Here is a 56,758-nt window from a genome sequence, read left to right on the forward strand (position 1 = left end):
CCGGAGCGCCGTCAGCGCCCGCGGCACCCGGCGCACCCGCGGCACCCGGAGCGCCGTCAGCGCCCGCGGCACCCGTGGCACCCGGAGCACCGGGGGCGCCAGGAGCACCCGCAGCGCCCGCAGCGCCGTCAGCACCGGGCGGGCCGGCGGGGCCGGGCTGACCGGGGTCACCCTGCGGTCCCTGCGGGCCGGGGGGTCCCTGCGGTCCGGGGGGACCCGTCTCAGGGCCGCCCTCGTGGTCGCAGCCGTAGCTGTTGTCGCACGCTGCGACAGCCCCCTTGGTCCCGGCGGAAGACAGACCGTGTCCGGTCGCCGCGCTGGCCGACCCGACGGACGCGGTGCCCGCGAAGAGGACGGTCACGATGCTCACTCCGCCGGCCAGACCCCACAGCCGTTGACGACGTGCGCGACTGGATATGGCGTGCCTCGATCGTTCGCTCATCAGCTCACCTTTGTGAGAGAAGGGAAGGGAGTCGCCCACGGGTTCCGGAGCGACCGAGGCCCATCCTTACCTTCCGTCATCGATCCCGCACTTTGAGTAACCCACCGGAGTCAAAACCGATCGCTTCCGCCGGCGTCGCCGCGTTAGCGTCGCACCATGCCTGAACTGCGTACCGACCGCCTCCTGCTCCGCCGCTGGCGGGAATCCGACCTCGCGCCGTGGGCGGAGATGAACGCCGATCCCGAGGTCCGGGAGCACCTGGGCGAGTTGCTCACCCCCGAACAGAGCGCGGCCTCGGTGGCCCGCTTCGAGAAGGGGTTCGAGGAGCGGGGCTACGGCTGGTTCGCGGTCGAGGTGGCGGACACCGGCCGATTCATCGGTTTCGCCGGGCTGGACCCGGTCGACGAGGGCTTCGCCTTCACCGGGGTGGAGATCGGCTGGCGGCTGTCCCGGCCGGCCTGGGGTCACGGCTACGCCACCGAAGCCGCCCTGGCCGTCCTGGACTTCGGCTTCAGGACCCTCGCCCTGCCGGAGATCCTCGCGGTGACCACCGCCACCAACGTGCGCTCCCAGGCGGTGATGCGCCGGATCGGCATGACCAGCGACCCGGCCGACGACTTCGACGATCCGGACTTCCCCGAAGGCCCGCTGCGCCGGAATGTACTGTTCCGGATCCATCCGTAACGCCATGGTCCGGTCCGATTCGGCCGGATCCGGTCGGGACCGGGCCGGATCCGGACGTCCCGGTAGGTAGGGGACCCCTGAAAGTGCCCCGGGCACCCCGCCGACGGCATCCCGCGACGGCGGACTTCTATGCTGGCCCCATGAGCGTCCACCCTCACTTCACCCGTGCCCACACCGATGACCTGGTGGCCTTTGTGCAGGCCAGCCCGTCGCCCTACCACGCCGTGGCGAGCGCTGCGGAACGGCTGGAGAAGGCCGGGTTCCGGCAGGTCCAGGAGACCGAGTCCTGGGACGGTGAGAAGGGCGGCAAGTACGTGCTGCGCGGCGGCGCGATCATCGCCTGGTACGTCCCCGAGGGTGCACGTCCCGAGACACCGTTCCGGATCATGGGTGCGCACACCGACTCACCGAACCTGCGGGTGAAGCCGCGCCCGGACATGGGCTCGGCCGGCTGGCGGCAGATCGCCGTGGAGCTCTACGGCGGCCCGCTGCTGAACAGCTGGCTCGACCGGGACCTCGGGCTCTCCGGCCGGCTGACGCTGCGCGACGGCACCTCCCGGCTGGTCAACGTCGACCGGCCGCTGCTGCGCGTCCCCCAGCTCGCCATCCACCTGGACCGGGGCGTCAACGACAACGGCCTCACGCTGGACAAGCAGCGGCACATGCAGCCCGTCTGGGGCCTCGGCAAGGTGACCGACGGCGATCTGATCGACTTCCTCGCGGAGGAGGCCGGGGTGACCGGGTCCGAGGTCACCGGCTGGGACGTGATGGCGCACGACGTGCAGCCGCCCGCCTACCTGGGCCGCGACCGCGAGCTGCTGGCGTCGCCCCGGATGGACAACCTGCTGTCCGTGCACGCCGCGACGTCCGCTCTGGCGGCCGTCGCCGGCCAGGACCTCGCGTACATCCCCGTCCTCGCCGCCTTCGACCACGAGGAGAACGGCAGCGAGTCCGACACCGGCGCGCAGGGCCCCCTGCTCGGCAACGTCCTGGAGCGGTCCGTGCACGCGCGCGGCGGCGACTACGAGCACCGGCAGCGCGCGCTGGCCGGCACGGTCTGCGTCTCGTCCGACTCCGGTCACGCGGTGCACCCCAACTACGTCGAGCGCCACGACCCCACGCACCACCCGCGGGCCAACGGCGGTCCCATCCTCAAGACCAACGTCAACCAGCGGTACGCCACCGATGGTTCGGGGCGCGGCATCTTCACCGCCGCCTGCGAGCGGGTCGGGGTGCCGTTCCAGCACTTCGTGTCCAACAACTCGATGCCGTGCGGCACGACGATCGGTCCGATCACCGCGGCCCGGCACGGCATCACGACGGTCGACGTCGGTGTGGCGATCCTGTCGATGCACTCCGCCCGCGAGCTGAGCGGCGCGGACGACCCGCACCTGCTGGCGAGCGCGCTGAAGTCCTTCATCGAGAGCTGACGGCGGGTCCGGCGGTGCCCCGCCAACTCCGCTGCCGCGCATGGCCGTTCCGGTCGGGGGTAGACGCCCCCTCGGAACCAACCGGATCGGAACCGACCGGAACGGCCAACGCACGACGGAGGCGGACATCATGGGCATCGGCGGCTGCATCGCACTGATCGCGATCGGCGCGATCCTCACTTTCGCGACCGACTGGCACATGTCGGGCGTCAATGTCGACCTGGTGGGCCTGATCATGATGGCCGTCGGGGCGATCGGCGTCGCGGCCTACGTGAGCATCTTCAAGCGGCGCCGGCTGCAGACCGTACGGGGCGGCGTGGAGCCGATGGTCGAGGAGCGCCGCTACTACGAGTGACGACCGGCGGGGCCGTGCTCCGGCCCCGCCGACGCCACTCCCTCACTCGCCCGGCTCGTCCATCCCTGCCAGCACCAGCGCCAGCCGGCCCGCGCCGGCGGCGGTCAGCCGGACCGGGACGCCCCAGTCCTGCTGGTGCATATGGCAGGCCGGGTACTCGTTGTCGGGGTCGTCGTCGCACGAGGCGGCCATCGCCGACACATGCAGGACGCCCTCCGCGACCTCGGGATTCAGCACCAGGTCCCGGCCCAGGTCGGTGCCCTTCCCCTCGCCCTCCAGCAGGAGTTCCGGCGGGGTCGAGCTGACCAGCAGCCGCGTCGAGGGGCCGTAGCGCTCGTCGCGCTTCTGTCCGGCGGGCGCGGTGAAGACCACGTCGAGACGGAACGGCCCCGCGGCCACCTCCGTCGCCGGCCGCTGCGTACGGTGCGCGGCCGACTCCACCCGCACCGCCTCCTCGGGCAGCCTCAGCCGGGTGAGCCGGTGCCGGGCCGACTCGACCACGATGACGTCCCCGCCCACCAGCACCGCGTCGGACGGCTCCCGCAGATCGGTCGCGAGCGTCGTCACCTCGCCGGTCTCCGGGTCGAAGCGGCGCAGCGCGTTGTTGTACGTGTCGCTGATCGCGACCGATCCGTCGGGCAGTGCGGTGACGCCCAACGGGTGCTGCAGCAGCGCCTGTTCCGCGGCGCCGTCCCGGTGCCCGAAGTCGAACAGCCCGGTACCGACGGCGGTCCGCACCACGAAGCCGGCACCGTCGCTCTCGACCCAGCGCACGGCCGACGTCTCCGAGTCCGCGACCCACAAACGGTCCCCCGCGGCCGCCAGCCCCGAAGGCTGCGCGAACCACGCCTCGTCGGCGGGCCCGTCGACCAGCCCCTCGTTGGTCGTACCGGCCGCCACCTCGACGGTCCCGGTCGCCGGGTCGTACGCCCACAGCTGGTGCACACCCGCCATCGCGATCCACACCCGGCCGGCGAACCACGCGACGTCCCACGGCGACGACAGCGCCACCTCATGGGCCGGCCCCGCCGTCGGAAACCCCTGCCACCACTGGCCGCCGGTCCCGGCGAGCGTCGTCACGCCGCCGGTCGCCGGATCCAGCCGCCGCAGCGCGTGGTTCACGGTGTCCGCGACGACGACGGAACCGTCCGGCAGCAGCGCCAGCCCCTGCGGCTCACTGAACCGCGCCACCTCAGGACCGCCGTCCACCAGCCCGCGCTCCCCGTCGCCGAACCGCCGCACGACGGTCTCGCCGTCCGCGCCCAGTTCGACGAGCTGGTGCCGGGTCGTGTCCGAGACGAGAAAACCGCCGTCGGCGAGCGCCAGCGCCTTCCCCGGGAACCGCAGATGCGTCGCCACCGGCTCCGGCGCCACATAGGGCCCGTCGCCCCGCCGCAGCGTCCCCTTGGCGCCGTGCTCCGCCTCCAGCTCCGTGACCAGCGCCTCCAGCGCGTGCGCATGCCCCTCACCCGCGTGCTGTGCGACCACGTACCCCTCGGGGTCGACCACCACCAGCGTCGGCCACGCCCGTACCGCGTACTGCTTCCACGTCCCGAGCTCCGGATCGTCGAGCACCGGATGATGCACCTCGTACCGCTCCACCGCGTCCACGACCGCCTGGTGCTCCGCCTCGTGCACGAACTTCGGCGAGTGCACCCCGATGATCACGACGGTGTCCCGGTGCTTCTCCTCGAGCTCCCGCAGCTCATCGAGCACATGCAGGCAGTTCACACAGCAGAACGTCCAGAAGTCCAGAATGACGATGCGTCCTCGCAGGTCAGCGAGGGTCAGCTGGTGATCACCGGTGTTGAGCCAGCCGCCCTTGCCGATGAGTTCTGGGGCCCGGACGCGCGCACGTGCAGTCATACCCCCATCCAACAGCACGCCCGGGGTAGACATTCCTCCATGAAATACCTCGTGCGGGAGAAGCTGTTCGCGATCGGTGACGACTACTGGATCGAGGACGAACGCGGCGATCGGGCGTTCTACGTCGACGGGAAGGTCCTGCGGATCCGGGAGACGCTGGAGCTGCGGGACGCCCGGGGGGACGAGGTCGCGGTGATCCGGAAGAAGCTGGTGAGCCTGCGGGACACCATGACGGTGGAGCGCGGCGGGGACGTGCTGGTCACCATCCGGAAGAAGCGGCTGACGCTGCTGCGGGACGTGTTCCGGGCGGAGCTGGCCTCGGGGGAGGAGCTGGAGGTCCGCGGGGACATCGTCGACAAGGAGTTCGACATCGAGTACGAGGGGGAGCGGCTCGCGCGGATCTCCCGGAAGTGGTTCCGGATGCGGGACACGTACGCGATCGATGTGGAGCGCGAGGACGCGGACGCGGGGATGCTCATCGCCATCGCGGTGTGCGTGGACCGGATGGTCGACAAGGAGCACGGGGACGACTGAGCCGGTTGAGGGGGAGGGCCTGAGCCCTCCCCCGACCGGGCTACCGCGCGGCGGCCGCCAGCACCGCGTCGGCCATCGCCTGCTCGCCCCGGGCGTTGGGGTGGAACGGGATCGACCGGTTGGTCGGGATGAGGCCCTCGGTCCAGCGGGTGGCGTCGTCGCGGCAGATGTCACGGTCCGCGCTGGCCGGGTGGTTGTCGACGAAGTCGGCGCCCCCGGCGTCGGCGACACGGGCCAGCATCGCGTTGAGGCTGTTCTCGAAATCGTTCAGGAAGGCCATGTCACCGCCGGTGAACAGCACGCGCGGGCGGCAGGTCCTGGCGTCGTCCGGGATGAGGTTGAGGTAGCCGACGAGCAGCACCCGGGCGCCCGGGGAGCGCTGATGGATCGTCCGGAGCGCGGCGGCGACCTTCGGCTCGGCCGCCCTGATCCGGTCGTCGAGCCCGCTGCCGTAGCTGTTGGCGCAGGGCTTGCCCGACGGGTCGAGCAGGCCCAGGGCGCTGCACTTGACGACGATCCCGGTGAACCCGACGTCGTTGCCGCCGATGGTGAGCGTCACCAGGCCGGTGTCCTTGGTGAGCGCGTCGAACTGGCCCTCGGAGGCGAGGGTGCCGGTGTCCGCTCCCGCGCAGGTGACGTCCGTGAGGACGGCCGACGTGAGGCGCGCGGCCACCAGGTGCGGGTAGTTGTGCGTGGAGCGCATACAGCTCGCGTCCGCCTCGTCCGGCACGCCGGGCGCGGAGGCGGCGGAGTCGCCGAGAGCGGCGTAGCGGACGGACGGCGGGGGAGCCGACGCCCCAGCGGCGGGTACGCCGATCAGGGCGGCCGCCGCGAGGGCGGTGAGGAGGGCGGCGGCTCGGGACAGGGTCTGGGACACGGAGAGCTTCCTGACGCTGGGCAACACGATCACTACTGTGCGTGATCGTGTTGTCGCGCCGCGTGCGAGTCAAGCACCGCCCCGGCCGCCGCGCGGCGGCCCCGCCCCCACGACGAGCGCGCAGCGACCCCGCTCAGCCGAGGCGGCGGTCCCGCAGTACCGGGAAGTCGTGGCGGGTCTTCGTGACGAGGGCGGGGTCGAGGTCGACGGTGAGGATCTCCTCGCCGGTGCCGGCCTCGGCGACGATGTCGCCCCACGGGTCGACGACCATGCTGTGACCCGCGAGCTCGACACCCGCGTGAGTGCCCGCCGTCCCGCAGGCCAGGACGTAGGTCTGGGACTCGACCGCGCGGGCCCGCGCGAGCAGCCGCCAGTGCTCCCGCCGCTTCGCCGGCCAGCCGGCCGGGATGACCAGCATCTGGGCGCCGGCGTCGACGAGCAGCCGGAACTGCTCGGGGAAGCGCAGGTCGTAACAGGTCGCCAGGCCCAGCACGGTGTCCGGGAGGGCGACCGTGACGATCTCCTCGCCGGGCGCCATCAGCGCCGCCTCGCCCTGGTCGAAGCCGAACCGGTGGATCTTGCGGTAGGTGTGCCGCAGCTCCCCGTCGGGCCCGAAGACGAGCGAGGTGTTGTAGAGCGGCCCGTCAGGGTCGCGCTCGACGATGGAACCGGCGTGCAGCCAGACTCCCGCGTCCCGCGCCGCCGCTGACATCGCGTCGGCCGTCGGCCCGTCGAGCGGCTCCGCCTCCGCCGCGAAGGTGTCCGACGCGAAGGCCCCGACCGGCCACAGTTCCGGCAGTACGACCAGATCCGTCCCGCCCTGGGCGCGCACCAGCGCGGCCACCCGGTCCCGCCGGTCGGCGACCGTTTCGTTCAAGTCGACGTCGATCTGCAGCAAAGAAGCGCGCATACACCCACCGCCCATACGTTTGGTCGTCAAGTCGGGCCTACCATCGTCACTCGAAAGCACTGCGTGGGTACCCGCGCGGAGCGTAACTTAGGCGCACACCACCACGACCGCGCATCGATCCGTCGAGGGGTCCCGTGACCGTCCACAGTAAGATCCAGCCGTACATCGACGCCTGGACCCACTCCATAGAATCCATCAACGAATTGGTCGCCCCCCTCGTCGAGGGTGAATGGAACCGGCCGACCGAGTGCCCGTACTGGTCGGTGCGCGACGTCGTGTCACACGTCATCGGCTACGAGTGCGAGATGCTCGGGGATCCGCGCCCGATCCACACCCTGCCGAGTGATCTGCGGCACATCACCAGCGAGTTCGCCCGCTACATCGAGGTGCCGGTGGACACCCGGCGCCATCACACGGCCCCGGAGATGACCTCCGAGCTCGAGTACACGATCATCCGGCGCTCCCGCCAGCTGCGGAACGAGTCGCGCGGGCCCGAGCAGAGCATGCGCGGTCCGATGGGCCAGGAGATGACCCTCGAACACCTGCTGTGGATGCGGACCTTCGACGTCTGGGTCCACGAGCAGGATCTGCGGCGCGCGCTGGCCACCCCGGGGAACCTGGCGTCGCCCGCGGCCGTGTACGCGCGGGACTTCCTGCTCCGCGGGCTGCCGAAGATGATCGCCAAGGACGCCGGGGCGCAGCCGGGTTCCGCGGTGGTCTTCGACATCCACGGCCCCCTGGAGTTCATGCGGACGGTCCGGATCGACCAGGAGGGGCGCGGCACGATCGACTCCGCGGTCTCCCTGGGCCCCGCCGTGACCTTCAGCACCGACTGGGAGACGTTCCTGCGGCTGGTCTGCGGGCGGGTGCGCCCGGCGGCCGTCGCGGACCGGGTGAAGGTGGAGGGCGACCTGGGGCTGGCGAACGCGATCCTGGCGCACATCGCCCTCACCCCGTAGAGCGTCCCGCTCCCACCGGCTACACCGGCACGTGCACGCTCTCGACGCGGCTGACCGCGATCCGGTCCTTCTCCAGCCGGGTCGCGCGGCCGCGCAGCCGCAGGATCTGGAAGGTGCCGATCGCCTGGAGCACGAAGACGCTGCACCAGGCGATCCGGTAGTTGTCGCCCGTCGCGTCCAGCAGCACGCCGATCGCCAGCAGCGTGATCATCGAGGCGGTGAAGCCGCCGACGTTGACGATGCCGGAGGCGGTGCCGAAGCGCTCCGGCGGGTTGGCCGGGCGGGCGAAGTCGAAGCCGATCATCGACGCGGGGCCGCAGGCGCCCAGCGCGACACACAGGCAGATCAGCATCCACAGCGGGACGTGGCCGCCGGGCCAGGACAGCACGGCCGCCCAGGCGACGGTGCTGGCCCCGATCGCGGTCAGCGTGATCGGCATCCGCGCGCCGTGGTGACGGGCGATCAGCTGGCCGAAGAGCGTGCCGAAGACCATGTTGGCGAGCACCACGAGGGTGAGCATCGACCCCGCCGCCCCGCGTGACATGCCCTGGTCCTCCACCAGGTACGGCAGCCCCCACAGCAGCAGGAAGACCATCCCGGAGAACTGCGTCGTGAAGTGCACCCACATCCCGAGCCGGGTGCCGGGCTCGCGCCAGGCGGAGACGATCTGGTGGCGCACATAGCCGAAGCCCGCGTGCTCGGCGGGGGCCGGCTCGTAGCTGTCGGGGTGGTCCTTGAGGAACAGCAGCACCAGGACGAGGACGAACGCGCCGCCGATCGCGGTGCCGGTGAACGTGGCGGTCCAGCCCGCCGAGTGCAGGATCCGGGAGAGCGCGACCGTACTGATCAGGTTGCCCGCGACGCCGAAGAGCGCGGCGGCCTGCGCGATCATCGGGCCCCGGCGGGCCGGGAACCAGCGGGAGCCGAGCCGCAGCACGCTGACGAACGTCATCGCGTCTCCGCAGCCGAGCACCGCGCGGGCGGCGAGGGCCATTCCGTACGAGTGCGACAGCGCGAACGCGAGCTGGCCGGCGGTGAACAGCACGATGCCGATGGTCAGCACCTTCTTGGTGCCGAGCCGGTCGACCATCAGCCCGACGGGTATCTGCAGCCCCGCGTAGACCAGCACCTGGAGGATCGAGAAGGTGGAGAGCGCGGACGCCCCGATGTGGAAACGCTCCGCGGCGTCGATCCCGGCGACGCCGAGGCTGGTGCGGTGCACCACGGCGACCATGTAGACGAGCGTGCCGATGCCCCACACCGTGGCGGCACGCCGCCCGCCGGGCGGTTCGCCGTTCATGCTCATGCGTCCCCCCGGGCCATGACCTTCACCCACGAGACATGGCGGTGCACCAGGGCGGCGGCGCGGACGCCGTCACCGTCCCTGAGCGCCGCGAGGATCTCGCCGTGCTCCACCAGGTTCTTCGCGACGCGGCTGGGCTCGGCGTGCATCGTGGCCACACCCATCCGCAACTGCCGGTCGCGCAGCTGGTCGTAGAGGTGGGCGAGGATGCGGTTGCCCGCCGCCCGGACGATCTCGGCGTGGAAGCAGCGGTCGGCGACCGCGAACGCCGCGAGGTCACCCGCGTCGGCGTGCCCCTGCTGCTCGGCGAGCAGCTCCTCCAGCCGGGCCAGCAGCGCGGGCGGCGCGGCGGGCACCAGCCGGGCGACCGCGTGCTGCTCGACGAGCAGCCGGGTCTCCACGACATCGGCGATCTCCTGCAGGGAGACCGGCAGGACGAGCGCGCCCTTCTTCGGATAGAGCTTGATCAGCCCTTCCGCCTCCAGGCGGAGCAGCGCCTCGCGCACCGGCGTACGGGACACCCCGACGGCCTCGGCGAGATCACCTTCGGTGAGCAGCGTGCCGCCCTCGTAACTGCGGTCGAGGACGCCCTGTTTGATGTGGACATAGACCCGCTCGGCGGCGGGCGGCGGCTTGGCGGCGGGGGCCACCACGGGGGCGGGAAGCATGATGGACGCATCATAGATACATCACGTATCCACGAGAAACCCGCGTCCGCGATACGGACCGGCCGGCCCGTGCGGACCCGTCAGGGGTGCAGGCTGCTCACCACGTTGGCCGTCGCCGTGAGCCCGTTCTGGATGCTCGGGGCGACGCTCGAGCCCGCGAGGTAGAAGCCGAGGAAGACGCAGACCAGTGCGTGCGAGACCTTCAGTGATCCGCTGCGCAGGAAGACGACCGTCATGATCAGGAGCAGCAGGATCGCGGATACGGATACGGCCACGGTGTCCCTCCGGGCGGAAGCTGGGTTTCCCCCTAATATCGCCACAGATCCGGCTTTTCATGACGGATGGACACGGCAAAGAGGCCCGGACGTTTGTACGTCCGGGCCTCTTTCGCGTGATGCTCGGCTGCGCCGGTGAACTACGCCCAGGTCAGCAGGCGCTTCGGCTGCTCCAGGAGCGCCGCGACATCCGCGAGCACCTTCGAGCCCAGCTCGCCGTCGACCACCCGGTGGTCGAACGACAGGGCCAGCGTGGTGACCTTGCGGACCTTCACCTTGCCCTTGTGCACCCAGGGCATGTCCTTGACCGCGCCGAAGGCGAGGATCGCGGACTCCCCCGGGTTCAGGATCGGCGTACCGGTGTCGACGCCGAAGACGCCGACGTTGGTGATGGTCACCGTGCCGCCCTGCATCTGCGCGGGAGAGGTCTTGCCCTCGCGTGCGGTCGCCACCAGCTCACCGAGCGCGGTGGCCAGTTCGGGCAGCGTCTTCGCGCCGGCGTCCTTGATGTTCGGCACGATCAGCCCGCGCGGGGTCGCCGCGGCGATGCCCAGGTTCACATAGTCCTTGCGGACGATCTCCTGGCCGGCCTCGTCCCAGGTCGCGTTCACCTCGGGGTTCCGCCGGATCGCCACCAGCAGCGCCTTCGCCACCAGCAGCAGCGGGCTGACCTTGCGGCCCACGAACGCCGGGTCCAGCTTGAGCTCCTGGACCAGCTTCATCGTCCGCGTGATGTCGAAGGTCACGAACTCCGTGACGTGCGGCGCGGTGAAGGCGCTCGCAACCATCGCCTGCGCGGTGGCCTTGCGGACGCCCTTGATCGGCGTACGGATCTCCCGGGCACCCGGCTCCGCGACGACCGCGGGGCTCGCGGCGGCAGCGGCGGGCGCCGCCACCACGGCGGGCTCGGCCGGCGCGGGCGCGAGCGCCGCGTGCACGTCCTCGCGGGTGATGGTCCCGTCCCGGCCGCTCGGGACGACGGAGCTCAGATCGATGCCGAGGTCCTTCGCGAGCTTGCGCACCGGGGGCTTGGCCAGCGGCCGGTCCCCGGCGGGAGCGGCGAGGCCGGTGGCCCCGGTCGCGCCGTGGCCGTTCAGCTCTGCCGCCGGCCGGCCCTTGGGCTGGGCCGGCACCGGGCCGGGCGTCCTGCGGGCCCGGCGGACGGTCGACGCCTCGGAGACGCCGTAGCCCACCAGCACCGCCTGCCGCTTCGCCGGCTCGGCGGGTGCGGCGGGTGCCGCTTCGGCCGGCACGGCCGCGGCCGGGGCCGCGGCGGCGGCCGGAGCCTCGTCCGGGGCGCCCGGGGTGGTGTCCACCGAGATGATGGCGGTGCCCACGTCGACCGTCTCCCCCTCGGGGAAACGGATCTCGTGCACGACGCCGTCGAACGGGATCGGCAGCTCGACAGCCGCCTTCGCCGTCTCGACCTCGCACACGACCTGCCCGTCGGTGACGGTGTCACCCGGCTTGACGTACCACTTGAGGATCTCGGCCTCGGTGAGTCCCTCGCCCACATCGGGCATCTTGAACTCGCGGAAGCGCTGCGCAATGTCGGTCACAGTCACGCTCTCCTCGCCTCTCAGTACGCCAGCGCGCGGTCGACGGCGTCGAGTACGCGGTCCAGGCCGGGCAGGTACTCCTCCTCGAGCCGGGCCGGCGGGTACGGGGCGTGGAAGCCGCCGACCCTCAGCACGGGAGCCTCGAGGTGGTAGAAGCACCGCTCGGTGATCCGGGCGGCGATCTCCGCGCCGGTCCCCAGGAAGACGGGAGCCTCGTGCACGATCACCAGCCGGCGGGTCTTCTCGACCGACGCCTGGATCGTGTCGAAGTCCATCGGCGACAAGGACCGCAGGTCCACCACTTCCAGGCTACGACCCTCCTTGGCGGCAGCCGCGGCGGCCTCCATGCAGACCTTCACCATGGGACCGTACGCCGCCAGGGTGAGATCCGTGCCGGTGCGGGTCACCCGGGCCTTGTGCAGCGGGCCCGGAATGGCCTCGGTGTCGACCTCGCCCTTGTCCCAGTAACGGCGCTTCGGCTCGAAGAAGATCACCGGGTCGTCGCAGTCGATGGACTGCCGCAGCATCCAGTAGGCGTCCTGCGGATTGGACGGCGAGACCACCTTCAGGCCCGGGATGTGCGCGAAGAGCGTCTCCGGGGACTCGCTGTGGTGCTCGACCGCGCCGATGCCGCCCGCGTACGGGATGCGGATGACGACGGGCATCTTGACCTTGCCCAGCGCCCGCGCGTGCATCTTGGCGAGCTGCGTGACGATCTGGTCGTACGCGGGGAAGACGAAGCCGTCGAACTGGATCTCGACGACCGGCCGGTAGCCGCGCAGCGCCAGGCCGATCGCGGTACCGACGATGCCGGACTCGGCCAGCGGGGTGTCGATGACCCGCTCCTCGCCGAAGTCCTTCTGCAGGCCGTCGGTGATGCGGAAGACGCCGCCGAGCTTCCCGATGTCCTCGCCCATGAGCAGGACCTTGGGATCGGTGTCCAGCGACTGGCGCAGCGCCTCGTTGAGGGCCTTGGCCATGGTCAACGTGGTCATGGTCATGGTCAGTGCCCCTCAGTCTCGTCGGCGAACGACGCGAGGTACTCGGCGAACTGCGCGCGCTCCTCGTCGACGAGCGCGTGCCCGTCCGCGTAGACGTTCTCGAAGATCGCCATGGTGTCGGGGTTCGGCATGGTGCGCACACCGTCCCGCACCCGCTTGGCGAGCGCGTCGCTCTCCTTGTCGATCGAGGCGTAGTACGCCTCGTCGGCGAAGCCCTCGGCCTCCAGGTACGTCTTCAGCCGCAGGATCGGGTCCTTCAGCTCCCACTGCTCGCGCTCCTCGTCGGCGCGGTAGCGGGTGGGGTCGTCGGTCGTGGTGTGCGCGCCCATCCGGTAGGTGAACGCCTCCACGAGCATCGGCCCCTGGCCGGTGCGGGCCCGCTCCAGGGCGGCCTTGGTGACGGCCAGCACGGCCAGCACGTCATTGCCGTCGACCCGGACGCCCGGGAAGCCGAAACCGGCCGAGCGCTGGTAGATCGGCACCCGGCTCTGCTTCTCGGTCGGCTCGGAGATCGCCCACTGGTTGTTCTGGCAGAAGAACACCACGGGGGCGTTGTAGACGGCCGCGAAGGTGAAGGCCTCCGCGACATCGCCCTGGCTGGAGGCGCCGTCGCCGAAATAGGCGATGACGGCGGAGTCCGCGCCGTCCTTGGCGACACCCATCGCGTAACCGGTCGCGTGCAGCGTCTGCGAGCCGATGACGATCGTGTACAGGTGGAAATTGTTCTCGTTGGGGTCCCATCCACCGTGATTGACCCCGCGGAACATGCCCAGCAGGTTCAGCGGGTCCACATCGCGGGTCCAGGCCACACCGTGTTCACGGTAGGTCGGGAAGACGTAGTCGTCCGGACGGGTGGCCCGTCCCGATCCGATCTGTGCCGCCTCCTGGCCGAGGAGCGAGGCCCACAGGCCCAGCTCGCCCTGCCGCTGCAGTGTGATCGCCTCGGCATCGAAGCGGCGGGTCAGCACCATGTCGCGGTACAGGCCACGCAGCTCGTCCGGGGTCAGGTCGATGGAGTACTCGCTGTGCTCGACGCGCTTGCCCTCGGGGGTCAACAGCTGTACGAGCTCGGGCTCGCCCCCACGGCGCTTCGCGCCGCCGCGGGTAGTCCTCCGCGCGGCAGTGCTCTTCACGCTCACGTTCGCTCCTCCGTCTGTCCGGCCCCCGGGATCCGCCGGGAGGCCAGTTGCGGCTCACCTGGTGTCGACGCGGCGCACGGGGTATGTGCGGCATGGCCGAGCCAGGCGTGACAGTGCCCCGGCAAGTGGCCTGCAAGAAAGACGTTACCTACTACATCCGCAATCGCGCGAAGGCGTCCTACCTGCGGTTTTGCTTGGATTACCTAGTAAATAGGCGTTGTCGCAGGCCACCGGGACAGAGGAACGGTATCTCGCGGATCGAAATGGCGTAAGAGGTCTGGAGATCGAATCGTGTGCGATGCTCGATTCGTGATCGAAGACGGAAAAATCCGCGTTTTCCTCCTCGATGACCACGAAGTGGTCCGTCGGGGCGTCCATGAGCTGCTCTCCATAGAGACCGATATCCAGATCGTCGGTGAGGCCGGCACGGCCGCCGAGGCCCTCACCCGGATCCCCGCCACCCGCCCCGACGTCGCGGTCCTGGACGTCCGGCTGCCCGACGGCAGCGGCGTCGAGGTCTGCCGGGAGGTCCGGTCCGGCGATCCGCACATCACGTGCCTGATGCTGACCTCGTTCGCCGACGACGAGGCGCTGTTCGACGCGATCATGGCCGGTGCGGCGGGTTACGTCCTCAAGGCCATCCGGGGGACGGACCTGGTCAGCGCCGTCCGTGACGTCGCCGCCGGGAAGTCGCTGCTGGACCCCGTCGCGACCGCCCGGGTGCTGGAGCGGCTGCGGCACGGCGCGGACAAGGGCGACGACCGGCTCGCCGGCCTGACCGAGCAGGAGAAGAAGATCCTCGACCTGATCGGCGAGGGCCACACCAACCGGCAGATCGGCGAGAAGCTGCACCTCGCGGAGAAGACGGTCAAGAACTACGTCTCCTCGCTGCTCTCCAAGCTCGGCATGGAGCGCAGGACCCAGGCGGCCGCCTACGTCGCCAGGATGCACGCGGAGGAGAACCAGCAGCGCTGAGGCCGCCCGGGGCGCCCGGCCGGCGCTCCAGGACCCGCGCAGCCGCCCCCGCGGCGCCAGGGACCAAGGACCCTGCCGATCGGGGGCCGCCGCCCCTGTCCCGTCCCGCCCGCCGAACGCCACAGTGGAGAGATGTCCCCCCCAAGAACGACGCGCGCTCGAGCTCGTGGCCGCCGTCCGCTACGGACGCCTGGCCCTCTCGCGCCACGCCATGCCGTACATCGCCGTCGCCCGGCACGTCGTGGTGGACGACCACGTGCTGATCCGCGTACACCGCGGCTGGGACATACACGGCGCCTGCGACGGCTCCGTCGTCGGCTACCAGGCCGACAACCTGAACACGGCCACGGACTCCATCTGGGCCGTGCACCTGACCGGTACCGCCCGCGTCATCCCGGCACCCGACAGCGCGGACGAGATCTTCGGACCGCTTCCCTCGTTCGTGGACGAGGAGGCCTTCGATCCGGTCCATCTGCGGATCGACCCGCAGTTCGCGGACGTCCAGTTCGTGAAGGGTGTCGCAGGGTGGCCGGAGCTGCACGCCGCGTGATCTACGATTTCCCGGGTGACGGGCACGGCGACGGAGCTGCTCGCTGAGCGCACGCTCGGCACACTGCTGCGCCGTTACGAGGGCGCCGGCACCCCACTGGCCTGCCATCCGGTCCCCCAGGGACTGCTGAACCGCGGCTACCGGCTGGCGACCACCCGCGGCCGGTTCTTCCTCAAGCACTACGTCGCGCCGGACACCGCGGACGCCGCCGTCATCGCCCGCCAGCACCGCGCGACCCTGCTCCTGGACGGCCTCGGGCTGCCCGTCGCCGCCCCGGTCGCCGACACCGAGGGCCGGACCGTCGCCGTCGTCGGCGGGCGCTGCTACGCGCTCTACCCGTGGGTCGAGGGCCGGCACCGGGAGGGCACCGAGCTGACCGCCGCCCAGTCCCGGCGCCTCGGCGCTCTCCTCGGCCATGTGCACGCCGGCCTGGCCCGCGTACAGCCCCCGCCGGAGGCGGACCGGGTCGCGCATCCCAGCGCCGACCCCGGGCGGACGTACGCGCTCATCGACGAGCTGCTGGACCTCGCCCACGCGCACGAGCCGCGCGAGACCTTCGACGAGCTGGCCGAGCACCGGCTGCTGGAGCGCCGCACCCTGCTGGAACGGCACGCCCATCGCCGCCCGCCCGCCCCGGACGGGCCCGCCACGGGCTGGGTGCACGGCGACTTCCACCCGCTGAACCTGCTCTACCGCGGGGACGAACCCGTCGCCATCGTCGACTGGGACCGGCTCGGCGTGCAGCCGCGCGCGGAGGAGGCGGTACGGGCCGCCGCGATCTTCTTCGTCCGGCCGGGTGACGGGAAGCTCGACCTGGCGAAGGTGCGGCCCTACGCGCGCGCCTACCGGCTCGCGGCCGGGACGGCCGCCCAGGAGATGGCCGCGGCGGTGCACCGGGTCTGGTGGGAGCGCCTGAACGACTTCTGGATGCTGCGCTGGCGCTACCAGGAGCGCGACCGGCGCTCCGACCCGCTCTTCCCGGCGTCCTCCGCGCTCGCGGTGTGGTGGACCCGCGAGTACGAGGCGGTCAGCGACGCGTTCACCGGCTGACCGGCCGCGGGGCCGGGGCCGGTGAACGCGGCCCGGTCAGCCGGTGCCGGGCTTGCCGTTGTTGTTGCCGCCGGGGGCGGTCGACGGGGTGCCCTGAGGCGTCGTCGGGTCCTTCGTCGGCGGGTCGGACGACTCCGAGGGGGACTCGGACGGGGACTCGGACGGAGACTCCGTCTGCGTCTCGGTCTGCGTCTCCGTGGGCGTCGGGGAGGTGGTGCGCGTCGGCCGGTGGGACGGCGTCGTCGTTGGCGGCTGCGTGATGCCCCCGTCGCCCTGGTTCGGATCCGTGGAGGTGTCCTGGCTCGGCGCGGAGCTCTGGTCCTGCGAGCTCTGTGAGCTCGGCGGCGCCACGTCCTGGCCCGGGTCCTTCTTGTTCCCGGCCTGCCCGACGGCGAAGTACACGCCCATCGAGACGGCCAGCACCGCGGCCAGCACGAAGAGCACCGGCTTGAGCCACTTGTTGCCCCGGCCGCCGCCACCGTGCTGCGGCTCGTGGTAGCCGCGCGTCTCGTCCGCTCCGCCACCGGACGCGCCCAGCATCACCGGCCGGCTGAACTCCGCCGTGGTGCTGTTGCCCTGCCGCCCGATCGTCGGGCCGGAGCCCATGCCGGTGCCCGCCGGCGGGGTGACCGGGGCCGAGTGCGGCACGACGCCGGTGTCCCAGACGTTGTTCCAGCCGCCCTGCTCCTGGAGCATGTGCAGCGCGTACTGCACGACGCCGCGCATCTCCTCGGCGCTCTGGAACCGGTCGTCCGGGTGCTTGGCGAGCGCGCGCAGCACCATACCGTCGAGCTCCGGCGGCACCCGGTCGCTGACCGTGGACGGCACCTGCGGTTCGTCCTGCACGTGCTGGTAGACCACGGACAGCGGCGTCTCACCGGTGAAGGGCGGCCGCAGCGCCAGCAGCTCGTAGAGCATGCAGCCGGTCGCGTACAGGTCGGAGCGGTAGTCGACCGCCTTGCCGAGCGCCTGCTCGGGGGAGAGGTACTGCGGGGTGCCCATGACCATGCCGGTCTGCGTCATGGTGCTGGCCGCGCCGTGCAGCGCGCGGGCGATGCCGAAGTCCATGACCTTGACGGCGCCGGCGTTGGTGATGATGACGTTGGCCGGCTTGATGTCACGGTGCACGATGCCGTGCTGGTGGCTGTAGGCGAGCGCCTCCAGCACACCGGAGATGATGATCAGCGCCTGGTCGATGGGCGGCGCCTCGGCGCCGGTCAGCAGGTCGCGGATGGTGTGCCCGTCGACCAGCTCCATGACGATGTAGGGGACCGTGCCGGTGGGGGTGCGGTCCTCGCCCGAGTCGTACACCGCGACCACGGCATGGTGGTTCAGCCCGGCGACCGACTGTGCCTCGCGGGTGAAGCGCGCCTTGGAGACCGGGTCCTCCGCCAGATCGGAGCGCAGCAGCTTGATCGCCACGATCCGGCCCAGCCGTACGTCCTCGGCCGCGAAGACCTCGGCCATTCCGCCGCGTCCCAGCCGGTAGGTCAGCCGGTAACGGCCGTCACCGACCATCCCTTGCGCGCCCCACAATTCGGGCGAATCGGACGCTCCGGTTCCTGCGGTCGTCTCATGGGGGTCGACCATCAGTCCTCGCCGTCGCTTGGTGCCTCGCCTTACAGGTTTTCTGGTCGGCCACGCTACCGTCTCCGGGGACGGTGCCGGGCCGCTCATGTATGGGCCCGATGCGCATCAGGTGACGAGATGGTCAACGAACTTGACGTGCCCGCGCGATAAGCCAGACTTGGCGGGCAAGCCGGCGGGCCGATGGGCCCTCTCTAGGGGGAAGCGGTACAGATGAGCAGCGGGGACGGCGCGCAGACCGATTACGCGGGTCGCTCGGTCGGAGGCGGTCGCTATGTGCTGCGCGATCTCCTCGGCGAGGGCGGCATGGCATCGGTGCACCTGGGACACGACACGGTGCTGGACCGCCCGGTCGCCGTCAAGACACTGCACACGAGCCTGGGGAACGAACAGTCCTTCCGTGAGCGGTTCCGCCGCGAGGCGCAAGCTGTGGCCAAACTGAACCACACCAACATCGTCTCGGTCTTCGACTCCGGCGAGGACACCCTCGACGGCGCGATGGTCCCGTACATCGTCATGGAGTACGTCGAGGGCAAGCCGCTCAACGTGGTGCTGGCCGAGGACATCGCGCAGTACGGCGCGATGCCGGCCGAGAAGGCACTGAAGATCACCGGCGATGTGCTGGCGGCCCTCGCGGTCAGTCACGAGATGGGCCTGGTGCACCGCGACATCAAGCCCGGCAACGTGATGGTGACCAAGCGTGGCGTGGTCAAGGTCATGGACTTCGGCATCGCCCGGGCCATGCAGTCCGGCGTGACGTCGATGACGCAGACCGGCATGGTCGTCGGCACCCCGCAGTACCTGTCGCCCGAGCAGGCGCTGGGCCGCGGCGTCGACGAGCGGTCCGACCTGTACTCCGTCGGCTGCATGCTCTTCGAGCTGACGACCGGCCGGATCCCCTTCGAGTCGGACTCGCCGCTGGGCATGGCGTACCAGCACGTGCAGGAGATCCCGCCCGCACCGTCCCAGTTCAACCGGGCGATCACCCCCGGCATCGACGCGCTGATCGCGCGGGCCCTGAAGAAGAACCCGGCGGAGCGCTTCCCGACCGCGGACGCGATGCACGACGAGCTGGAGCGGGTCGGCGCCTCGACGCAGGCCGGCGCCACCCCGCTGATCATCGGCGAGGGCCCGCACGCCCGCGGCCGCGGCGAGGGCGTCTCCGCGACGGTCTTCCCGCCCGCCCAGGGCGCGCTGCACACCCCGCCGCCGAACGTCCACAGCCCGTACCAGACGCCTTCGCCGCAGCACAGCGCCTACGGCCCGAGCACCCCGGCGCCCGCGACCCCGGCCGCTTACGGCTACCCGCAGCAGGTCCAGCAGCAGGCGCCGCAGTACCGGACGCCGGCTCCGACGGCCGGGTACCCGATGCAGCCCGGCACGGTCTCCGGCGGACCCGGTGGCGGGGGCAACGGCGGCGGCCGGTCGAGCCGGACCGTCCTGATCGGCGCCGCGGTGGCGGTGGTCGCCGTCTGCCTGATCGTCGGCCTGATCGTCAAGATGAAGGGGGGCGGCTCGGACGACACCGCCGGCAAGGGCGACGACACCGCCTCCCCGTCCACGTCCTCCAGCCAGTACGCGCCGGGTGCCTCCAGCGGCGGGACCTCGCCGTCGACCGCGAACCCCGGCGGAGTCGTCGAGGGCGACAAGACCCGGACGCTGGAGTCGTCGGCGTGCACCGGGGCCACCCAGGGCTTCACCAACACGGACCCGAACATGGTCCTGTTCCCGCAGTTCAACACCAAGTACCGGGACTCCGTCGAGGCCTGCCTGAAGGCCGCCGGCTGGAAGTACACGGTGAAGTACACGAACGAGCAGCAGTGGGGCAAGGGCGCCGTCGTCGACCAGACGCCCAAGGCGCTGGCCGACTACAACGTCACGTGGAAGAACGACGCCAGCAAGATCACCATCTGGGTCTCCACCGGCAAGGGCGCCAGCTGATCCGGCCGTAGCGGCAGTACGCGGAGGGCCCGGCACACATGATGTGTGCCGGGCCCTCCGCGGTTACCTATCGGTGATTCCCGGGTTCCTAGAGGTACGGGTTCCCGGAGGTACGGGTTCCTCGGAGTACGGGTTCCTAGAGGTACGGGCCGGAGCGGGCGCCCGGGTGGCCGCCCTCGTCCTCCTCGTGCCCGCCCACGCCCGGCGGGAGGGCGCGGCGCATCTGCTCCAGCTGGGCCCTGGCTGCCATCTGCTGGGCGAACAGCGCCGTCTGGATGCCGTGGAAGAGGCCCTCCAGCCAGCCCACCAGCTGCGCCTGGGCAATGCGCAGCTCGGCCTCGGTCGGGATCGAGTCGTCGTTGAAAGGCAGCGAGAGCCGTTCCAGCTCCTCCACCAGCTCGGGCGCGAGACCGTCCTCCAGTTCCTTGACGGAACTGGCGTGGATCTCCTTGAGACGAACGCGGCTCGCCTCGTCGAGCGGCGCCTGCCGCACTTCTTCCAGAAGCTGCTTGATCATGCTGCCGATACGCATGACCTTCGCCGGCTGTTCCACCATCTCTGTCACCGGGACCTCGCGCGATTCCTCGCCGCCGCCAGGGGTGCCGCCGAGCGCCATTCCGTCCGGTCCCACGATCAGGACCTGCGGGCTCTCCTGCGACCGTTCGTTCATCGGCATCTCCATGCCGCCATTCTCTCGCACACTGCGTTCTCCTGAAGGTGTGCCCCCTGATGCGGCTGATCCACCACGTCAGAGGGCACACGTTCGGCTGGTCAGGCGGTGTTCCCCGCTACGACGCCTCGCGGCGGGACAGCGAGGTGCGGGACCGGGTGACCAGGGCCGCCAGCAGCGCCGCGCCCAGCGGGACGGCGACGATCAGGGCCGCCAGGGTCGACCAGGGAATGACGATCGGGACGTGCGGAACACCGCCCATGCCGCCCCAGCCCCGGTCCATCGCCTCCTGGTAGAACTTCAACTGCTGCCGTTCCTCGGCCTTGCGCAGCCCGATCGCGGGCAGGACGCCCGCGGCCGAGCCGAGGACCACGCCCATCACGGCCACCACCCCGCACTGGAAGCCGGACAGGGTCCGCCGCACCCGGGGATCGGCGCCGATCGCCGCCAGGGTCTTCAGGTCGGGCTCCGCGTCCGCCTGGGCCAGACCGGTGGCGATGCCCGCGGCGCCGATGGTGACCAGGCCGGCGAAGACGGTCAGCGCCAGCAGGATGACGTTGTTGTCGCTGACATAGCCCTCCTCGACATACAGGTTCGGATCGGCACCCAGCTTGGAGAGATCGTCCTCCAGCGCCTGCTGCTCCTTGCTGCTGGGCGCGTTCTCGTTCACGAAGTACGAACCGAAGGGAAGGGTCTGCAGTCCGGCGGCCTTGGCCGTGGCGGGCGTCATGATGGCGCGGACGCCGTAGGACTCCGTGCCGTCCTGGGCGACGTACGTGGGGAACGACTTCAGCGGTCCGGTGGCCTCCTGGCCTTCGGCGATCGGCTTCGAGGAGTCCTCGATGATCCGGAAGGTGAGCCGGTTCTTCTCGACGTAGTGCTTGTCGAAGAGCACCGTGTGGCCGGCCGCGAGCGCCTGCTCGGCGCCCGGGTCCTTGATGCCGAGCGCGTGGAGCAGCCCGGCGTCACCGATCAGCACCTCGGAATCCGTGCTGATGGCGCTGCTGTGGTAGGTACGTTCGCAGCGCCAGTCCTTCGACAGCTTGCGGCGCTCGGCCACGCTGAACTTCTTGTCGGTGTCCGGCCCGTCCGTGGGGCAGGCGTTCGCCGGGGGCAGGACCATCTCCGCCCGGCCGCAGCCGGGGCTGCTGCTGTACATCGAGCAGGTCTTCTTGCCGACGACCACCCGTGAGACATCCGCGCGGGACGAGACCGGGAAGCGCTTCTCGACGGCCGCCCGGACCGCGTCCAGGTCACGGCCCTGCTCCCGTTCGATGCTGATCGACGCGACACCGTAGGGCGCCCGCGCCTCGTAGCCGTTGCGACTCTCCAGGTCGCTGCTGGCGGTGTACGTCGCCACTGCGACCGTGCCCGCGACGGCCGCGAGGACGGCGGCGACGGCCGGGGCCGTACGACCCCGGTTGCGCACCGCGTCCCGCAGGGCGAGCCGCGGGGAGAGCGGCAGCCAGCCGCCGAGCCGTCCGAAGAGCCCGACCAGGGTCGGGGTCAGCGCGACGATGCCGAGTTCGGCGATGGCGGAGCCGCCGCCGACCGCGAGCACGTTGTCGGTCTTCATCGAGCCGAAGACCGCGATACCGACGCCGAGACAGACGGCGGCGAGGCCGAGCACCGGCAGCACCCGGTTGGCGTGCCGGACGCCGCGCCGACCGGTCAGCGCCGCCAGCACGCTCTGCCGGGACGCGACGACCGCCGGGACGATGGCGGCCAGCAGTCCGGTGAGGATCGCGAGCAGCCCGATGCCGAGGAGTTCGAGCGGATGCACCGAGATACCGCCGAAGCGCGCACCGGTGTACTGCTCCAGCGGCTCACGGAGGGCGAAGGTCAGCGCGAGGCCGAGCACCGTGCCGACGACGGCGGCGACCACACCGATCACCAGGCCGCCGGACAGCACGATCGCGCGGATGTGGCGGCGGTCGCCGCCGTTGGCCCCGACCAGCCCGAGCTGGCGGCGCGAGCGGCGGGCGCCGACCGCGAAGGCCGGTCCGGCGAGCAGGCAGATCTCCAGCATCGCCAGGCCGACGATCGTCGCGCCCACGGCGAGCAGCGCGGCCTTCTCAGCGGTGCTGCCGCCGTAGTTCTGGTTCCAGTCCGGGTACTTGACGAACAGTGGCACCTCGGAATCGGCCGGAGGGTCGAGCGACACCGCGCGGGAGTGGGCGACAACGCTCTTGGCGTTGACCTCCTTCACCATGTTCCACGTGAAACCACCGTCCACGGCCACGAAGTACTTGGATGTGATGCCCGGCCCATCGCGTCCGGCCGCCTTGAGGGCCTTGGCCAGCGGCGCCAGGAAGGCGTCCGGCAGGGCGTTGATCTGCGCCGTCTTCAGCTCTCCTGGCAGGTCGTAGGCGCCGACGATCTTGTACTTGGTGGCCAGGTCGCGGGCGGAGACCGACGAGCCGACGTGGAGGCCGCTCGTCTTGAGGAACGCGTTGGTCGCCATGACCTCGTCCGGCGCGTCCGGGAAGTGACCGCGGTCCAGCTCCATGATCCCGGCGGCCATCGGGTCGGAGGCCTTCAGTTCACGGATGTCGACGTCCAGCAGGCCGTACTTCGTGTGGACCTTGCCCGTGCCGACGGAGTCCTTCAGCGTCTTCGCCCCGGCGGGGATGACGGCCGGGATGTTGACGCCGGGACCGTTGCCGCCCGGGATCATCTGCCCCGAGGCGTTCTCGTTGACCAGCGACTTGTTCCGGCCGTCCGGGGACTGGTAGATCGGCAGACCGTCGTACGCGGCGTCGGAGAGCACGGCGTCGGCGGCACCGAGGTCGCGGGTCAGCGACTGTTCTGCGGTCAACTGCGAGCTGCGGATGGTGATGTCAGCGGCGCTCACGCCCAGGATCGGCAACGCGATCATGGCCAGGACGAGGATGCTGCGTCCCTTGAAGCGCCAGGCGTCACGCCGCGCGATCCGCACCGCGGCACGCCAGGAATTGAGCCAGCCGTTCACTGAGCCACACCGCCGGTGAGCAGCGACTCGGCGTTCGAGCGCAGCGTCGTGTCGACGACGGAACCGTCCCGCAGGAAGACCACCCGGTCCGCCCAGGCCGCGAACCGCGGCTCATGGGTGACCAGGACGCCGGCCGCACCCGCGTCACAGCGGGCCCGCAGCAGCGCGAGTACCGACTCGCCGGTCTCGGAGTCCAGCGCACCCGTCGGCTCGTCGGCCAGCACCAGCCGGCGGTCGCCGACCAGCGCGCGGGCGATGGCCACCCGCTGCTGCTGACCGCCGGACATCTCGTCCGGGAAGCGGTCGGCGAGGTGGTCGAGGTCCATCTCCTGCAGCGAAGCCAGCGCCTCACGGCGGGCCTTGCGGGCGGAGGTGCCGTCGAGCTCACGGGGCAGGGCGACGTTCTCGACGGCGGTCAGCGCCGGTATGAGGTTGTAGTCCTGGAAGACGTAGCCGATGCTGCGGCGGCGCAGCGCGGCCATCTGCTTGCGGTTCGCGGTGGTGAGATCGGTGCCCTCGACGAGCACCCGGCCCGAGGTGGGGAGGTCGAGTCCGCCCGCGATGGTCAGCAGTGTGGACTTGCCGGAGCCGGACGGGCCCATGACGGCGACGAGTTCACCGGGGAAGACGGACAGGTCGATGCCGCGCAGCGCGTGCACTTCCGTGGTGCCGCTGCCATGAACTCGGGTCAGCTCCTGCAACTGCAGGACGGGCTGATGCTCTTGGGCAGACATGGGTTGATCCCCCTGTGATCAGGTCTGTGGTCAGGTCGGAACGGTTATCGCGACGTACGGGTCAGCGCCGGCCGGGCCTCGAACGCGCCAGGGCGGCACGCAGTCCCTTGTCGTGCGCGGCTTCCTGCTTCGGAGTCTGGTTCGGGTTCGGAGCCTGGTTCGGGTTCGGGTTCGGCTTCGCGTCGTTCACGCCGCCTTTGTCGGCGGCGACCGCGTCGGCCAGCCGTACGAGCCGGGTCTCCGCGTGGTCCAGCCAGCGGGCCTCGGCCTCCGCCTGGAAGATCAGCTGCTCGATGACGAGCAGCCACGCGACGTCGTCACGGTTCTGGTCCTGCTCCAGCGCGACGAGCGCCTGGGCCTTCAGCCGGGTGTAGTCCTGCAGGGCCTGGAGGGTGTGGTGCCGCTGCGCCTGGATGACGGCACGGATGTCTATGTCGGACGAGCCCACGGCCATCGCCAGCTTGATCGCCAGCTCGTTGCGGGGTGGATTCGCCCGGTCCACAGGTGTGGAGAACCAGGTGCGCAGTTCGCTGCGCCCCTCATCGGTGATGGCATACAGCGCGTGGCCGCCGTCGTCCTCCCCCGCCGGCACGACCAGGCCGTCGCGCTCCAGCCGTCCAAGGGTCGTGTAGACCTGGCCGACGTTCAGCGGCCAGGTGGAACCGGTACGGGACTCGAACTCGGTACGCAGCTGGAACCCGTAGCGGGGACCGCGATCGAGGAGGGCCAGGAGGCCATGACGGATCGACATACTGAGTATGTATACCGAGTATGGTCACAGAGAGCAAGGTCGGGCGGAGGAGGGTGAGCCGGGGACGGAGGCGCGAACGGAGGCGTGAACAGGGGTCAGGGGGCCGCGAACCGGGACCGAGGCCGCTGACGGATCAGCTTCTGCGGAGGCGCAGACCCAGGAAGCCGAGGCCCAGTCCGACCAGGGCCATCCCCGCGCCGAGCGGCAGCACGCTCACCGCGCGGCCGACGGGATCCCCGGCATCGTCGCTGACGGTGGGAGCAACGCTCGGACCTGCCGGAGCGGGCGCCTTCGGCAGCGCCGGAACCGGGACGACGACCGCGGCGGACGGCTGCGGCATCGGGAACTCGTACGCCTCGGCGCCATCAGAACCCTCCGGCTGAACCGAATCCGGAGCACCGTATTCCGCTGCGCTCAGGTCCTCGTCGGACGCGGCGTCCTCCGCGCTGTCCTGGGCCGACATCCCGTGCGCCCATCCCTTGTGCCACGAGCCCTTCTTCTTGCCGGCGTGCTTCGTCGGCGAGGGCTTCGCCGTGGCCGGTTTCGTCGTGGCCGGCTTGGGCGTGACGGGCTTCGGTGTACTGGGCTTCGGCGTCGCCGGTCCGGGTGTTGTCGGCTTCGGCGGCGCCGGGGGCTTGCCCGGTCGCGGCGGCTGCTCCGGTGTCACGGGAGGCGCGGGTATCCCGGGGAGGGGCGGCATGGGCGGCACGGGAGGCTTGGGCAGTGCCGGCAGCTTCGGTAGTGCCGGCAGCTTCGGTAGTTCGGGCAGCTTCGGCAGCTCCGGCATCCGGGGCGTTGCGGGCGGCGGCACCGCGAACACGACCCCTGCCGACGCCGTCGCGCGGCCCTGCGCCGCCCACCCGGGCGCCACCGGCAGGAGCAGAAGCGCTCCGGTCAGTACGGCTGCCGCCGCCACTCGCCCACCGGATGCCGAACGCAAGACGCCCGCCCCTCTCAGCCGCCGACTTCATATGTGGGACAAGCCTCACATAAAGCGCCAATTGCGGCATCTCGGGCGGGCGTCGAGGATTCTCACGACGACTACGGGGGCTACGCAGCCACGCGGCCACGCAGCCGGACCGTCAGGACCGTCAGGACCCCAGGACCGTCAGGGACCCCAGGACCGTCAGGCCAGGACGATCTCAGAGCGTCAGGACGACCTTGCCGATGTGCGCGCTGGCTTCCACCACTCGGTGGGCCTCGGCGGCGTCGGTGATCGGGATCGTACGGTCGACGACCGGCCGCACCGTACCGGCCTCCAGCAGCGGCCAGACGTGTTCGCGCACCGCCGCCACAATCGCGGCCTTCTCACCCAGCGGGCGGCCGCGCAGCGAGGTCGCCACGACCGCCACCCGCTTGACCAGCATCGTGGCGAGGTTCAGCTCGCCCTTGACGCCGCCCTGCAGACCGATGATGACGAGCCGGCCGTTGACCGCCAGCGCGTCGACGTTCCGCTCGAGGTACTTCGCGCCCATGATGTCGAGGATCACGTCCGCCCTGACCAGCTCCGTGAAGTCCTGCTCGCGGTAGTTGACCAGGATGTCCGCGCCCAGCTTCCGGCAGGCCTCCAGCTTCTCCGCGCTGCCGGCCGTCACCGCGACCTTGGCGCCGACCGCCTTCGCGAGCTGGATCGCCATGGTGCCGATACCGCTCGAACCGCCGTGGACCAGCAGCGTTTCGCCGGGGCGCAGGTGCCCGACCATGAACACGTTGGACCAGACCGTGCAGACGACCTCGGGCAGTGCGGCGGCGGACACCAGATCGACGCCCTTGGGCACCGGCAGCAGCTGACCGACCGGCACGACGACCTTCTGCGCGTAGCCGCCGCCCGTCACCAGCGCGCACACCTCGTCGCCGACCGCCCAGCCGGACACACCGGGGCCGAGCGCGGAGATCCGGCCGGAACATTCCAGGCCCGGGTAGGGGGACGAGCCGGGCGGCGGATCGTAGAAACCCTGGCGTTGCAGCAGATCGGCACGGTTGACGGCGCTGGCCACGACCTCGACCAGGACCTCACCCGCGGCGGGTTCGGGGTCCGCGACCTCGGCCCAGACGAGCGCCTCGGGTCCGCCGGCTTCGGGGATGGTGATCGCATACATGAGCGCGAGGCTACCCTCCGGACGGCAGATCGGGACCCGCTCGGTGAATGGCGATAAGGCGGTCGGCGAACTGCAGCGTGGCCGCTTCCGGATCGTCGAAGCCCAGCAGCCGGTGGCCGCGCTTGACGGAGACGACCAGATCGGACACGTCCCGCGGCGCCTTGCCCACCTCGGCCTTGGTGACCGGACGCTCGATGAGATCGAGACCGCTGCCGTACGTGATCAGGTCGTCCATCACCTGTCCGACGCTCGGGCTGAGCATCGACAGGCCCAGCAGCCGGCCGGCGGCACTGGAGCTCGTGATCACCGCGTTGGCACCCGACTGGCGCAGCAGCGGCGCGTTCTCCTCCTCGCGCACCGAAGCGACGATGTTCGCCCGCTTGTTGAGCTGCCGCGCGGTCAGGGTGACCAGCACGGCGGTGTCGTCGCGCTGCGCCGCGATCACGATCTCCTTGGCGCGCTCGGCCTCGGCGCGCAGCAGCACGTCATTGCGCGTCGCGTCGCCCACCACCCCGACGAAGCCCTCGGCGGTGGCCGCCTGGATCACCTTGGGGCTGGGGTCGACGATCACGATCTTCTCGACCGGGATCCCGCGGCCGAGCAGCGTCTGCGCGGCGGACCGGCCCTTGGTGCCGTATCCGACGATGACGATGTGGTCGCGCAAGGTGGACCTCCAGCGTTTGAGCCGCCATTGCTCGCGGGTGCGCTCGGTGAGCACTTCGAGGGTGGTGCCGACCAGGATGATCAGGAAGAGGACGCGCAGCGGCGTCACCAGGAAGACATTGCACAGCCGCGCGCTGACGCTGTACGGGACGATGTCGCCGTAGCCGGTCGTCGAGAGCGTGACCGTCGCGTAGTAGAGCGAGTCGAGGAACGAGACGGCGTCGTCGGAGTTGTCGTGGTACCCGCCGCGGTCCAGATAGACGATGAGGACCGTGGCGAGCAGCACGAGCAGCGCCATCGCCAGCCGGCGGGACACCTGGAGCAGCGGGCCGATGGCCTGCCGGGGGAACATCACCTTGTAGGCGAGGCTGCCCGGGCTGTCGTGGTCGGCGGGATGGCTGCCGCGGTGGCCGCTCCCGGCATGGTCATTGGGGTGGTCGTTGCTGTGGTCATTGCTGTGGCGGTCGTTGCTGTGGTGGTCGTCGGCGCCGCTGTCCGCCCGGCCCGCGGCAGCGTCGTGGCGCGGCAGTTTCAACGGACTTCACCTCGTCGCTCTCGTGGTTCTCGTGGTTCTCGGCTCCGGTGGCTCGCATCGGTCGCGTTGCGCTCCCGGCTTCGGAACCGGCATCAGCAACCGGCGGTCCCCCATGCCAGGTCGAGCACGGCCGTCTCCTGACCGGCCGCCGCGCCGCCGGGCGGAATGACCGCCAGCCCGTCGGCGGTGGCCAGGCCGCGCAGCATGGCGGGGCCGTGGAAGTGCAGCGGGACGACGGCCGATTCGTCGTCGAAGACCACCGGCACCAGGCGGGTGTCGGTCGGATGGCCGGGCACAGCCGCGGTGAGCTCCGCGGTGTACGGGGCCGGGACCGGACGGCCCGCGAGCGTGCGCAGCAGGGGAGCGACGAGGGTGATGACGCCGGAGACCGCGGCCAGCGGATTGCCCGGCAGCCCCACGAGGTGTCCGCCCCCGGGGAGTTCGGCCAGCAGCATGGGGTGGCCGGGGCGCACGGCGACCCCGTCGACGAGCAGTTTCGCGCCCAGCGTGTGCAGGACGGGGTGGACGTGGTCGACCGGACCGGCCGCCGTTCCGCCTGTGGTGATCAGCAGGTCGGCGGTGGTCTCGCCGATCGCGCTCATGAGGGCGTCGACCTCGTCGACGACGCGCCGGGTACCGGTCACCTCGGCGCCGAGCGCCTCCAGCCACGGCGCCAGCATCGGGCCGAGGGCGTCCCGGACGAATCCGGCGTGGGGGAGTCCGTGGTCGAGCAGTTCATCGCCGAGGACCAGCACCTCCACCCGGGGGCGGGTGATGACGCGCAGCTCGTCGTACCCGGCGGCCGCCGCGAGACCGAGCACCGCAGGGGTGACGACGACGCCGGGGGAGAGCAGTTCCTCTCCCCCTCGGCACTCCTGGGCGCGCGGGCGTACGTCCTGGCCGGGGGTGGGCGCGCCATGGGTGGCGTGCAGCAGCCCGCCGTCGGTGCGCCGTTCGGTGCGGCCGTGCTCGTGCCGGATGATCGCGGTGGCACCGGGCGGGAGGGCCGCGCCGGTCGCGATCGCGATGGCGTGGCCGTCGAGCAGCGCCACTCCGGGCCGCTGGCCGGCGAGGAGCTGCCGGGTCTCCAGCATCCACGGGCCGGGGCCCGCCACGGCCCAGCCGTCCATTGCCGACGTGTCGAAGGACGGCAGATCCGTCAGCGCGGTGAGCGGGGCGGCGAGCGCGTGACCGAGCGCTCCGGCGAGCGGCCGGCTGACGGCGGGCAGCCGCCGGCCCGCGGCGCGCGCGGCCCTGCGGGCCTCGGGCCAGGCGAGGTCGTGCTGCCGGTGTCGGGACGGGGGCCCGGTTTCGTGTGCCGGTTCAGGTTCGCCTGCGGGTTCGGGTTCGTGTGCCGGTTCGGGTTCGGAGGCTTTCGCGCTGCCGGTGTCGAGCCCCGCGATGGCGAGCGGATCGAGGCTGGGTCCGGGATGGGGGTCCGGGTTGGGGGTGGCGCTTCGGCCCGTCCCCCTGTCGGCGCTGCCGCCCAGGCCGAGGGAGCCAGGCCCGGCCGGTCCACCGGTCGCGTACGCGTTGGCGGTCCGGCCCTCGTTGGCGAGCAGCAGTGCCTCGCCCATCGCGTTGAGGGCGGCCGCCTCCTGGTCCGCGGGCCCTGTCGTCCGGCCGGTCATCCGGCCGGCTTCCCTGCCTCGGAAGGCCCGGGATCGCTGTTCCCGGCGGCCTCGCCGGCCCTGGCGGCCTCCGCGGACCAGCGTTCGGCGAGTTCGGCCGCCTTGCGGGCAGCGTTGCGCACTTCCTCGGGGCCGCCGCCGGACTGGGCGGCGGCGTAGCCGACCAGAAAGGTGGTCAGCGGTGCGGCGGGGCGGGCGACACCATGCGCGGCATCACGGGCGAGATCGAGGAGGACTTCGGTGTCGACCTCGAGCTCGATCCCCAGTTCGGCCTTGGCTGCGGCGATCCATTCATCCAACACAGGCCCATCGTCCCCGATGCGGGGCACATCGCCGCGCAGGCTCACCCCTGTTCCAGTCGCGCCCGTGCGGCGGCGACATCGTCCCAGGTGTCGCAGTCGAAGGAATCCGAGCCCGAGGGGTCCGGCAGCCGGTGCAGCCGCAGCTCCTCGGTGAGCAGGCGCAGCGGCAGCCCGGCGAGCGTGCCGTGCTCGGTGGCGATCAGCGCCAGCCCGCGGCGCAGCGCCTCCGTACGGTAGGCCGCGGCCAGCGGCTGGTCCCGGCCGGACGGATCGGTCAGCACGACGCCGTCCGCGTCCGCCTCCCGTCCCAGCGACTCCCGCAGGGCGTCCGCCGCCGTCCGCGTCAGGAACGGCATGTCGGCGGCGAACACCAGCACCGTGTCGGAACCGGCCCGCGCCAGACCGGCGGCGAGGGCGGGCAGCGGTCCGCCGCCCGGCGGATCCTCCCGGGCCCACAGCACCGGCCGCCGGGTGGGCCTGCGCGGACCGACGACCACCGTGTCGACGGCGCCCTCGCAGGCCTCCAGCACCCGGTCGAGCAGCGGCCGCCCCGCGACCTCCAGCCCCGGCTTGTCCGCCCCGCCCAGGCGCCTGGCGGCGCCGCCCGCCAGCACCACGGCGTCATGTGCACTCATGCCGCGCAGTATGCCGTGAGGCCGGGTCCGGCGGTCGCGCACGGCGCTGACCGGCCCACCGGACCCTGGCGCTGCCGGGGCCCTGGCGCTGCCGGGGCCCTGGCCCGCTCAGACCGCGGCGAGCAGCACGGCCGGCTGCTCCACGCAGTCGGCGACGAACCGCAGGAAGCCGCCCGCCGTACCGCCGTCGCACACCCGGTGGTCGAAGGTGAACGACAGCTGGACGACCTGCCGTACCGCCAGTTCCCCCTGGTGGACCCAGGGTTTGGCGGCTATGCGGCCGACTCCGAGCATCGCGGCCTCGGGATGGTTGATGATCGGCGTCGAACCGTCGACACCGAACACTCCGTAGTTGTTGAGGGTGAACGTGCCGCCGGTGAGATCCGCGGGCGTGAGCCGCCCGGTGCGAGCCGCCTCGGTGAGCCGGCCGATCTCCGCCGACAGGCCTGAGGTGGTGCGTGCCTGAGCGTCCTTGACGACCGGGACCATCAGCCCGCGTTCCGTCTGCGCGGCGAAGCCGATGTGCACGGCGGGCAGCCGCACGATCTCGTTCCGCTCGGTGTCGACGGTGGCGTTGAGCTCCGGGTACCGCGCCAGTGCCGCGGTGCAGATCCGCGCGAGCAGCGCGAGCACGGAGACCTTCGGCCCGCCGCCCGCGTTCATGGCCGCCCTGGCCGCGAGCAGTTCGGTGGCATCGGCGTCGACCCAGCAGGTGGCGTCGGGTATCTCCCGGCGGCTGCGGCTGAGCTTCTCGGCCACCGCTCCCCGGATCCCGCGCAACGGCACCCGCTCCCCCACCACGTCGGCAGCCGGGCCGGCCGTAGCCGCCGGTGCTGTCGCGACCGGTGCCGCTGCCGTGCCGGCACCCGCCGCGGCGACCGCCCGTTCCACGTCCGCGCGCAGGATCAGCCCGTCCGGCCCCGAGCCGGTCAGCGACCGCAGGTCGAGCCGGTTCTCCCGCGCGATCCGCCGCACCAGCGGCGAGATGACCGCCACCGGACCGACTGGCACGGTCTCAACAACAGCTGCCGGTGCCGGTGCCGCTGCCGGTGCCGGTGCCGGAGCCAGGCTCGCAGCCGCGACCGGCCGGACCCGGCGGCGGCGTGCGCCCGGCGCGGTCGTGCCGTAGCCGACCAGGACGTTGCCGGATCCCTCACCTGCGCCGGCGTCACCGGACGCGGGAGCGCCGGAGGCGTCGGAGCTCACCGCGGTTCCGACCGCCACCGTGATCAGGGGACGGCCCACCGCCAGCGATTCGCCCTCCGCGCCGTACCGGGCCGTGACGACGCCGCCGTAGGGGCACGGGACCTCGACCACGGCCTTGGCCGTCTCGACCTCGACGACCGGCTGGTCGATGGCGACGACCTCGCCGACCTGCACCAGCCAGCGGACGATCTCCGCCTCGGTCAGCCCTTCTCCCAGGTCCGGGAGGGTGAACTCCTTCACGACGGCCATCAGCGCGCCTCCCACTGGAGCCGGCCGACCGCGTCCAGGATCCGGTCGACGCTGGGCAGATGGTGCCGCTCCAGCATCGGCGGCGGATACGGGATGTCGAAGCCGGCGACCCGCAGGACCGGTGCTTCGAGGTGGTGGAAGCAGCGCTCGGTGACCCGGGCCGCGATCTCCGCACCGGCGCCGCCGAATCCGGCGGACTCGTGCACGACGACGGCCCGGCCCGTCCTGCGCACCGCTGCGGCGACCGTCTCGTCGTCGAAGGGCACCAGGCTGCGCAGGTCGAGGACTTCGAGGTCCCAGCCCTCCTCCTTCGCGGCTTCCGCGGCTTCGAGGCAGACCGGCAGGGAGGGGCCGTAGGTGATGAGGGTGGCGCTGCGCCCCGGGCGCCGCACGACGGCGCGCCCTATGGGCTCCACCGCGGCCGGCTCGTCGGCGTTCCAGTCGTCCTTGGACCAGTAGAGCCGCTTCGGCTCCAGGAAGACCACCGGGTCGTCCGAGGCGATGGCCGCCCGCAGCAGCCCGTACGCGTCGCCGACCGTCGCCGGGGTGACCACGTGCAGGCCGGGTGTGTGCAGGTAGTACGCCTCCGAGGAGTCGCTGTGGTGCTCCACACCGCCGATGCCGCCGCCGTAGGGCACCCGGATCGTGATCGGCAGCGGCAGCGCGCCGCGCGTGCGGTTGCGCATCTTGGCCACGTGGCTGATCAGCTGCTCGAAGGAGGGGTAGGCGAAGGCGTCGAACTGCATCTCGACGACCGGCCGCAGCCCGTACATCGCCATGCCGACCGCCGCGCCGAGGATTCCGGCCTCGGCGAGCGGGGTGTCCGTACAGCGGGTCTCGCCGAACTCCTTGGTGAGGCCGTCCGTGATCCGGAAGACGCCGCCGAGAGCGCCGACGTCCTCACCGAGTACATGGACGGCCGGATCCTCGGCCATGGCGTCCCGCAGTGCCCGGTTGAGCGCCTGCGCCATGGTGGCGGGCTTGCGCGCGGTGGTGGGGGCGGGGGCGGTCGCGGTGCTCATGAACCGGCTCCGGCGTGCTCGGTGTGGTCGGTCTGCCCGCCGTCGTGTTCGGCATCGAGCTCGGCGCGCAGCATGGCCGCCTGCTCACGCAGTTGGGGGGTCTGTTCGGCGTAGACGTGGGCGAAGAGGTCCATCGGGTCCAGCAGCGGTTCGGCGTTCATCCGCTCGCGCAGGTCCGCGGCCATCTTCTCGGCGGCCTCCTCCGCGGCGTGCCGCGTCGTGTCGTCGAGCAGCCCGCGCCCGTTCAGCTCCCGCTCCAGCAGGGTGATCGGGTCGTGTTCGCGCCAGGCCTCGACCTCGGCGTCCTCCCGGTAGCGGGTGGCGTCGTCGGCGTTGGTGTGCGCCTCCATGCGGTACGTGACCGCCTCGACGAGGGTCGGTCCGCCGCCCGAGCGGGCCCGCTCGACGGCTTCGGTGAGCACCTGGTGCACGGCGGGCGCGTCGTTCCCGTCCACGAGCCGGCCGGGCATGCCGTAGCCGACCGCCTTGTGGGCGAGCGAGGGGGCGGCGCTCTGCTTGTCGAGCGGTACGGAGATGGCGAAGCCGTTGTTCTGCACGAGGAAGACCACCGGCGCGTTCCAGACAGCCGCGAAGTTCAGCGCCTCGTGGAAATCGCCCTCGCTGGTGCCGCCGTCGCCGACCATGGCGAGCGCGACCACGTCGTCGCCCTGGAGGCGGGCGGCGTGCGCGAGGCCGACCGCGTGCGGCAGCTGGGTGGCCAGCGGGGTGCTGAGCGGTGCCACATGGTGTTCGCGCGGGTCGTAGCCCGTGTGCCAGTCGCCGCGCAGCAGGGTGAGCGCCTCGACCGGGTCCACACCGCGGGCGATCACGGCGAGCGTGTCGCGGTAGCTCGGGAAGAGCCAGTCCTGGGGGCGCAGCGCCATGGCGGCGGCGACCTCACAGGCCTCCTGACCGGTGCTGGAGGGGTAGACCGCCAGCCGGCCCTGCCGGGTCAGCGCGGTGGCCTGCCGGTTGTACCGGCGGCCGCGCACGAGCTGGCCGTAGAGCTCGGTGAGCAGCGCCGGGTCGATCTTGGCGGCGTCGGGGGTGCCCAGCAGCCGGAACGGTTCCGTCTCGGGCAGCAGCGGCGTGGCGTCGATGGGGGGGCGCTGGGGTCCCCCATGCCTGTGGCCAGGGGCGGGTTTCTGGTCCATGACGGTCATCGCGAGCACCTCCTCGTAGGTTGGAGGACGGATCACGTCCTCCCAACCGATTGTTCGGTTGTTGGAGGCATTTTGGCCACAGGTACGTTCAGCCTGTGGACAAACGGTTCTGCACAGCCTGGAATGGAGCCAGTCCGTCCATGGTAGGGAGGTCCGGGGGCATGCCGCGAGAACAGATGGCCGAGCCCGATCCGCAGAACCGTCCCCTCGATCCCATCGACCGGACGATTCTGCGACTGCTGCAGGAGGACGGACGTGCCTCGATCCGCTCTGTGGCCGAGCGCGTGCACGTTTCGCGGGCGAACGCCTACGCCCGGATCAACCGCCTCATCGAGGACGGCGTCATCCGCGGGTTCACCGCCCGGGTGGACCATGAACGCGCCGGGCAGGGCGCGTCGGCGTACATCACCCTCAAGATCGTTCAGAACTCCTGGCGGACGGTCCGGGAAACACTTCTCACTCTTCCGGGTGTAGCCCACATTGCCCTGGTAAGCGGAGATTTCGATGTGTTGATGCTGGTGCACACGGCGGACAACCGCAGCCTCCGCGAGCTCGTGCTGACCCGCATCCAGGCCATACCGGAGGTCCTCGGCAGCCGGACCCTCCTGGTCTTCGAGGAGACGGACCTCGTGGTCGACGACTGAGCCGGCCGGGGATCTCCCCGGCCGGCTCGTCCGTCGGCGCACTGCACACAGCCACTGCGCGTGGCCGCCGTGCGTCTCTCAGCCGCCGTACTTCTTCAGGAAAGCGGTGACCTTCGCCCAGTTCTCGGCGTCGTCGAGCATCGAGACGCCGTGGTGGATCCCGGTCACGATGTACAGCGAGTTCTCCTTGGCCTTCACCGAGGCCTTGCTGAGCGCCTTGGTGGAATCCGCGAACGCGGTGTCCCCGTCCGCCGCCATGTAGAAGACCGGCGCGGTCAGCCCCGGGACGGCGGCCGCCGCGTCCATCTGCCCGTACTGCTCGGGCGCGGAGAGCGAGACGACGGCGTCCGCCGGCGGCTGGACCTTCGCGGCGGCGGTCAGCACCGAGGTGCCGCCCTTGGAGGCGCCCATGAGCACCAGTTTCGTCGCCCCCTTGCCGCGCAGCAGCTGGGCACCCGCGACGACCTCGGGCACCTCGTCACCGTTGGAGTCGATCGCCAGCACCCGATAGCCGCTCTTGACCAGTTCGAGCGCCTTGGGGACCCACTGGCAGACGTTTCCGTCCGACTGGTGCGCGAGCACGATCCCGGCGGTGCCCGTGCCCGCCAGATAGCCGTCCACCGCGTTGCCGCCGGTGTCCTTGAAGGTGATCGAGCCGGCCTTGGCCTGGGCCTCGGTCAGACAGTCGAACGTCTTCACCGTGGCCGCCGGGGACGGCTCCGCCGTCGCCTTGCCACCGCTGCCGCCGTCGTCGCCACAGGCCGTCAGGAACAGGGGAAGCGCGGTGGCCAGAGCCGTGGCGGCGATCGCGCGGAAGGTCCGGGTGCGTCCAGCTGAATACATGGCTGGATGGTGTCGGCGGCCCCGTTCGGAGGTCAATGGTCTGGACCTCACGGTTCGGCTACGTGCGCAGCCCCTCGAAGGCCAGGCGTACCGCGGCGTCCGCGACGTGTTCCCCGTCGATCGCACCCTTGGCGTCCGGCCGGTACCACTCCACGATGGAGTTGATCATGCCGAAGAGCAGTCGCGTCGCCAGCCGGATGTCCATGTCGGAGCGGAGATCACCCTCGCTCGCGGCGGCCTTCAGCAGGTCGGACACCCGCTGGTCGAACTCCCGGCGCCGCTCCATCGCCCAGCGTTCGGTGCTGGTGTTCCCGCGCACCCGCAGCAGCAGGGTGACGTAGGGCAGCTCCTCCATGAGCACCTCGGCGGTGCGCCGGGTGACGTACTCCAGCCGCTCGATCGCCCGCCCCTGGCGTGCCCGCGGCTCCTCCAGAATGCCGAACAGGCCGTCCAGGGCCCGCCCGACGGCGCGGTGGAGCAGTTCCTCCTTGCCGCGCACATGGTGGTAGATCGAGGACTTGGAGATTCCGGCGGCGCGGGAGAGGTCCTCCATGGAGGTGCCGTCGTAGCCGCGCTCGTTGAACACCTCGACGGCGACGGCAAGCAGCGTGTCGGGGGTGTACGTGTCCCGTTTGACGCGGGGACTGGGGGGCTCGGCCATGGTCACGATTAGAACAGCTTCCCCTCGGCCGCCGTACGGCGGCGCAGCAGCGCCGACGGGGCGTAGCGGCCACCGGGGCACGAATCGTGCAGCTCGGACAGGACCTCGCACACCCAGTGCGCGCCGAGGCGGTCGCCCCACTCCAGCGGACCGAGCGGATAGTTCACGCCGAGCCGCATCGCGGTGTCGATGTCGGCGGGCGAGGCGACCGCCTTGGCGACCGCGTCGGCGGCGAGGTCCACGAGCATCGCCACCGTCCGGGCGACGATCATGCCGGGGACGTCCTCGATCACGCTGACCTGCTTGCCCAGCGCCTGGAACAGCCCGACGGCCGCCAGGACCGCTTCGGGCCGTGCGGTGTCGCCGGGTGCCAGCGCGATCCGGGTGGCGGCCCGGTAGTCCAGCGCGAGGTCGAAGTGGATGACGCTGTCGCCGCGCTCGGTGGCGTAGGAGCCGTCGGCGAGGAAGAGCCAGTCGTCGTCACCCAGGAGGATCGCCCCGGGGCCGCCCTCCTCGTGGTCGACGTGGATACCCGCCTCCTCCATGAGGGCGACGAGTTCCGCCGCCGGCCCCAGGTCGCCGAGGACCGTCACCTGCTCGGGCGCGGGCGCCGGAGCCGCCGTCGCCGCGAGCGGCCGGTCCTCGTCCCCGTACCGGAACCAGCCGCGCCCCGACTTGCGGCCGAGCAGTCCGGATTCGACGAGGCGGCGCTGGGCGAGGGACGGCGTGAACTTGGGGTCGTGGAAGAACGACTCCCAGACGGACCGGGTGACGGCCTCGTTCACGTCCTGGCCGATCAGGTCGGTCAGCTCGAAGGGGCCCATCGCGAATCCGCCGCACTCGCGCAGGACCGCGTCGATGGTGGCGGGATCGGCGGCCCCCTCCTCGTGGAGGCGGAACGCCTCGGCGTAGAAGGGTCGGGCGATCCGGTTGACGATGAAGCCAGGGGTGTCGGTGCAGCGCACCGGGGACTTTCCCCAGGCGGCGGCGGTCGCGTACACGGTGGCCGCCGCGTCCTCGTCGGTGGTGGCGGCGGAGACCACCTCCACGAGGGGGAGGAGCGGCGCCGGGTTGAAGAAGTGCAGGCCGACGAAGCGTCCGGGACGGCGCAGAGCGCCGGCGACGGCGGTCACGGAGAGCGAGGAGGTGTTGGTGGCGAGCAGGCACGCGTCGTCGACGACGTCCTCCAGCTCGCTGAAGAGCCGCTGCTTGGCCGGCAGGTCCTCGATGATCGCCTCGATGACGAGAGCGGCGTCGGCGAGCTCGCCGAGGGTGGCGGCGGGAGCGAGCCGGGCCAGCGCGGCATCACGTTCGGCCGCGTCCATCCGGCCCTTTTCAGCCAGCCGGGCGATCCGTGCTGCCACCGCCGACGCACCGCGCTCGGCGCTGCCGGGAGCGGCGTCGTAGAGCCGCACGCGATGGCCCGCGACCAGTGCGACCTGGGCGATTCCCTGGCCCATCGTGCCGGCGCCGATGACAGCAACGGTGCGGGTTCGATCAAGCGCGATCATGATGCCGACTGCTCCTCGCCAAGTTGTCCACAGGTCCGGCCGCCCTCTTGAACCGACCGAACATTCGGTTAATCTAGCGGTGTTCCCATATCCAGCCCAGCTCGACGAGGAGTTGGTCCCCATGGCCGCCGATCTCACCGCTGTCCCGTTGATCGAACGGCATCGCGGCACTCTCGACAAGGCACTCGAAGCGATCAGGACCCGCGAGTTCTGGTCGCCGTACCCCGAACATCCGAAGGCTTACGGAGACGGAGCCGACGGCAAGGCCGCGTTCGACGCCCTCCTGGGGCAGCGCTTCGCGCTCGACCAGCCCGGCACCGACGACTGGACCGGACGCGAGACCTCGCCCTACGGGATCGAGCTTGGGGTCGACTACCCGCACCCGGACATCGAGGTGCTGCTGCCGGCGATGCGGGCGGGCATCCCCGCGTGGCGGGACGCGGGCCCCGAGCTGCGGGCGATGGTGTGCCTGGAGATCCTGGCACGGATCAATGCCAGGACCAACGAATTCGCCCATGCGGTGATGCACACCTCGGGCCAGGCCTTCACGATGGCGTTCCAGGCCGGTGGGCCCCATGCGCAGGACCGCGGCCTGGAGGCCGTGACCTACGCGTACGCCGAGCAGGTCCGCACCCCGGATTCGGCGGAGTGGGTCAAACCGCAGGGAAAGCGGGACCCGCTGCGGCTGCAGAAGGCCTTCACGGCCGTCCCGCGCGGCGTCGCCCTGGTGGTCGGCTGCAACACCTTCCCGACGTGGAACGGCTACCCGGGCATCTTCGCCTCCCTGGCGACCGGTAACCCCGTGCTGGTCAAGCCGCACCCCCGTGCCGTTCTGCCGCTCGCGCTGACCGTCACGGTCGCCCGCGAGGTGCTGGCCGAGGCGGGCTTCGACCCGAACCTGGTCGCGCTGGCCGCCGAGCGGCCCGGTGAAGGGCTGGCCAAGACCCTCGCCGTGCGGCCCGAGATCCGCATCATCGACTACACCGGCTCCACCGCCTTCGGCGACTGGCTGGAGACCAACGCCCGCCAGGCGCAGGTCTACACCGAGAAGGCCGGCGTCAACACCGTCGTCATCGACTCGACGGACAACTACAAGGGGATGCTCAGCAACCTGGCCTTCTCGCTGTCCCTGTACAGCGGCCAGATGTGCACCACCCCGCAGAACCTGCTCATCCCCCGCGACGGCATCACCACCGACGCGGGCCACCGGAGCTACGACGAGGTGGTGGCCGATCTGGCCACGTCCGTCGAAGGGCTGCTCGGTGACGACGCCCGGGCCAACGCCCTGCTGGGCGCGCTGGTCAACCCGGATGTGAAGACACGCCTGGAGGCGGCACCCTCGATCGGTGAGGTGGCACTCGCCTCCCGGGCGGTCACCCACCCGGACTTCCCGGACGCGACGGTCCGTACACCGGTGCTGGTGAAGCTGGACGGGGCCAAGCCCGACGACCAGGCCGCGTATCTGACGGAGTGCTTCGGACCGGTGTCGTTCGCCGTCGCGGTCGACTCCACGGCCGACGCGGTGGAGCTGCTGCGCCGTACGGTCCGGGAGAAGGGCGCCATGACGGTCGGCGGCTACACCACCTCGGCCGACGTCGAGCGGCTGCTGGAGGAGGCGTGCTGGGAGGAATGCGCCCAGCTCTCCCTGAACCTGACCGGCGGGGTGTACGTCAACCAGACGTCGGCCTTCTCCGACTTCCATGGTTCCGGCGGCAACCCGGCGGCCAACGCGGCGCTGTGTGACGGGGCATTCGTGGCCGGGCGCTTCCGGGTCATCGAGGTGCGCAGGCCCGCATAGCGCGAGCCTCTCCCCATCCGGCCCCGTCCCGAGTTGCCCTGTCACTCCGGACGGGGCTCCCCCGCCCGTTCAGCACCGGTTCCGGCCCAGCTCAGCGCCCTGGCGGGGCAGCCCTCCCGGAGCCGTACGCTGAGGCCATGACGGAAGCGGAAGACGAGGCCGGGCGCGCGGCGCGACAGTGGCGCGAGGCGGCCCCCGGTGCTGTTCTGCTCGACGGCTTCCACGCCCTCAAGCACGCGCTGCGCTTCGGCGCCGAGGTACGGCTGGCACTGACCAGTGACCGGGCCGCCGCCCTGGCGCTCGCCGAGGAGCTCGCGGACGATGTGACCGACCGGCTCCGCGCGATCCTCGTCGAAGTTCCCGGCCAGGTGCTGCGCGAGCTGCTGCCGAGAATCCATCCGACCGGTGTGGCCGCGCTCGCCGTCAGGCCCAGCGCCGGCTCCAACCTCGCCGCGCTGAACGCGGCTCCCCGGCAGTCACCCGTCGTCGTCCTGGACAATCCGCGGAACCTCGGCAACATCGGGGCCGTGATCCGGCTGGCCGCCGGGTTCGGTGCGACCGGGGTGGTCACCACCGGGGACATCGACCCCTGGCACCCGAACGTCGTGCGCGCGAGCGCCGGCCTGCACTTCGCCACCGCCGTCGAACGGCTGGACCTCCCCGACCTGCCGGCCGGGCCGCTCTATGTCCTGGATCCGGAGGGGAAGGACATCCGGTCGACGGTGATCCCGGACGACGCGCTGCTCGCGTTCGGCTCGGAGCGGCACGGGATCTCGCCGGAGATGCGCGGGCGGGCGACCGAACTGATCGCGGTACCCATGCGCCCGCACGTCTCCAGCTTCAACCTGGCCACCACGGTGGCGATGGCGCTCTACCACTGGCTGCCCGCCCCGGGCGCCGGCCGTATCCAGGGCTTGTCCCAGGACGTATCCAGGACGTATCCAGGGCCTGTCCGGCCCTAGACGCGGTAGCCGTCTCCCGCACCACCGGGTTCGCCATGAGCCAGCTGCGGCTCGGTGGCGGGCCGCCCGATCGTCGTACCCAACTCCCGTACCTGGTCCTGGTCCTGATCCTGGTCACGCGGGTCGCCGGTGCGGGGGCCGGCCTGGCCGCGCAGACCGCTCGGCACGAGACCGGCGATCCGGCTGCCCGCCCAGCGCAGGAAGTTCGTCGGCAGGAAGACCGCGTCGGCGGCGATCATCGCGAGGGAGAAGAACGGCAGGCCGAGCACGATCGCGATCGAGGCGTGCTCGATGATCATCGCGACGAGCAGCACGTTCTTCACCCGGCGGTTGAAGAGCGTGAAGGGGAAGGCGACCTGCACGATCACCGTGCCGTAGGTGATCGCCATGACGATGAGACCGGCACCGGCGAGGGCGTGCGAGAGCTCGGGCCAGGGGGTGAAGTCGTCCAGGTGCAGCGGGTAGTACAGCGCGGTACCGTCCTGCCAGCGGGAGCCCTGGATCTTGTACCAGCCGGCCGTCGCGTAGATCAGGCAGACCTCGACGACGATCACGAGCATGCCGCCGTTGTGGACGATGTTGGCGAGGATGTCCAGCACCTTGCGGGGCTCGCCGGCCGCGTAGCGCCGCACCGCCCACCAGGCCGCCTGCGCCAGCCAGAAGCCCCAGAAGGTCAACCCCCAGAACTGGCCGAGCTTCCCCAGCAGGGTGATGACGACGAGCGCGGCGCCGAGCAGCGACCACAGGACCACGCCGGTCACGTCCGGGTCCGGCTTCTCGGCGCGTTCCGGGGTCAGGTCCCGCGTCCGATCCTTCGTCCGCTCCAGCAGCCGGTCGGCGCGTCGCTTGTCGAGGGACCAGACCTGGCCGCAGCGGGTCAGCACGAGGTAGATCGCCATCAGGTGGATGACGTTGTCGCCGCCGTCGCCCATGAAGATGCTGCGGTTCTGCAGCGACAGCACCCCGACCATGAACAGCAGCGAGGCCGTACGGGTCCGCCAGCCGAGCAGCAGCAGCAGGCTCGCGATGATCGAGCCCGCGTAGACCACCTCGAACCAGAGCTGACTGTCGGTCCACATCAGCACGCTGAACGCGCCGGTGCCGTTGTCAGCCATCAGCCGCTGGGCCATGCCCCAGGTCCACACGCCGTCGGGGCCGTACAGCTCCGCCCGCTGCGGCCACTCACGCAGCAGGAAGAGCAGCCAGGTCAGCGAGAAGCCGATCCGGACGACCGCGCTCTGGTACGGCCCCACAGCGGTATTGGTGATCCGGGCCAGACCACGGGTCAGCCCGGTGTCGAGCGTGCCGCCGAGCCCCGCGAAGGGGGAGGGCGGCAGATCCTTGCGAGCGCTCACGAGGCCTTCTCCTGTCCGGAGGTGGCCACCGACCACCAGAGCGTCTCCTGGTACTGCGTCTCGTTGTTGGGCTTCGCGTCGGTCCACGACGGCGGAGCGACCCACACGGTCGCGGAGCGGGCCTGCACGCGGACGACGTCACCGCCGTTCAGCTGGGGACCGAACCGGTTCTCCACGATCCGCTGCACGTACTCCTGGCTGAGCTGGCCGCGCACACCGGTGGGTGTGTTGTTGGCGCCGTGCGAGGAGGTGTAGAAGCTCCAGGCGCGGCGCAGCTCGTTCTGCCGGGTGTGGCTGGGGGCGACGGTGTGCCGGATGCCGGTCAGATCGACCGCGGTGAGGTCGACCCAGCCGGTCGTCTGCAGCCGGCCGTCGGGGCTGCGCACCTCGGCGCGCGCCTGCACGTGGATGTTCTGCTGCAGCGGGTCGGGCGCGAAGAGCTTCCAGTTCTGCTCGAACTCGGGGTAGATGTACGAGTCGACCGTGGACTGGTACTCCTTGCTGGCCGTGTTCGACGGCGCGACGTGCAGGAACACCATGGCGAGGTGGAAGACGACGCCGACCGCGACAGCCGCGACGGCGAGCGAGACCACGACCCAGGATCCGGTGGACAAGGACGGCAGCTGCCCCGTTCCGGCAGCCTCTCCGGAGGCCTCTCCCGCGTCCGTACCCGCGTCCGCTCCGGCCTCGCCGTCCGTCCGGGTCCCGGCCGCGTCTCCGGAGCTGTCGACGGCCCTGTCGCCGGCCCCGGCCGCCGCCACCGGACCGGCGCCCGCTCCCGGATCAGTGCCCGGTCCCGTCCCCGGTTCCGGCCTCTCAGGTGGCTCCATGGTCTCCCCGTTCCTCACCGCGTTCCGCTTCCGCACGGAACGCTACTCATGCCCTCGCGCCACCGGTGACCGTACTGGGTTATCCACAGCCGCCGGGATGGCCTTGACACCCTAAGGCGCTCGACCGACCATTGAACCGAACGATCGGTCGGTCGGTTGAGCCGGAGCGGGACAACGTAGGGGGCACACATGACCACGGCAGCCACGGTCGAGGAGGCGGCACCGCAGGCCGGTCTTCTCGCCGCTTTCGAGTCGGCACTCGCCGAAGACTCGCGGATCGAGCCGCGTGACTGGATGCCCGACGCGTACCGCGCCACGCTTATCCGCCAAATGGCGCAGCACGCCCATTCCGAGATCATCGGAATGCAGCCCGAGGCGAACTGGATAAGCCGCGCGCCCTCGCTGCGCCGCAAGGCGATCCTGATGGCCAAGGTGCAGGACGAGGCCGGGCACGGGCTGTATCTCTACAGCGCCGCGGAAACCCTCGGCGTCGGCCGTGACGAGCTGCTCGACAAACTGCACGCCGGCCGCCAGCGGTACTCGTCGATCTTCAACTACCCCACCTTGACCTGGGCCGATGTCGGAGCGGTCGGCTGGCTCGTGGACGGCGCCGCGATCACCAACCAGGTGCCGCTGTGCCGCTGCTCGTACGGGCCGTACGCACGGGCCATGGTGCGGATCTGCAAGGAGGAGTCCTTCCACCAGCGGCAGGGGTACGAACTGCTGCTGGCGCTCAGCCGGGGCACCGAAGCGCAGCACGCCATGGCGCAGGACGCGGTGGACCGCTGGTGGTGGCCGTCGCTGATGATGTTCGGCCCGCCGGACACCGAGTCCGGGCACTCCGAGCAGTCCATGGCCTGGAAGATCAAGCGGCACTCCAACGATGAGCTGCGGCAGCGCTTCGTCGACATCTGCGTCCCGCAGGCCGAGGTGCTCGGGCTCACCCTCCCCGACCCCGGCCTGCGGTGGAACGAGGAGCGCGGCGCCCATGACTTCGGGGACATCGACTGGACCGAGTTCCACGAGGTGCTGCGCGGCAACGGGCCGTGCAACGAACAGCGGATAACCCAGCGCCGCACCGCCCATGAGCAGGGCGCCTGGGTCAGGGAAGCGGCCACGGCATACGCGGCCAAGCAGGGAACCGAGCACGGAGAGGTGCGCTGATGACTGCCAACGACTGGCCGCTGTGGGAGGTCTTCGTCCGCAGCCGGCGCGGACTCAGCCACAGCCACGCGGGCAGCCTCCACGCGCCCGACGCGGAGATGGCGCTGCGCAACGCACGCGACCTCTACACCCGGCGTGCCGAAGGCGTGTCGATCTGGGTGGTCCCGTCCACGCAGATCACCGCCTCGTCGCCGGACGAGAAGGACTCGTTCTTCGAGCCGGCGGGGGACAAGCCGTACCGGCACCCGACCTTCTACAAGATCCCGGAAGGGGTGCGGCACCTGTGAACCCGGTACTCGTCAGCACGGCACTGCCTCTCGGTGACGACGCCCTGGTGCTCGCCCAGCGACTGGGGGAGTGGGCCGGACACGCACCGGTCCTCGAGGAGGACGTCGCGCTCGCCAACATCGCGCTGGACCTGCTGGGCCAGGCCCGGGTGCTGCTCTCCCTCGTCGGCGACGAGGACGAGCTGGCCTTCGGCCGGGAGGAACGCGCCTTCCGCAACGTCCAGCTCGTCGAGCAGCCGAACGGCGACTTCGCGCACACCATCGCCCGCCAGCTGTACTTCTCGACGTACCAGGAGCTGCTCTACACGGAGCTGGCCCAGGGCGACAGCGAGCTGGCGCCGCTGGCCGCGAAGGCGGTGAAGGAGGTCGCCTACCACCATGACCACGCCCGGCAGTGGACGCTGCGGCTCGGCGACGGCACGGCCGAGAGCCATGAGCGCATGCAGCGCGGGCTGGACGCCCTGTGGCGGTTCACCGGCGAACTGTTCCAGCCCGTGGAGGGGCTGGGCACCGACCTCGGCGCGCTGCGCGAGCCCTGGCTGGAGCGGGTATCGGCCGTCGTCCGGCAGGCCACGCTGACGATGCCGGAAGGCCCGGACGTGACGTCCTGGTCGGCGGGCGCCGGCAGACAGGGCATCCACACCGAGTCGTTCGGCCGGATGCTCGCCGAAATGCAGCACCTGCACCGTGCCCACCCGGGTGCGACATGGTGACCGGCGGCGACATGGTGACCGGCGGCGGCACGGTGACCGACGGCGCGCCGGGCGGCGCTCCGGCCGAAGAGATAGCCGTGGGCACGCCGGACGGCGTGCTGGAGGCGGAGCTGCTGCGGCTCGCGGGCTCGGTCCCGGACCCGGAGCTGCCGGTGCTCTCCCTCGCCGAGCTGGGAGTGCTGCGCGGTCTGCAGCTGGTCGGCCCCGGCCGCGTCGAGGTGCAGCTGACGCCGACCTACACCGGCTGCCCGGCCATCGACACGATGGTCACCGACATCACCCAGGTCCTGCGCGAGCACGGTATGGCCGAGGTGTCCGTCCGTACGGTGCTGTCGCCTGCCTGGTCGACCGACGCGATCAGCGCCGAGGGGCGCCGCAAGCTCGCCGAGCACGGCATAGCGCCGCCGCGCCCGGTCGGCAGCGGCGGCCCGGTGCCGCTCGAACTGTCGGTGCGCTGCCCGCACTGCGGCTCGGTGGACACCACCGTGCTGAGCCGGTTCTCCTCCACCGCGTGCAAGTCCCTGCGCCGTTGCGAGAGCTGCCGCGAACCGTTCGACCACTTCAAGGAGTTGTGAATGTTCCATCCGCTCCGGGTCACCGGGATCGAGCGGCTCACGGACGATTCGGTGACCGTGACCTTCGACGTGCCGGCCCCCCTGCGCGAGACGTACCGCTTCGCGGCAGGCCAGCACCTCGCGGTGCGCCGGTTCGTGGACGGCTCCGAGATCCGGCGGACGTACTCGGTCTGCGACCCGGCTCCCGGGCCCGGGGGGCCGGAGAGCCTGCGGGTCGGCGTGCGGCTGGTCGAGGACGGTGAGTTCTCGGTGTACGCCCACAAGGAGCTGGCGGTGGGCGACCTGGTGGACGTCATGCCGCCGATGGGCCGGTTCATCCTCGATCCGCGCCCCGGCTACTTCGCGGCCGTGGTCGGCGGCAGCGGCATCACGCCGGTGCTCTCCCACATCGCCACCGTGCTCGGGCGGGAGCCGTCGGCCCGCTTCTGTCTGGTGCGCAGCGACCGGACGGCCGCTTCGACGATGTTCCTGGAGGAGATCGCCGACCTCAAGGACCGCTATCCGGACCGGCTCCAGCTGGTGAACGTGCTGTCCCGCGAGGACCAGCAGGCCGGGCTGCCGTCCGGCCGGCTGGACCAGGAGCGGCTGACCGCCCTGCTGCCCGCGCTGCTGTCGGTGGAGACGGTGGACGGGTGGTACCTGTGCGGCCCCTTCGGGCTGGTGCGGGGAGCCGAGCAGGCGCTGCGCGGACTCGGGGTGGACCGGTCCCGGATCCACCAGGAGATCTTCCATGTGGACGACGGCCCGGTGACCGGCCCCGCCCGGACCCCGGCCGCGGTCGGCAGTGTGGTCGCCGCGACGCTCGACGGGCGCGGGGGGAGCTGGCCGTCCGAGGGCGGCGAGTCCGTCCTGGAGACGGTGCTGCGCAACCGCTCGGACGCCCCGTACGCCTGCAAGGGCGGGGTGTGCGGGACCTGCCGGGCCCGGCTGGTGTCGGGCGAGGTGCGGATGGACCGGAACTTCGCGCTGGAGCCGGACGAGACCGAGGCCGGCTATGTGCTGGCCTGTCAGTCGCATCCGCTCACCGACCGGGTGGAGCTGGACTTCGACGCGTAACGGTGGTCCCCCGCTATTCCCTCTCACTAGAACGTGTTCTAACCTGACGCACTGTCAGGGACCGTAGCGGTGGGAGGGGCTAGCAGTGGACTTCAGCTTCACCGAGGAGCAACTGGCGGCGGTCGAGGCGGCGCGGGCCGTGTTCTCGGGAGTCGCGCCGGACTCGGTCCCCAGCCCCGCGCTGACCCACGGGGCCGTCGCCGAGGACTTCGACCGCGCCCTCTGGCGCAAGCTCGCGGACAGCGATCTGCTGAGCCTCGCCATGGCCGGCACCTACGGCGGCGCCGGTCTCGACCCGATAGCGCTGTGCCTCGTGCTGCGTGAGGCCGGCAAGGTGCTCGCCCGGGTGCCGCTGCTGGAGACCTACGCCGCCGGGCTCGCCGTACAGACCTACGGCTCCGCGGCGCTGCGCGCCCGGCTGCTTCCGGCGGCGGGCAGCGGCGGGGTCGTCCTCACCGTCGCCGCCAACGGCCGCACCGGCCATGACGGGGCCGAGCTCTCCGTTCAGGCCCGGCAGCACCAGGACGACGGGACCGAGGAGCCGGGCCAGTGGCTGCTCGACGGGGTGCAGACCGCCGTCCCATGGGCGCAGCAGGCCGATCACATCCTGGTGCCGGCCCACACCACCGAGGGCCGGCCGGTCATCGCGGTGGTCCCCCGGCTCCACGAGGGCGTCACGCTCGCCGAGCAGGTCTCCACCAGCGGTGAGCGGTTCGCCGAGATCACGTTCGACGGGGTACGGATCCCGGCCGATGACGTCATCACCGCGGACGGCGCCTGGGAGTGGCTGCGCAATGTGCTCGCCACCGGCACCTGCGCCCTGGCACTGGGCCTCGGCGAGGCGGTCCTCGGCATGACCAGCTCCTACGCTGGCAAGCGTGAGCAGTTCGGGTACCCCATCGCGACCTTCCAGGCGGTCGCGGTGCAGGCCGCCGACCGCTACATCGACCTGCGGGCGATGGAGGCCACCCTCTGGCAGGCCGCCTGGCGGCTGAGCATCGACACCCCCGGCGCGCTGCCCTTCACCGGCGATGTCGCGGTCGCGAAGATCTGGGCGTCGGAGGGCGTACGGCGGGTCGTGCAGACCGCGCAGCACCTGCACGGCGGCTTCGGCGCGGACACCGACTACGCACTGCACCGCTACCACGCCTGGGCCAAGCAGCTGGAGCTGTCGCTCGGTCCCGCCGCCGCCCACGAGGAGGTCCTGGGCGACCTGATCGCCGCCCACCCGCTCGGTTGAGGCCTGGGGGCCTGCTACAGGACGAAGGCCGGGCCGCCGCCGTCCGACACCAGCGGCCGCCCGGCCGCTTCCCAGCCGAGCATCCCGCCGTCCACGTTCACCGCGTCGACGCCCTGGGCGATCAGGTACTGGGCGACCTGCGCCGACCGTCCGCCGACCCGGCAGACCACATGCACCGTGCCGCCGTCCGGCACCTCGGCGATCCGGCTCACGACCTCACCCATGGGGATGTGGAGGGCGTGCTGCGCGTGCCCGGCCGCCCACTCGTCGTTCTCCCGGACGTCCAGCAGGATGCCATCGGCCGGAACACCGGCGGCGTCGACGGCGGGCAGCTGGGAGTTGAACATGGGAAGGGCCTCCTCGGCACAACGAGCTCAGCACGGGCTCGGCGCGGGCTCAGCTCGCGTTCAGCGGGCTCAGCGCGCACGACACACACAGCGGACCTGAGAAAACTACCTCAGCCCTCAGCGGGCCGGACCAGCTCGGCGAGCCGTGCCTCCCGCGCCCCGACCTGTTCCAGCAGCTGCTCGGCGATCTCGTTGAGCAGCCCGTCAGGATCGTCGGGGGACAGCTTCATCATCTGCCCGATCGCGCTGCCGTCCAGATCCGTGGCGATCACGGACAGCGCCTCCTTGCGTTCGGCCAGCCACTCCAGCCGGGCGTAGAGCACCTCCGCCTCGGTCGGCAGCTCCTCCTCGAGCACCGGCCCGGCCTCCCACTCCGCCCCCAGCTCGCGCAGCCGGTCCTCGTCGGCGTCCGCGTAGGCCTCGTTGACCCGCGCGATGAAGACGCTGCGCCGCTCCTTCTCCGCCTCGTCCTGCGCCAGGTCCGGGTGCGCCTTGCGGGCGAGCTCGCGGTAGAGCCGCTGCGCCTCCTTGCCCGGCCGCACCCGGCGCGGCGGATTGGGGTCCTCGACCGGCCGCACACCGTCCTGGCCGAGCATCCCCTCGAAGAGCTCCTCTATGCCCGGCATGGGCATGACTAGGGCGCGGGCCTCCCAGGCCCGCTCGATGTCCTCACGGTCGCCGCTGTTCGCCGCCACCGCCTCCGCGATCAGGGCGTCCAGCTCGTCCAGCCGGGCATACATCGGGCCGAGCCGCTGGTGATGCAGCCGGGAGAAGTTGTCCACCTCGACCCGGAAGGTCTCCACCGCGATCTCGAACTCGATGAGCGCCTGCTCAGCGGCGCGCACCGCCTTCGCCAACCGCTGGGAGGCCGCTTGATCCACCTGTTCCGCTTCCGGGTTCGTCACCCGCACAGCGTACGGATTCCGGCGGCCCCCCGTCCCGGGGCCCGGCACCGAAGCCATGCCCCGGAGCCGTACCGCCGGGCCCCACACCCCTTCCGCACCCCCGAAAGATTCCGTTTCGCACCGGATCAAGACCGGATCAAGACCGGCTCGGACCGGATCGGACCGCAACCGAGGCAGGTCCGAGGCAGGTCCGAGCCAGGACCGACGCCCTAGATTCCGAGTTCCGCCGCGACCTTCCCCGTCCTGATCGCGCCGAGCAGCTCCGCGTGATCGGCCTCCGTGCGGTCCGCGTACGCCACCGCGAAGGACGTGATCGCCGTGTCCAGCTCCTCGTTCTTGCCGCAGTACCCGGCGATCAGCCGCGGATCCGCGCTGTGCGAGTGCGCCCGCGCGAGCAGCGCCCCGGTCATGCGCGCGTAGTCGTCGATCAGCCCCGCCTCCAGCGACGCCGGATCCACGCTCCCCTTCCGGTTCCGGAACTGGCGCACCTGGTAGGGCAGCCCGTCCACGGACGTCCACCCCAGCAGGATGTCGCTGACCACCTGCATCCGCTTCTGCCCGAGCACCACCCGCCGGCCCTCGTGCGCATCGTGCGAGCCGTGCGCGGAGCTGGAGGCGGCATCCGCCTCCGCGGTGTCGAATCCGGCCTTCGCCACGTACGGCCGCAGCGCGGACGCCCGCGCCTCCTTCACCTGGAGCACCAGCGGCTCCCCCAGGTGGTCGAGCAGCAGCACCACATACGACCTGGTCCCCACGCTGCCGGTCCCCACCACCCGGAACGCCACATCGTGCACCGCGTAGCGCGCGAGCAGCGGCAGCCGGTCCTCCGACACCGTCCGCAGATAGCCGTCCAGCGCTCCGGCGACCGCCGCGGCCTCCGCGTCCGGCACCCGCCGCAGCACGGGCAGCGCGTCGACGAAGCGCCGTCCGCCGTCTTCCAGCAGCTCGGTCGACCGCGCGACGAACTTCGCGCTGGTGTTCTTCCGCGCCTTGGCCGACACCTGTTCCAGCGTGCCCAGCAGATCGCGCGCGTCCGCGTGCGCGACCAGCTCCTCGTGCGCGATGGCGTTCCACGCGTCCAGCACCGGCAGCTTGGCCAGCAGCCGCATGGTGCGCCGGTACGCGCCGACCGCGTCGTACGCCGCCGACCGGCAGATGTCCTCGGACGCGCCCGCCTCCCGCCCGGCGAGCACCAGCGAGGCCGCGAGCCGCTTCACATCCCATTCCCACGGGCCGAGCAGCGTCTCGTCGAAATCGTTGATGTCCATGACCAGCCGGCCGCGGGCGTCGCCGTAGAGGCCGAAGTTCGCGGCGTGCGCGTCACCGCAGATCTGGGCACCGACACCGGTCACCGGGGTGTCGACGAGATCGGCCGCCATCAGCCCGGCGGAACCGCGCAGGAAGGAGAACGGGCTCGCCGCCATCCGTCCGACGCGGAGCGGTATCAGCGCTTCGATCCGGCCGGAATTCGACGCCTCCAGCGCCCCCAGCGGGCCCGGCCGGTCACCGCCGGCCGGCAGCTGGTCGTGTGCCGACCTGGGCACCCGGCCCCGCAGGGTTTTGCCCGCGGTCCTCGCCGTGGCCTCGTGCGGCCAGCGCGCGAACCCTGTGGTCCGCGGCACCCTCAACTCGCTCATGCGCTCTCCCCGTCAGCGAGCGGACGCCCCGATGCCACTTACCCCACCACTGGGGGCAATCTGGCCATTTGGTCGACCCCGCCCGAAGTTTCGTGCTTGCCTTGAGCCAGGACCCTACTCAGCGCCGAACCGCAGGTGCACGACGTTGAACGAGATGACCCGGCTTTCCCAGTCCGCCGATACGGCCAAAAGCCCGTCCAAGGGTTCGGCCGCCGGCGCGGAAGCGAAGACGGAGAAGGACGTGTCCGTCGACTCTGCCTCCGGAAACGGCAGCGGCAGCACAGCCGGCACCGCGGCCGACAGCGCGGCCGACAGCGCGGCCGGCAACGGCTCCGCCGCGGCGCCGCTGGCCACCACCGGGGTGGCCGCGCTCCTGCGGCTCGCCGTCATCTGCGTGGATCCCGACGGCCGCGTCTCCTACTGGAACCGCGGCTCCGAGGAGCTCTTCGGCCACCGCTGGGAAGGCGTTTTCGGCCATCGTGCCTCCGGGCTGCTGACCGCCTCCGGCGCTCCGCACGAGGACACCCTCGATCTGCTGGACGACCTCACCCACCCCGCCTGGGCCGGTTCGCTCGCCACCACCGACCGGGACGGCACCGTTCGCGACGTGCTGTGGTGGACGTACCGGATCATGGAACCCGCCGGCCGCAGCCTGCTGGCCATCGCCGCCAACGCCAAGCCACTGCGCGCCGGTTCGCTGCGGATCGCCCTCGGCGACCGCCTGCTGCCGTACGCCGCGGAGGAGCCGGCGCGCGAGGCCCGCGAGGGCATCTCGGTCTCCGCCCAGCTCGCGCCCGTCCCCGACCTGGCGCACGCCCGGCAGCTGACCAACCGGCTCGGCATCGTCCTGCCCCGGGTGAGCGCCGGCCGCCTCGAACGGATCATGCGGCAGGTCGTCCCGCTCGGCTACCCCGTCCTGCGGGTGGACGGCAGCACGGAACTCCCGGTCCTGCCCAGGGAGTACGAGGCCGATGGCGGAACGTTGCGCCCGGCCCGCACCAACCGCCGGGAGCTGCTCCCCGCACCCCGTTCGGGCTCCGGAACGTCCGTCGAGGCGACGGTCGCACCGGCCGCCGGGAACTCGGCCGGCAACTCCGCCATGGGCCGGACCACCGGGGTACGCACCGGCGCCGACGGCCTGACCGCCGTCCCCGCCGTACCGGTCTTCGCGACGCCCGCTCCCGGCCATGTGCTGGACGAGCAGCTCGCGTTACTCCGTGAGACCGGCACCAAGGTCGGCAGCACCCTCGATCTCGACACCACCGCACGCGAGCTGTGCGCCGTGACCGTCCCGCGCTTCGCGGACTTCGCGGCGATCCTCATCGTCGACCAGCTGTTCTCCGACACCGAGCTGCCGAAGGACGACCGGCCGTCCGACACCGTCCTGCTCCGCCGGGTCGCCGTCGCCCTGCACGGGCCGCCCGGCGCCTGGGACAGCGCCGTCCCGGAGGGCGAGTTGATCACCCTCTCCGCCGACGACATCACCCCCCGCCTGAGCGAGCCGCTGCTCGTCCCCGTCATCGAACCGGGGCTCGCCCAGGACCTCGCGCTCGACCTGGGCGTGCCGGCCCTCGGCCCGCTGCTGCCCGGCCGTTCCATGGTCGTGGTCCCGCTCACCGCTCGCGGTACGGTCCTCGGCCGGATGTGCTTCCTGCGCCAGCCGAACCGGCGCCCGTTCGATGCCAAGGACGCCGCGACCGCCGGCGAGATCGTCACCCGCGGCGCCGTCCACCTCGACAACGCCCGGCTGCACCGCTTCGAGTCCCGGGCCGCCGCGACGCTGCAGCGCAGCATGATGCCGACCCGGCCGCCCAAGATCCCCGGCGTGCGCATCGCGCACCACTACATGCCGGGCGACCGCCAGGCGCAGGTCGGCGGCGACTGGTTCGACGCGATCCAGCTCCCGGGCGGCCGTGTCGCGCTCATCGTCGGCGATGTGATGGGGCACGGCCTGATCAGCGCCGCCGTCATGGGCCAGTTCCGCACGTCCGTCATCACCATGGCCGCCCTCGACCTGCCGCCGGCGCAGCTGCTGCGGCACCTCGACAACCTCGCGCACCGGCTGGGCCCCGAACACCTCGCCACCTGCGTCTACGCGGTCTACGACCCGATCCACCGCAATCTGACCCTCGCCAACGCCGGTCACATCCCGCCCGTCCTGGCCCGCCACGACGGGGTCAGCGAGCTGCTGCAGATCCCCAAGGGAGCGCCGATCGGCGTCGGGGGCGTGCCGTTCGAGACGGTCGAGATCCCGGTGCCGGACGGCAGTTGGCTGGTGCTGTGCACGGACGGCCTGGTCGAGGTCCGCGGCCAGGGGATAGACGCGGGTCTTGCCGCCCTGTGTGCCAATGTCATCGAGCCGCAGCAGACCCCCGAGGACGTGTGCGCGCAGATCCTCAGCCGGCTGCACTCCGAGGACCGGCGGGACGATGTCGCCCTGCTCGTCGCCCGGTTCGAGGGCATCGCCTCCAAGGACGTCGCCCAGTGGACGCTGCGCATGGACGACGCGGAGGTCCGCACCGCGCGTGAGCTCACCCGGCAGCAGCTCGGCATCTGGGGTCTCGACCGGCTCATGGACGTCACGGAACTGCTGGTCAGCGAGCTGGTCACCAATGCGCTGCGGGTGGCGTCGCACGACGTCCAGCTGCGGCTGATGAACGTCGGCAAGCTGCTGGTCGAGGTCAGCGACGACGATCACAACCTGCCGCAGTTGCGGCGGGCCGACGCGGACGACGAGGAGGGGCGCGGCCTCGCGCTCGTCTCGCATCTGTCGCGGCGCTGGGGTACGAGCCGCAAGGCGGTCGGCAAGGTCGTCTGGTTCGAACTCCCGCTGCCGGGCTAGAACTTCGGCTTCGGGACGGCACTTCGGCTCCCGGACCGGTGCGGCCGCGCCGGGTCGTTCAGCAGATCTCGGGCTGCTGGGGCCGGGAGGGGCTGGCGTGCGCGCCCGCGCACGGCCCGGCCGGGTCGCCCGCTGCGTCGATGCCGCCCAGCAGATACGTCTCGGCCCACTGGCCCAGCTCGTGCAGGGCCGGGCCGAGACCGAGGCCGGCCTCGGTGAGCCGGTAGGTCACGCGCAGCGGCGGGCCTTCGTCGACCTCACGGACGACCAGTCCGGCGTCGACCAGCTCGCTCAGCCGGTCCGACAGCATGCGCTCGCTGATCTTGGGGAGGGATCTCCGCAGGTCGGCGTAGTACGCCGCCCGCTGGGTGAGGACGGCCACGATCAGCCCGGTCCACCGTTTTCCCAGCAGCTCGAAGACGCGCGTGAGCGCGATGTCGACGCCCGTACACACCTCGGCCCCGAGCTCTGCCTGCGCCTGCTGTCCCCGTTGCATGGGTACAGCGTACTGCCGTCCCACTTGCTACTGCAGAAAAGTAAGCTACTGTGCTATCAATAGCTACATACGAAAGAACGCAGACGCCCACGGTGGCGCGGCGTTCGCCCCGTCTTCCGAGAGTGGAGGCATTCCCATGCCCACCTTGCTGCACATCGACTCCTCCGCCTTCCACGAGGGCTCCGTCTCCCGCGAGGTCGCCGCGACCTTCCGCAAGGAATGGGAGGCGCAGCACCCGGACGGCACCGTGATCTACCGCGACCTCGCGGCCGATCCGCTCCCCCATCTGACCGCCGACGCCATCACGGCGTCCTTCGTCCCGGCGGCCGACCACACCCCCGGGCAACGGGCCGCCCACGCTCTGCGGGAGACCCTCGCGGAGGAGCTGGAGCGGGCCGACGCGGTGCTGATCGGCACCCCGATGTACAACTTCACGATCCCCTCCAGCCTCAAGGCATGGCTGGACCAGGTGATCATCATCGGCCGCACCGGCGGCGAGGGGTCCACGGTGGCCGGCACCCCGGTCACGGTCGTGACCGCCCGCGGCGGTTCGTACGCCGCCGGCACCCCGCGGGAGAGCTTCGAGTTCGCCTCGAACTACCTGGAGAAGGTCCTCACCGGCATGCTCGGCCTCGAAGTCGACTTCATCGTCCCTGAGCTGACGCTCGCTCATGTGAAGCCGGAGATGGCCGACCTCCGGGACCTGGCCGACGCGTCGCGCACCCGCGCCCACGAGGAAGCGGTCTCCAAGGCCAAGGCACTCGCCGTCCGCCTGGCAGCCTGAGGCCCCTCGCCCTGCCGTCTGCGTTACGTGTCACCCGTTACGCGCCGCTGGCCCCGCCCGATTCCGGGCGGGGCCATTCGCGTCCCTCCAGCGCCTCGATGCTGCGGTTGAACCGGGTGAGTACGTCCTCGAACTGCCCGATCTCCCGCGGCGTCCAGTCCGCGAGCACCCGGCCCAGGCCTTCCAGATGGACCGCCCGGTCGGCTGTCAGCCGGTTCTTGCCGGCACCGGTGATCCGCAGCTTCCGCGCCATTCCGCCGTCCGGATCCGCGACGCGCTCCGCCAGCCCGGCCCGCAGCAGCGCCGCCGTCTGCCGGTTGACCGTCGAGGTGTCGAGGCCGAAGGCCTCCGCGAGCTGTCCGATGGACATCGCGCCGTCCGCTTCGATCCTGGTCAGCAGCAGATAGGCGGACTTCTCCAGCCGCCCGCCCGCCGGGTCCCGGCGGGCCATCACCTGGTGCCGGGCGACAAGCATCAACTCCCGTTCGAGTCGCTCCAGCACACTGCCTCCTATGTCACCGCGTCCTGCGCGCCGCGCGTACCCACGAGGTACGCAATGTGCACGATACACAGCCTGTGTATCGTGCACATCAACAACTTCACCCGGAGGCGGTACACGTGCCCCAGATATCCGATCCAGTGGCCCGCGACCGGGGCAGCTCCATCGTCGTGGTGCTCGCGTTCGCGGGCATCGTCGTGGCGGTCATGCAGACCCTCGTGGTCCCGCTGATCCCCGAACTCCCCAAGCTGCTGCACGCCTCCGCCTCCGACGCCTCATGGGTGATCACCGCCACCCTGCTGGCCGGCGCGGTCGCCACCCCCGTCATGGGCCGGCTCGGCGACATGTACGGCAAGCGGCGGATCCTGCTCTTCAGCCTCGGCCTGCTGATCATCGGCTCGCTGATCTGCGCCTTCACCACCTCGCTGCTCCCGATGGTGGTCGGCCGGGCCTTCCAGGGCGGCGCGATGGGCGTCATCCCGCTCGGCATCAGCATCATGCGTGACGAGCTGCCCAAGGAGCGGATGGGCTCCGCGATGGCCCTGATGAGCTCCTCGCTCGGCATCGGCGGGGCGCTCGGCATGCCGGGTGCCGCGGCGATCGCCCAGCACTTCGACTGGCACTCGCTGTTCCTGTGCTCGGCCGGGCTCGGGGCGGCGGCCGCCGCGCTCATCTTCTTCCTGGTCCCCGAGTCGACGGTGCGCACCCCCGCACGGTTCGACTTCCCCGGTGCGGTCGGGCTCTCGGCGGGGCTGGTCTGCCTGCTGCTGGCGGTGTCCAAGGGCGGCGACTGGGGCTGGGGCAGCGGCACCACCCTCGGACTGCTCGGCGCCGCCGTGCTGATCCTGCTCGGCTGGGGCACCTTCGAGCTGC

General features: G+C 71.4%; 52 protein-coding genes and 1 pseudogene (1 of these 53 cut by a window edge). 21 read left to right on the top strand and 32 right to left on the bottom strand.

The annotated features are described in order from the left end of the window. Positions 1–598: 598 nt before the first annotated feature. The 3 genes from G3I60_RS26510 (at position 599) to G3I60_RS26520 (ending at position 2,911) form a co-directional block, all read left to right on the top strand. On the top strand, positions 599–1,126 hold the full coding sequence (locus tag G3I60_RS26510) for a GNAT family N-acetyltransferase (RefSeq protein ID WP_164294663.1): 528 nt from the start codon (positions 599–601) through the stop codon (positions 1,124–1,126). Positions 1,127–1,266: 140 nt separating this feature from the next. After that, positions 1,267–2,556: a M18 family aminopeptidase gene (locus tag G3I60_RS26515; RefSeq protein ID WP_164294664.1), complete on the top strand. Its 1,290-nt coding sequence runs from the start codon at positions 1,267–1,269 to the stop codon at positions 2,554–2,556. Between the two features lie 130 nt (positions 2,557–2,686). Beyond that, a complete protein-coding gene (locus G3I60_RS26520; protein WP_138351249.1) occupies positions 2,687–2,911 on the top strand; it encodes a DUF6458 family protein in 225 nt (74 codons plus the stop codon). Positions 2,912–2,953: 42 nt separating this feature from the next. Here G3I60_RS26520 and G3I60_RS26525 read toward each other — a convergent pair whose 3' ends face one another. Further along, positions 2,954–4,777 carry an NHL domain-containing thioredoxin family protein gene (locus G3I60_RS26525; RefSeq protein WP_164294665.1) on the bottom strand — a complete coding sequence of 608 codons (1,824 nt, stop codon included), beginning with the start codon at positions 4,775–4,777 and terminating at the stop codon, positions 2,954–2,956. Positions 4,778–4,816: 39 nt separating this feature from the next. Between G3I60_RS26525 and G3I60_RS26530 the strand changes: the two genes are divergently transcribed. Then, positions 4,817–5,311 (top strand): LURP-one-related/scramblase family protein, encoded by a 495-nt coding sequence (locus G3I60_RS26530; RefSeq protein WP_138351247.1) that lies wholly within the window; start codon positions 4,817–4,819, stop codon positions 5,309–5,311. Between the two features lie 40 nt (positions 5,312–5,351). Here G3I60_RS26530 and G3I60_RS26535 read toward each other — a convergent pair whose 3' ends face one another. Beyond that, the gene (locus G3I60_RS26535) at positions 5,352–6,188 is read right to left on the bottom strand and encodes an SGNH/GDSL hydrolase family protein (protein ID WP_164294666.1); all 837 of its coding nucleotides are present in this window, start codon (positions 6,186–6,188) and stop codon (positions 5,352–5,354) included. 133 nt (positions 6,189–6,321) lie between these two features. Beyond that, the gene (locus G3I60_RS26540) at positions 6,322–7,098 is read right to left on the bottom strand and encodes a carbon-nitrogen family hydrolase (protein ID WP_138351245.1); all 777 of its coding nucleotides are present in this window, start codon (positions 7,096–7,098) and stop codon (positions 6,322–6,324) included. Positions 7,099–7,232: 134 nt separating this feature from the next. Between G3I60_RS26540 and G3I60_RS26545 the strand changes: the two genes are divergently transcribed. After that, positions 7,233–8,057, top strand: a complete 825-nt coding sequence (locus tag G3I60_RS26545; protein ID WP_164294667.1) for a maleylpyruvate isomerase family mycothiol-dependent enzyme — start codon at positions 7,233–7,235, stop codon at positions 8,055–8,057. Between the two features lie 19 nt (positions 8,058–8,076). Here the strand turns inward: G3I60_RS26545 and G3I60_RS26550 are convergent, their stop codons facing one another. The 6 genes from G3I60_RS26550 to pdhA (G3I60_RS26575) form a co-directional block, all read right to left on the bottom strand. Next, positions 8,077–9,363 (bottom strand): nitrate/nitrite transporter, encoded by a 1,287-nt coding sequence (locus tag G3I60_RS26550; RefSeq protein ID WP_164294668.1) that lies wholly within the window; start codon positions 9,361–9,363, stop codon positions 8,077–8,079. Continuing rightward, a complete protein-coding gene (locus tag G3I60_RS26555; RefSeq protein ID WP_138351242.1) occupies positions 9,360–10,028 on the bottom strand; it encodes a GntR family transcriptional regulator in 669 nt (222 codons plus the stop codon). The genes G3I60_RS26550 and G3I60_RS26555 overlap by 4 nt, the downstream gene beginning before the upstream one ends. Before the next feature lie 80 nt (positions 10,029–10,108). Next, entirely contained in the window at positions 10,109–10,303 is a 195-nt protein-coding gene (locus tag G3I60_RS26560) for a hypothetical protein (protein WP_138351241.1), read from the bottom strand. A gap of 140 nt (positions 10,304–10,443) precedes the next feature. After that, complete coding sequence (locus G3I60_RS26565) at positions 10,444–11,826, bottom strand: dihydrolipoamide acetyltransferase family protein (protein WP_164607823.1); 1,383 nt, start codon at positions 11,824–11,826, stop codon at positions 10,444–10,446. A gap of 56 nt (positions 11,827–11,882) precedes the next feature. Continuing rightward, positions 11,883–12,857: an alpha-ketoacid dehydrogenase subunit beta gene (locus tag G3I60_RS26570; RefSeq protein WP_138351346.1), complete on the bottom strand. Its 975-nt coding sequence runs from the start codon at positions 12,855–12,857 to the stop codon at positions 11,883–11,885. An 8-nt stretch (positions 12,858–12,865) separates the two neighbouring features. Next, complete coding sequence (gene pdhA / locus G3I60_RS26575; protein ID WP_138351240.1) at positions 12,866–14,002, bottom strand: pyruvate dehydrogenase (acetyl-transferring) E1 component subunit alpha; 1,137 nt, start codon at positions 14,000–14,002, stop codon at positions 12,866–12,868. A 309-nt stretch (positions 14,003–14,311) separates the two neighbouring features. On the opposite strand from pdhA (G3I60_RS26575), the gene G3I60_RS26580 reads away from it, so the two are divergent. The 3 genes from G3I60_RS26580 (at position 14,312) to G3I60_RS26590 (ending at position 16,577) form a co-directional block, all read left to right on the top strand. Then, positions 14,312–14,977 carry a response regulator transcription factor gene (locus G3I60_RS26580; protein ID WP_138351239.1) on the top strand — a complete coding sequence of 222 codons (666 nt, stop codon included), beginning with the start codon at positions 14,312–14,314 and terminating at the stop codon, positions 14,975–14,977. Positions 14,978–15,101: 124 nt separating this feature from the next. Further along, a complete protein-coding gene (locus tag G3I60_RS26585) occupies positions 15,102–15,527 on the top strand; it encodes a pyridoxamine 5'-phosphate oxidase family protein (protein ID WP_164295639.1) in 426 nt (141 codons plus the stop codon). A 15-nt stretch (positions 15,528–15,542) separates the two neighbouring features. Next, positions 15,543–16,577 carry a phosphotransferase gene (locus tag G3I60_RS26590; protein ID WP_244809296.1) on the top strand — a complete coding sequence of 345 codons (1,035 nt, stop codon included), beginning with the start codon at positions 15,543–15,545 and terminating at the stop codon, positions 16,575–16,577. Positions 16,578–16,613: 36 nt separating this feature from the next. Here the strand turns inward: G3I60_RS26590 and G3I60_RS26595 are convergent, their stop codons facing one another. Continuing rightward, positions 16,614–18,095 (bottom strand): protein kinase, encoded by a 1,482-nt coding sequence (locus G3I60_RS26595; protein ID WP_239070290.1) that lies wholly within the window; start codon positions 18,093–18,095, stop codon positions 16,614–16,616. A gap of 282 nt (positions 18,096–18,377) precedes the next feature. On the opposite strand from G3I60_RS26595, the gene G3I60_RS26600 reads away from it, so the two are divergent. Next, positions 18,378–20,105, top strand: a complete 1,728-nt coding sequence (locus G3I60_RS26600) for a protein kinase (protein WP_164295641.1) — start codon at positions 18,378–18,380, stop codon at positions 20,103–20,105. Between the two features lie 136 nt (positions 20,106–20,241). Here G3I60_RS26600 and G3I60_RS26605 read toward each other — a convergent pair whose 3' ends face one another. The 12 genes and pseudogenes from G3I60_RS26605 to pdhA (G3I60_RS26660) form a co-directional block, all read right to left on the bottom strand. After that, positions 20,242–20,787 (bottom strand): bacterial proteasome activator family protein, encoded by a 546-nt coding sequence (locus G3I60_RS26605; RefSeq protein ID WP_164295642.1) that lies wholly within the window; start codon positions 20,785–20,787, stop codon positions 20,242–20,244. A 106-nt stretch (positions 20,788–20,893) separates the two neighbouring features. Then, positions 20,894–23,746, bottom strand: a complete 2,853-nt coding sequence (locus G3I60_RS26610) for an FtsX-like permease family protein (protein WP_164295643.1) — start codon at positions 23,744–23,746, stop codon at positions 20,894–20,896. Continuing rightward, positions 23,743–24,480, bottom strand: a complete 738-nt coding sequence (locus G3I60_RS26615; protein WP_138351233.1) for an ABC transporter ATP-binding protein — start codon at positions 24,478–24,480, stop codon at positions 23,743–23,745. The genes G3I60_RS26610 and G3I60_RS26615 overlap by 4 nt, the downstream gene beginning before the upstream one ends. 61 nt (positions 24,481–24,541) lie before the next feature. Next, positions 24,542–25,231: a PadR family transcriptional regulator gene (locus G3I60_RS26620; RefSeq protein ID WP_164295644.1), complete on the bottom strand. Its 690-nt coding sequence runs from the start codon at positions 25,229–25,231 to the stop codon at positions 24,542–24,544. Between the two features lie 133 nt (positions 25,232–25,364). Beyond that, positions 25,365–26,147, bottom strand: a complete 783-nt coding sequence (locus tag G3I60_RS26625; RefSeq protein ID WP_164295645.1) for a hypothetical protein — start codon at positions 26,145–26,147, stop codon at positions 25,365–25,367. Positions 26,148–26,373: 226 nt separating this feature from the next. Continuing rightward, on the bottom strand, positions 26,374–27,330 hold the full coding sequence (locus G3I60_RS26630) for an NAD(P)H-quinone oxidoreductase (protein WP_138351231.1): 957 nt from the start codon (positions 27,328–27,330) through the stop codon (positions 26,374–26,376). Between the two features lie 10 nt (positions 27,331–27,340). After that, entirely contained in the window at positions 27,341–28,345 is a 1,005-nt protein-coding gene (locus G3I60_RS26635; RefSeq protein ID WP_138351344.1) for a TrkA family potassium uptake protein, read from the bottom strand. 275 nt (positions 28,346–28,620) lie between these two features. Then, positions 28,621–30,159: a molybdopterin molybdotransferase MoeA gene (locus G3I60_RS26640; RefSeq protein ID WP_239070282.1), complete on the bottom strand. Its 1,539-nt coding sequence runs from the start codon at positions 30,157–30,159 to the stop codon at positions 28,621–28,623. Continuing rightward, a pseudogene (locus G3I60_RS26645) lies at positions 30,156–31,096 on the bottom strand (NTP transferase domain-containing protein). Before G3I60_RS26645 ends, G3I60_RS26640 begins: the two are co-directional and overlap by 4 nt. Positions 31,097–31,204: 108 nt before the next feature. After that, positions 31,205–32,551: a dihydrolipoamide acetyltransferase family protein gene (locus tag G3I60_RS26650; RefSeq protein WP_164295646.1), complete on the bottom strand. Its 1,347-nt coding sequence runs from the start codon at positions 32,549–32,551 to the stop codon at positions 31,205–31,207. Further along, on the bottom strand, positions 32,551–33,573 hold the full coding sequence (locus tag G3I60_RS26655; RefSeq protein ID WP_138351229.1) for an alpha-ketoacid dehydrogenase subunit beta: 1,023 nt from the start codon (positions 33,571–33,573) through the stop codon (positions 32,551–32,553). Before G3I60_RS26655 ends, G3I60_RS26650 begins: the two co-directional genes overlap by 1 nt. Beyond that, positions 33,570–34,736, bottom strand: coding sequence for a pyruvate dehydrogenase (acetyl-transferring) E1 component subunit alpha (pdhA, locus tag G3I60_RS26660; RefSeq protein ID WP_164295682.1), 1,167 nt, complete (start codon positions 34,734–34,736; stop codon positions 33,570–33,572). The genes G3I60_RS26655 and pdhA (G3I60_RS26660) overlap by 4 nt, the downstream gene beginning before the upstream one ends. A gap of 161 nt (positions 34,737–34,897) precedes the next feature. On the opposite strand from pdhA (G3I60_RS26660), the gene G3I60_RS26665 reads away from it, so the two are divergent. Further along, a complete protein-coding gene (locus G3I60_RS26665) occupies positions 34,898–35,380 on the top strand; it encodes an Lrp/AsnC family transcriptional regulator (RefSeq protein ID WP_138351227.1) in 483 nt (160 codons plus the stop codon). A 78-nt stretch (positions 35,381–35,458) separates the two neighbouring features. Here G3I60_RS26665 and G3I60_RS26670 read toward each other — a convergent pair whose 3' ends face one another. The 3 genes from G3I60_RS26670 to G3I60_RS26680 are packed head-to-tail and all read right to left on the bottom strand — an operon-like array spanning position 35,459 to position 38,395. Beyond that, complete coding sequence (locus G3I60_RS26670; RefSeq protein WP_164295647.1) at positions 35,459–36,223, bottom strand: S9 family peptidase; 765 nt, start codon at positions 36,221–36,223, stop codon at positions 35,459–35,461. A 58-nt stretch (positions 36,224–36,281) separates the two neighbouring features. After that, the gene (locus G3I60_RS26675; protein ID WP_138351225.1) at positions 36,282–36,884 is read right to left on the bottom strand and encodes a TetR/AcrR family transcriptional regulator; all 603 of its coding nucleotides are present in this window, start codon (positions 36,882–36,884) and stop codon (positions 36,282–36,284) included. A gap of 8 nt (positions 36,885–36,892) precedes the next feature. Continuing rightward, positions 36,893–38,395, bottom strand: a complete 1,503-nt coding sequence (locus G3I60_RS26680; RefSeq protein WP_164295648.1) for a 3-hydroxyacyl-CoA dehydrogenase — start codon at positions 38,393–38,395, stop codon at positions 36,893–36,895. 121 nt (positions 38,396–38,516) lie between these two features. Between G3I60_RS26680 and paaN the strand changes: the two genes are divergently transcribed. Both paaN and G3I60_RS26690 read left to right on the top strand, forming a co-directional pair. Next, complete coding sequence (paaN, locus tag G3I60_RS26685; protein WP_164295683.1) at positions 38,517–40,193, top strand: phenylacetic acid degradation protein PaaN; 1,677 nt, start codon at positions 38,517–38,519, stop codon at positions 40,191–40,193. 137 nt (positions 40,194–40,330) lie between these two features. Further along, on the top strand, positions 40,331–41,155 hold the full coding sequence (locus G3I60_RS26690; RefSeq protein WP_164295649.1) for an RNA methyltransferase: 825 nt from the start codon (positions 40,331–40,333) through the stop codon (positions 41,153–41,155). Here G3I60_RS26690 and G3I60_RS26695 read toward each other — a convergent pair. Next, the gene (locus tag G3I60_RS26695) at positions 41,152–42,492 is read right to left on the bottom strand and encodes an HTTM domain-containing protein (protein WP_239070296.1); all 1,341 of its coding nucleotides are present in this window, start codon (positions 42,490–42,492) and stop codon (positions 41,152–41,154) included. The genes G3I60_RS26690 and G3I60_RS26695 overlap by 4 nt on opposite strands. Before the next feature lie 14 nt (positions 42,493–42,506). Further along, positions 42,507–43,340: a DUF5819 family protein gene (locus tag G3I60_RS26700; RefSeq protein WP_239070284.1), complete on the bottom strand. Its 834-nt coding sequence runs from the start codon at positions 43,338–43,340 to the stop codon at positions 42,507–42,509. A 189-nt stretch (positions 43,341–43,529) separates the two neighbouring features. On the opposite strand from G3I60_RS26700, the gene paaA reads away from it, so the two are divergent. From paaA to G3I60_RS26730, 6 genes are all read left to right on the top strand, one after another. After that, a complete protein-coding gene (gene paaA / locus G3I60_RS26705) occupies positions 43,530–44,504 on the top strand; it encodes a 1,2-phenylacetyl-CoA epoxidase subunit PaaA (RefSeq protein WP_164295650.1) in 975 nt (324 codons plus the stop codon). Then, complete coding sequence (paaB, locus tag G3I60_RS26710) at positions 44,501–44,791, top strand: 1,2-phenylacetyl-CoA epoxidase subunit PaaB (protein WP_138351220.1); 291 nt, start codon at positions 44,501–44,503, stop codon at positions 44,789–44,791. Before paaA ends, paaB begins: the two co-directional genes overlap by 4 nt. Further along, a complete protein-coding gene (gene paaC, locus G3I60_RS26715; protein ID WP_138351219.1) occupies positions 44,788–45,504 on the top strand; it encodes a 1,2-phenylacetyl-CoA epoxidase subunit PaaC in 717 nt (238 codons plus the stop codon). The genes paaB and paaC overlap by 4 nt, the downstream gene beginning before the upstream one ends. Continuing rightward, entirely contained in the window at positions 45,498–46,079 is a 582-nt protein-coding gene (gene paaD / locus G3I60_RS26720) for a 1,2-phenylacetyl-CoA epoxidase subunit PaaD (protein ID WP_239070285.1), read from the top strand. Before paaC ends, paaD begins: the two co-directional genes overlap by 7 nt. Then, positions 46,080–47,135, top strand: a complete 1,056-nt coding sequence (locus tag G3I60_RS26725; protein ID WP_164295651.1) for a 2Fe-2S iron-sulfur cluster-binding protein — start codon at positions 46,080–46,082, stop codon at positions 47,133–47,135. It begins immediately after the preceding gene. Between the two features lie 85 nt (positions 47,136–47,220). Then, entirely contained in the window at positions 47,221–48,375 is a 1,155-nt protein-coding gene (locus G3I60_RS26730) for an acyl-CoA dehydrogenase family protein (protein WP_164295652.1), read from the top strand. Between the two features lie 14 nt (positions 48,376–48,389). On the opposite strand, the gene G3I60_RS26735 is transcribed toward G3I60_RS26730, so the two are convergent. From G3I60_RS26735 to G3I60_RS26745, 3 genes are all read right to left on the bottom strand, one after another. Next, complete coding sequence (locus G3I60_RS26735; RefSeq protein WP_138351217.1) at positions 48,390–48,722, bottom strand: rhodanese-like domain-containing protein; 333 nt, start codon at positions 48,720–48,722, stop codon at positions 48,390–48,392. A 110-nt stretch (positions 48,723–48,832) separates the two neighbouring features. Then, a complete protein-coding gene (locus tag G3I60_RS26740; protein WP_138351216.1) occupies positions 48,833–49,627 on the bottom strand; it encodes a hypothetical protein in 795 nt (264 codons plus the stop codon). Between the two features lie 209 nt (positions 49,628–49,836). After that, complete coding sequence (locus G3I60_RS26745; protein WP_164295653.1) at positions 49,837–51,264, bottom strand: DUF2252 domain-containing protein; 1,428 nt, start codon at positions 51,262–51,264, stop codon at positions 49,837–49,839. A 154-nt stretch (positions 51,265–51,418) separates the two neighbouring features. On the opposite strand from G3I60_RS26745, the gene G3I60_RS26750 reads away from it, so the two are divergent. Continuing rightward, positions 51,419–54,106 carry a SpoIIE family protein phosphatase gene (locus G3I60_RS26750; protein WP_239070299.1) on the top strand — a complete coding sequence of 896 codons (2,688 nt, stop codon included), beginning with the start codon at positions 51,419–51,421 and terminating at the stop codon, positions 54,104–54,106. A gap of 58 nt (positions 54,107–54,164) precedes the next feature. Here the strand turns inward: G3I60_RS26750 and G3I60_RS26755 are convergent, their stop codons facing one another. After that, positions 54,165–54,602 carry a helix-turn-helix domain-containing protein gene (locus G3I60_RS26755; protein WP_164295654.1) on the bottom strand — a complete coding sequence of 146 codons (438 nt, stop codon included), beginning with the start codon at positions 54,600–54,602 and terminating at the stop codon, positions 54,165–54,167. A gap of 136 nt (positions 54,603–54,738) precedes the next feature. On the opposite strand from G3I60_RS26755, the gene G3I60_RS26760 reads away from it, so the two are divergent. Continuing rightward, positions 54,739–55,386, top strand: a complete 648-nt coding sequence (locus G3I60_RS26760) for an FMN-dependent NADH-azoreductase (protein ID WP_164295655.1) — start codon at positions 54,739–54,741, stop codon at positions 55,384–55,386. 37 nt (positions 55,387–55,423) lie between these two features. Here G3I60_RS26760 and G3I60_RS26765 read toward each other — a convergent pair whose 3' ends face one another. Beyond that, on the bottom strand, positions 55,424–55,861 hold the full coding sequence (locus tag G3I60_RS26765; RefSeq protein ID WP_164295688.1) for a MarR family winged helix-turn-helix transcriptional regulator: 438 nt from the start codon (positions 55,859–55,861) through the stop codon (positions 55,424–55,426). Positions 55,862–56,058: 197 nt separating this feature from the next. Here G3I60_RS26765 and G3I60_RS26770 point away from each other — a divergent pair, with 197 nt between their 5' ends. Next, positions 56,059–56,758, top strand: the 5' portion of a protein-coding gene (locus tag G3I60_RS26770; RefSeq protein WP_138351338.1) for an MFS transporter. 707 nt of this gene lie beyond the right edge of the window; 700 of the gene's 1,407 nt are visible here — the first part of the coding sequence; the start codon lies at positions 56,059–56,061; its stop codon lies beyond the right edge, outside the window.

The sequence above is a fragment of the Streptomyces sp. SID13666 genome, assembly GCF_010548325.1.
Classification (GTDB): Bacteria; Actinomycetota; Actinomycetes; order Streptomycetales; family Streptomycetaceae; genus Actinacidiphila; species Actinacidiphila fildesensis.

Coding starts and splice junctions, on each gene's coding strand:
- G3I60_RS26510 (WP_164294663.1), top strand. CDS start 599: ATGCCTGAACTGCGTACCGACCGCCTCCTGCTCCGCCGCTGGCGGGAA.
- G3I60_RS26515 (WP_164294664.1), top strand. CDS start 1,267: ATGAGCGTCCACCCTCACTTCACCCGTGCCCACACCGATGACCTGGTG.
- G3I60_RS26520 (WP_138351249.1), top strand. CDS start 2,687: ATGGGCATCGGCGGCTGCATCGCACTGATCGCGATCGGCGCGATCCTC.
- G3I60_RS26525 (WP_164294665.1), bottom strand. CDS start 4,777: ATGACTGCACGTGCGCGCGTCCGGGCCCCAGAACTCATCGGCAAGGGC.
- G3I60_RS26530 (WP_138351247.1), top strand. CDS start 4,817: ATGAAATACCTCGTGCGGGAGAAGCTGTTCGCGATCGGTGACGACTAC.
- G3I60_RS26540 (WP_138351245.1), bottom strand. CDS start 7,098: ATGCGCGCTTCTTTGCTGCAGATCGACGTCGACTTGAACGAAACGGTC.
- G3I60_RS26550 (WP_164294668.1), bottom strand. CDS start 9,363: ATGAGCATGAACGGCGAACCGCCCGGCGGGCGGCGTGCCGCCACGGTG.
- G3I60_RS26555 (WP_138351242.1), bottom strand. CDS start 10,028: ATGCTTCCCGCCCCCGTGGTGGCCCCCGCCGCCAAGCCGCCGCCCGCC.
- G3I60_RS26565 (WP_164607823.1), bottom strand. CDS start 11,826: ATGCCCGATGTGGGCGAGGGACTCACCGAGGCCGAGATCCTCAAGTGG.
- G3I60_RS26570 (WP_138351346.1), bottom strand. CDS start 12,857: ATGACCACGTTGACCATGGCCAAGGCCCTCAACGAGGCGCTGCGCCAG.
- G3I60_RS26595 (WP_239070290.1), bottom strand. CDS start 18,095: ATGGTCGGTGACGGCCGTTACCGGCTGACCTACCGGCTGGGACGCGGC.
- G3I60_RS26600 (WP_164295641.1), top strand. CDS start 18,378: ATGAGCAGCGGGGACGGCGCGCAGACCGATTACGCGGGTCGCTCGGTC.
- G3I60_RS26605 (WP_164295642.1), bottom strand. CDS start 20,787: ATGGAGATGCCGATGAACGAACGGTCGCAGGAGAGCCCGCAGGTCCTG.
- G3I60_RS26615 (WP_138351233.1), bottom strand. CDS start 24,480: ATGTCTGCCCAAGAGCATCAGCCCGTCCTGCAGTTGCAGGAGCTGACC.
- G3I60_RS26620 (WP_164295644.1), bottom strand. CDS start 25,231: ATGTCGATCCGTCATGGCCTCCTGGCCCTCCTCGATCGCGGTCCCCGC.
- G3I60_RS26630 (WP_138351231.1), bottom strand. CDS start 27,330: ATGTATGCGATCACCATCCCCGAAGCCGGCGGACCCGAGGCGCTCGTC.
- G3I60_RS26635 (WP_138351344.1), bottom strand. CDS start 28,345: ATGTTCCCCCGGCAGGCCATCGGCCCGCTGCTCCAGGTGTCCCGCCGG.
- G3I60_RS26640 (WP_239070282.1), bottom strand. CDS start 30,159: ATGACCGGCCGGACGACAGGGCCCGCGGACCAGGAGGCGGCCGCCCTC.
- G3I60_RS26650 (WP_164295646.1), bottom strand. CDS start 32,551: ATGGCCGTCGTGAAGGAGTTCACCCTCCCGGACCTGGGAGAAGGGCTG.
- G3I60_RS26655 (WP_138351229.1), bottom strand. CDS start 33,573: ATGAGCACCGCGACCGCCCCCGCCCCCACCACCGCGCGCAAGCCCGCC.
- pdhA (WP_164295682.1), bottom strand. CDS start 34,736: ATGACCGTCATGGACCAGAAACCCGCCCCTGGCCACAGGCATGGGGGA.
- G3I60_RS26665 (WP_138351227.1), top strand. CDS start 34,898: ATGCCGCGAGAACAGATGGCCGAGCCCGATCCGCAGAACCGTCCCCTC.
- G3I60_RS26670 (WP_164295647.1), bottom strand. CDS start 36,223: ATGTATTCAGCTGGACGCACCCGGACCTTCCGCGCGATCGCCGCCACG.
- G3I60_RS26675 (WP_138351225.1), bottom strand. CDS start 36,884: ATGGCCGAGCCCCCCAGTCCCCGCGTCAAACGGGACACGTACACCCCC.
- G3I60_RS26680 (WP_164295648.1), bottom strand. CDS start 38,395: ATGATCGCGCTTGATCGAACCCGCACCGTTGCTGTCATCGGCGCCGGC.
- paaN (WP_164295683.1), top strand. CDS start 38,517: ATGGCCGCCGATCTCACCGCTGTCCCGTTGATCGAACGGCATCGCGGC.
- G3I60_RS26690 (WP_164295649.1), top strand. CDS start 40,331: ATGACGGAAGCGGAAGACGAGGCCGGGCGCGCGGCGCGACAGTGGCGC.
- G3I60_RS26700 (WP_239070284.1), bottom strand. CDS start 43,340: ATGGAGCCACCTGAGAGGCCGGAACCGGGGACGGGACCGGGCACTGAT.
- paaA (WP_164295650.1), top strand. CDS start 43,530: ATGACCACGGCAGCCACGGTCGAGGAGGCGGCACCGCAGGCCGGTCTT.
- paaD (WP_239070285.1), top strand. CDS start 45,498: ATGGTGACCGGCGGCGACATGGTGACCGGCGGCGGCACGGTGACCGAC.
- G3I60_RS26725 (WP_164295651.1), top strand. CDS start 46,080: ATGTTCCATCCGCTCCGGGTCACCGGGATCGAGCGGCTCACGGACGAT.
- G3I60_RS26735 (WP_138351217.1), bottom strand. CDS start 48,722: ATGTTCAACTCCCAGCTGCCCGCCGTCGACGCCGCCGGTGTTCCGGCC.
- G3I60_RS26745 (WP_164295653.1), bottom strand. CDS start 51,264: ATGAGCGAGTTGAGGGTGCCGCGGACCACAGGGTTCGCGCGCTGGCCG.
- G3I60_RS26750 (WP_239070299.1), top strand. CDS start 51,419: ATGACCCGGCTTTCCCAGTCCGCCGATACGGCCAAAAGCCCGTCCAAG.
- G3I60_RS26755 (WP_164295654.1), bottom strand. CDS start 54,602: ATGCAACGGGGACAGCAGGCGCAGGCAGAGCTCGGGGCCGAGGTGTGT.
- G3I60_RS26760 (WP_164295655.1), top strand. CDS start 54,739: ATGCCCACCTTGCTGCACATCGACTCCTCCGCCTTCCACGAGGGCTCC.
- G3I60_RS26765 (WP_164295688.1), bottom strand. CDS start 55,861: ATGCTTGTCGCCCGGCACCAGGTGATGGCCCGCCGGGACCCGGCGGGC.